Annotated in this window: 37 protein-coding genes; 20 read left to right on the top strand and 17 right to left on the bottom strand. The window is 71.8% G+C overall.

Annotated elements, in window-relative coordinates; genetic code table 11:
- Nucleotides 1-80: 80 nt before the first annotated feature.
- Both ACFWU3_RS30965 and ACFWU3_RS30970 read right to left on the bottom strand, forming a co-directional pair.
- Nucleotides 81-596: an ATP-binding protein gene (locus tag ACFWU3_RS30965; protein WP_384444333.1), complete on the bottom strand. Its 516-nt coding sequence runs from the start codon at nucleotides 594-596 to the stop codon at nucleotides 81-83.
- 182 nt (nucleotides 597-778) lie between these two features.
- On the bottom strand, nucleotides 779-1102 hold the full coding sequence (locus ACFWU3_RS30970; protein ID WP_384444335.1) for a hypothetical protein: 324 nt from the start codon (nucleotides 1100-1102) through the stop codon (nucleotides 779-781).
- 199 nt (nucleotides 1103-1301) lie between these two features.
- Between ACFWU3_RS30970 and ACFWU3_RS30975 the strand changes: the two genes are divergently transcribed.
- Complete coding sequence (locus ACFWU3_RS30975; RefSeq protein WP_384444337.1) at nucleotides 1302-2435, top strand: PLP-dependent cysteine synthase family protein; 1134 nt, start codon at nucleotides 1302-1304, stop codon at nucleotides 2433-2435.
- An 18-nt stretch (nucleotides 2436-2453) separates the two neighbouring features.
- On the opposite strand, the gene ACFWU3_RS30980 is transcribed toward ACFWU3_RS30975, so the two are convergent.
- The 4 genes from ACFWU3_RS30980 to ACFWU3_RS30995 all read right to left on the bottom strand — a co-directional run bounded on the left by ACFWU3_RS30980 (nucleotide 2454) and on the right by ACFWU3_RS30995 (nucleotide 6750).
- Nucleotides 2454-2936 carry an SRPBCC family protein gene (locus ACFWU3_RS30980; protein WP_384444339.1) on the bottom strand — a complete coding sequence of 161 codons (483 nt, stop codon included), beginning with the start codon at nucleotides 2934-2936 and terminating at the stop codon, nucleotides 2454-2456.
- A gap of 83 nt (nucleotides 2937-3019) precedes the next feature.
- Complete coding sequence (locus ACFWU3_RS30985) at nucleotides 3020-4999, bottom strand: hypothetical protein (protein ID WP_384444341.1); 1980 nt, start codon at nucleotides 4997-4999, stop codon at nucleotides 3020-3022.
- 441 nt (nucleotides 5000-5440) lie between these two features.
- Nucleotides 5441-5884, bottom strand: coding sequence for an SRPBCC family protein (locus tag ACFWU3_RS30990; RefSeq protein ID WP_384444343.1), 444 nt, complete (start codon nucleotides 5882-5884; stop codon nucleotides 5441-5443).
- Nucleotides 5885-5889: 5 nt separating this feature from the next.
- A complete protein-coding gene (locus tag ACFWU3_RS30995) occupies nucleotides 5890-6750 on the bottom strand; it encodes a DeoR/GlpR family DNA-binding transcription regulator (RefSeq protein ID WP_384444401.1) in 861 nt (286 codons plus the stop codon).
- 197 nt (nucleotides 6751-6947) lie between these two features.
- Between ACFWU3_RS30995 and ACFWU3_RS31000 the strand changes: the two genes are divergently transcribed.
- Nucleotides 6948-9311 (top strand): hypothetical protein, encoded by a 2364-nt coding sequence (locus tag ACFWU3_RS31000; RefSeq protein ID WP_384444345.1) that lies wholly within the window; start codon nucleotides 6948-6950, stop codon nucleotides 9309-9311.
- Here the strand turns inward: ACFWU3_RS31000 and ACFWU3_RS31005 are convergent.
- The 3 genes from ACFWU3_RS31005 to ACFWU3_RS31015 form a co-directional block, all read right to left on the bottom strand.
- The gene (locus ACFWU3_RS31005; RefSeq protein WP_384444347.1) at nucleotides 9281-11683 is read right to left on the bottom strand and encodes a right-handed parallel beta-helix repeat-containing protein; all 2403 of its coding nucleotides are present in this window, start codon (nucleotides 11681-11683) and stop codon (nucleotides 9281-9283) included. The two genes, ACFWU3_RS31000 and ACFWU3_RS31005, sit on opposite strands and share 31 nt — an antisense overlap.
- Nucleotides 11684-11812: 129 nt before the next feature.
- Nucleotides 11813-12418 carry a hypothetical protein gene (locus ACFWU3_RS31010; protein WP_384444349.1) on the bottom strand — a complete coding sequence of 202 codons (606 nt, stop codon included), beginning with the start codon at nucleotides 12416-12418 and terminating at the stop codon, nucleotides 11813-11815.
- A gap of 295 nt (nucleotides 12419-12713) precedes the next feature.
- Nucleotides 12714-13157 carry a DUF6643 family protein gene (locus ACFWU3_RS31015; RefSeq protein ID WP_313947786.1) on the bottom strand — a complete coding sequence of 148 codons (444 nt, stop codon included), beginning with the start codon at nucleotides 13155-13157 and terminating at the stop codon, nucleotides 12714-12716.
- A gap of 253 nt (nucleotides 13158-13410) precedes the next feature.
- Here ACFWU3_RS31015 and ACFWU3_RS31020 point away from each other — a divergent pair, with 253 nt between their 5' ends.
- The gene (locus tag ACFWU3_RS31020) at nucleotides 13411-14700 is read left to right on the top strand and encodes a TerD family protein (RefSeq protein WP_384444351.1); all 1290 of its coding nucleotides are present in this window, start codon (nucleotides 13411-13413) and stop codon (nucleotides 14698-14700) included.
- 22 nt (nucleotides 14701-14722) lie between these two features.
- Here ACFWU3_RS31020 and ACFWU3_RS31025 read toward each other — a convergent pair whose 3' ends face one another.
- Nucleotides 14723-15895, bottom strand: coding sequence for a glycosyltransferase (locus ACFWU3_RS31025; protein ID WP_384444353.1), 1173 nt, complete (start codon nucleotides 15893-15895; stop codon nucleotides 14723-14725).
- Here ACFWU3_RS31025 and ACFWU3_RS31030 point away from each other — a divergent pair.
- Nucleotides 15894-16727, top strand: a complete 834-nt coding sequence (locus ACFWU3_RS31030; RefSeq protein WP_384444355.1) for a glutamate racemase — start codon at nucleotides 15894-15896, stop codon at nucleotides 16725-16727. The two genes, ACFWU3_RS31025 and ACFWU3_RS31030, sit on opposite strands and share 2 nt — an antisense overlap.
- A 110-nt stretch (nucleotides 16728-16837) precedes the next feature.
- Entirely contained in the window at nucleotides 16838-17395 is a 558-nt protein-coding gene (locus tag ACFWU3_RS31035; RefSeq protein ID WP_384444357.1) for a hypothetical protein, read from the top strand.
- 78 nt (nucleotides 17396-17473) lie between these two features.
- On the opposite strand, the gene ACFWU3_RS31040 is transcribed toward ACFWU3_RS31035, so the two are convergent.
- On the bottom strand, nucleotides 17474-18544 hold the full coding sequence (locus ACFWU3_RS31040; protein ID WP_384444359.1) for an O-antigen ligase family protein: 1071 nt from the start codon (nucleotides 18542-18544) through the stop codon (nucleotides 17474-17476).
- A 194-nt stretch (nucleotides 18545-18738) separates the two neighbouring features.
- On the opposite strand from ACFWU3_RS31040, the gene lnt reads away from it, so the two are divergent.
- From lnt to ACFWU3_RS31060, 4 genes are all read left to right on the top strand, one after another.
- Nucleotides 18739-20337 carry an apolipoprotein N-acyltransferase gene (gene lnt, locus ACFWU3_RS31045; protein ID WP_384444361.1) on the top strand — a complete coding sequence of 533 codons (1599 nt, stop codon included), beginning with the start codon at nucleotides 18739-18741 and terminating at the stop codon, nucleotides 20335-20337.
- Between the two features lie 62 nt (nucleotides 20338-20399).
- Entirely contained in the window at nucleotides 20400-20882 is a 483-nt protein-coding gene (locus ACFWU3_RS31050) for an NUDIX domain-containing protein (protein WP_384444363.1), read from the top strand.
- Between the two features lie 55 nt (nucleotides 20883-20937).
- On the top strand, nucleotides 20938-21741 hold the full coding sequence (locus ACFWU3_RS31055; protein ID WP_384444365.1) for a 3-hydroxybutyrate dehydrogenase: 804 nt from the start codon (nucleotides 20938-20940) through the stop codon (nucleotides 21739-21741).
- 80 nt (nucleotides 21742-21821) lie between these two features.
- Nucleotides 21822-23762, top strand: a complete 1941-nt coding sequence (locus ACFWU3_RS31060) for a helix-turn-helix domain-containing protein (RefSeq protein ID WP_384444367.1) — start codon at nucleotides 21822-21824, stop codon at nucleotides 23760-23762.
- Nucleotides 23763-24533: 771 nt separating this feature from the next.
- Here the strand turns inward: ACFWU3_RS31060 and ACFWU3_RS31065 are convergent.
- On the bottom strand, nucleotides 24534-25958 hold the full coding sequence (locus ACFWU3_RS31065) for an MFS transporter (RefSeq protein ID WP_384444369.1): 1425 nt from the start codon (nucleotides 25956-25958) through the stop codon (nucleotides 24534-24536).
- A 247-nt stretch (nucleotides 25959-26205) separates the two neighbouring features.
- On the opposite strand from ACFWU3_RS31065, the gene ACFWU3_RS31070 reads away from it, so the two are divergent.
- Both ACFWU3_RS31070 and ACFWU3_RS31075 read left to right on the top strand, forming a co-directional pair.
- Nucleotides 26206-27291 (top strand): chemotaxis protein, encoded by a 1086-nt coding sequence (locus tag ACFWU3_RS31070; RefSeq protein WP_384444371.1) that lies wholly within the window; start codon nucleotides 26206-26208, stop codon nucleotides 27289-27291.
- 27 nt (nucleotides 27292-27318) lie between these two features.
- Entirely contained in the window at nucleotides 27319-27945 is a 627-nt protein-coding gene (locus tag ACFWU3_RS31075; protein ID WP_384444373.1) for a hypothetical protein, read from the top strand.
- A gap of 57 nt (nucleotides 27946-28002) precedes the next feature.
- On the opposite strand, the gene ACFWU3_RS31080 is transcribed toward ACFWU3_RS31075, so the two are convergent.
- Nucleotides 28003-29340 carry a S1 family peptidase gene (locus tag ACFWU3_RS31080; protein ID WP_384444375.1) on the bottom strand — a complete coding sequence of 446 codons (1338 nt, stop codon included), beginning with the start codon at nucleotides 29338-29340 and terminating at the stop codon, nucleotides 28003-28005.
- A gap of 218 nt (nucleotides 29341-29558) precedes the next feature.
- Here ACFWU3_RS31080 and ACFWU3_RS31085 point away from each other — a divergent pair, with 218 nt between their 5' ends.
- The gene (locus tag ACFWU3_RS31085) at nucleotides 29559-30296 is read left to right on the top strand and encodes a Clp protease N-terminal domain-containing protein (RefSeq protein WP_384444377.1); all 738 of its coding nucleotides are present in this window, start codon (nucleotides 29559-29561) and stop codon (nucleotides 30294-30296) included.
- Between the two features lie 45 nt (nucleotides 30297-30341).
- Here ACFWU3_RS31085 and ACFWU3_RS31090 read toward each other — a convergent pair whose 3' ends face one another.
- The 3 genes from ACFWU3_RS31090 to ACFWU3_RS31100 all read right to left on the bottom strand — a co-directional run bounded on the left by ACFWU3_RS31090 (nucleotide 30342) and on the right by ACFWU3_RS31100 (nucleotide 32801).
- Complete coding sequence (locus tag ACFWU3_RS31090; RefSeq protein WP_384444379.1) at nucleotides 30342-30734, bottom strand: hypothetical protein; 393 nt, start codon at nucleotides 30732-30734, stop codon at nucleotides 30342-30344.
- Between the two features lie 469 nt (nucleotides 30735-31203).
- Nucleotides 31204-32127, bottom strand: coding sequence for a MurR/RpiR family transcriptional regulator (locus ACFWU3_RS31095; protein ID WP_384444381.1), 924 nt, complete (start codon nucleotides 32125-32127; stop codon nucleotides 31204-31206).
- A 92-nt stretch (nucleotides 32128-32219) separates the two neighbouring features.
- Nucleotides 32220-32801: a TetR/AcrR family transcriptional regulator gene (locus tag ACFWU3_RS31100; protein WP_384444383.1), complete on the bottom strand. Its 582-nt coding sequence runs from the start codon at nucleotides 32799-32801 to the stop codon at nucleotides 32220-32222.
- Nucleotides 32802-32922: 121 nt separating this feature from the next.
- Between ACFWU3_RS31100 and ACFWU3_RS31105 the strand changes: the two genes are divergently transcribed.
- Nucleotides 32923-33390, top strand: coding sequence for a DUF1348 family protein (locus ACFWU3_RS31105; RefSeq protein WP_384444385.1), 468 nt, complete (start codon nucleotides 32923-32925; stop codon nucleotides 33388-33390).
- Nucleotides 33391-33445: 55 nt separating this feature from the next.
- Nucleotides 33446-35983: a SpoIIE family protein phosphatase gene (locus tag ACFWU3_RS31110; protein ID WP_384444387.1), complete on the top strand. Its 2538-nt coding sequence runs from the start codon at nucleotides 33446-33448 to the stop codon at nucleotides 35981-35983.
- 36 nt (nucleotides 35984-36019) lie between these two features.
- Here the strand turns inward: ACFWU3_RS31110 and ACFWU3_RS31115 are convergent, their stop codons facing one another.
- Nucleotides 36020-37030 carry a LacI family DNA-binding transcriptional regulator gene (locus tag ACFWU3_RS31115; RefSeq protein ID WP_384444403.1) on the bottom strand — a complete coding sequence of 337 codons (1011 nt, stop codon included), beginning with the start codon at nucleotides 37028-37030 and terminating at the stop codon, nucleotides 36020-36022.
- Between the two features lie 314 nt (nucleotides 37031-37344).
- Between ACFWU3_RS31115 and ACFWU3_RS31120 the strand changes: the two genes are divergently transcribed.
- From ACFWU3_RS31120 to ACFWU3_RS31145, 6 genes are read left to right on the top strand one after another with little or no spacing between them, the layout of a single operon-like run.
- Nucleotides 37345-38631: an ABC transporter substrate-binding protein gene (locus tag ACFWU3_RS31120; RefSeq protein WP_384444389.1), complete on the top strand. Its 1287-nt coding sequence runs from the start codon at nucleotides 37345-37347 to the stop codon at nucleotides 38629-38631.
- 12 nt (nucleotides 38632-38643) lie between these two features.
- Nucleotides 38644-39612 (top strand): carbohydrate ABC transporter permease, encoded by a 969-nt coding sequence (locus ACFWU3_RS31125; RefSeq protein WP_384444391.1) that lies wholly within the window; start codon nucleotides 38644-38646, stop codon nucleotides 39610-39612.
- Nucleotides 39609-40469 (top strand): carbohydrate ABC transporter permease, encoded by an 861-nt coding sequence (locus tag ACFWU3_RS31130; protein ID WP_384444393.1) that lies wholly within the window; start codon nucleotides 39609-39611, stop codon nucleotides 40467-40469. The genes ACFWU3_RS31125 and ACFWU3_RS31130 overlap by 4 nt, the downstream gene beginning before the upstream one ends.
- A 52-nt stretch (nucleotides 40470-40521) precedes the next feature.
- Entirely contained in the window at nucleotides 40522-41778 is a 1257-nt protein-coding gene (locus ACFWU3_RS31135) for a glycosyl hydrolase (RefSeq protein WP_384444395.1), read from the top strand.
- A gap of 57 nt (nucleotides 41779-41835) precedes the next feature.
- Nucleotides 41836-43851 carry an endo-beta-N-acetylglucosaminidase gene (locus tag ACFWU3_RS31140; protein WP_384444397.1) on the top strand — a complete coding sequence of 672 codons (2016 nt, stop codon included), beginning with the start codon at nucleotides 41836-41838 and terminating at the stop codon, nucleotides 43849-43851.
- Nucleotides 43852-43881: 30 nt separating this feature from the next.
- Nucleotides 43882-46917, top strand: coding sequence for an alpha-mannosidase (locus ACFWU3_RS31145; protein WP_384444399.1), 3036 nt, complete (start codon nucleotides 43882-43884; stop codon nucleotides 46915-46917).
- Nucleotides 46918-46950 lie beyond the last annotated feature (33 nt).

Genomic DNA, 46950 nt, shown 5'->3' on the forward strand with positions numbered 1-46950 from the left:
CCGGTGCCGCGGCCGCCGGTCCCCGGCGGGCTCACAGGCCCGCCGGGGACCGGGGCTGCCGCGACACCGGCAGGGGCCGGTCAGCTGGACACCGTCGACGGCACCGCGGTGTGCTCGGACACGGCCGGCGGAGCCGCGGCGAACGGCCCCTCCGTGGTGGCCCCGTGCACGATCGGGTGCACGGGCAGCGCAACGGCCGCCGACGGCGCCGAGAGCGTGAACCAGACGGCCTTGCCCAGGTCGCCCCGGGGATGCACACCCCAGCAGTCGCTCACGGCGGCTATCAGTCCGAGACCGCGCCCCGACGTGTCGAGCGCATCGCTGTCCCGCACGGTCGGCAGTCGCGGGTCGTTGTCCTGTACGGACACCGTGAGGCGGTCGAGCAGCAGCTCGATGTCCACGGTGCACATCTTGTCCGGCTCGGCATGCCGGTGGACGTTGGTCAGCAGTTCAGTGACGCCGAGCGCTGCCTGGTCGATCAGAGGATCGAGATGCCAGTAGCGCAGTTGCGCCGAAATGATTCTGCGGACCTGTCCGATCCGCGACGGCAGGGCTTGGAGCTCCACCGTGCAGTGCCTGCTTGGCTGGCTGATCACGGCTGCGACTCCCCGAATGAGGTCCGGAAGAGAACGGAGGATCGGATCCAGCAGTTGGCTGGCTGCTGATTTGTCCGGCGGGCTGGATCACAGCGTTACCGCCGGTGCACCCTGAGTGATGTGAGACCAGCGTGAACCAATGACGACGGTCCCGCAACCTGGCAGCACCCGGGTGGGGAATCTCAGTCCCTGCGGCCGCCCGCGCCGCGCACCGCGTCCAGGAAACGCCCGGCCAGTGCCCGGGCTTCGGGCCGGTGATTGCGCTGACCCATGGTCAGCCGGTACCGCTTGCCGTTCACCGTGACCGCCGTGCTCGCCTCGTCGGCGAACCAGGGCCGCCCCGCGCTGACCGCGCGGACGGGAGCGCTGTCGATCACTCGGCCGTAACTCGTCAGCAAGGCCACCTTGCCGTCCTTGATCAATACCTGTCCGGCCCTGGTGAGTGAGCGCGGCCATCGTTCGATCCGTACGCCCGTGGCCCGGAACTCGGGCTCCGCCATCGCCATCGGCCCACCGCCCCCTTCGTCAGGTCATCTCCTGGCAGTCTGCACAACTCCGGCCGCGTGCACCAGTACGTGTCCGCAGGTAGCGCACGTCCCGGCCCACAAGCGACTCCTATGGATGCCCAAAGTCAACGTTTGTGCAGGTGAGGGGCTTACTGTGGCAGGAGGGATGCAGTACTGGCCAAGGCGAGGGGCGACGCTCATGAGCACGGACGAGAAGCGTGTGACGGACGGGGCGACGGCGACCGCCGACGTCGACCGAAGCGACCCGCAGTACCGGGCCTGGCTGAAGGAGGCGGTCCGCAAGGTCCAGGCGGACGCCAACCGTTCGGCGGACACGCACCTGCTCAGATTCCCGTTGCCCGAGGAGTGGGGCATCGACCTCTACCTCAAGGACGAGTCCACCCACCCCACCGGCAGCCTCAAGCACCGGCTGGCCCGTTCCCTCTTCCTCTACGGCCTCTGCAATGGCTGGATCCGGCCTGGCAAGCCCGTCATCGAGGCGTCCAGCGGCTCCACGGCCGTCTCCGAGGCGTACTTCGCCAAGCTGATCGGCGTTCCCTTCGTCGCGGTGATGCCGCGCACCACCAGCACCGAGAAGATCCGGCTGATCGAGTTCCACGGCGGCCGATGCCACTTCGTGGACGACTCCCGCAGGATGTACGAGGAGTCGGCGGCACTCGCCGAGCGGACCGGCGGCCACTACATGGACCAGTTCACCTACGCCGAGCGGGCCACCGACTGGCGCGGCAACAACAACATCGCCGAGTCGATCTACCAGCAACTGCGGCTGGAGCGGTACCCCTGCCCCACGTGGATCGTCGCCACGGCCGGCACGGGCGGCACCTCCGCGACCGTGGCCCGCTATGTGCACTACATGCAGTACGACACCCGCATCTGTGTGCCCGACCCGGAGAACTCCTGCTTCTTCGAGGGGTGGACCAACAGCGACCCGCAGGCCAGCACCGACTGCGGCTCCCGTATCGAAGGCATCGGCCGGCCGCGCATGGAGCCGAGCTTCGTCCCCGGAGCCATCGACCGGATGATGAAGGTGCCCGACGCCGCCAGCGTCGCGGCCGTACGGGCACTGGACGCGGCCATCGGGCGCAAGGCGGGCGGCTCCACCGGCACCGGTCTGTGGAGCGCGCTGAGGATCATCGCGGAGATGGTGGCGGACGGACGGCGGGGGAGTGTCGTCACCCTGCTCTGCGACCCGGGCGACCGTTATCTGGACAAGTACTACTCCGACGCGTGGCTGGCCGGACAGGGTCTGGACATCGCTCCCTACACCGCGACCCTGGAGCGCTTCCTGTCGACGGGCGTCTGGCCCGACTGACGCGGCCCGGGCGGCCGGTCAGGGCGTGGCGGACCGGGCGAGCCTGCGGTCCAGCCGGCGTATCGCACGCCGGAAGGACGTGTCGAGGCCCGCTCGGCTCAGCCGCAGCAGGGCGCGCACCGGAGCCGGGCCGTCCACGGCGAAGGTCCACCGCACGCGGCTGCCCTGTGCCGTCGGAGTGATCACCCATTCCTCCAACAGGGCGCGCAGGCCGGGTGCGTTGGTCGTGTCCACCCGGTACGCGTAGCGCTCATGGGGATCGGTCGCCATGACCGTCTCACCGAAGAAGACGCCGCCCTTGAGCCGGACGTCCCGGCCCGCGCCGTCGCGGGTGGGGACCGCCGAGGACACCGCGTCGAACCAGGCCGGCCAGCCCGTCACGTCCTCGGCGAGCGCCCGGTAGACCGCCTCCGGGGAAGCGGAGACGTCACCGGTGAAGACCAGGCGTACGGGGGCGGAATCGGCGAAGTCGAGTTCCACGGGGTGGAGTCGGCGGGGCATGGACCGTACCTCCGGTGCAGGGAGCGGGGCCCACACCGTAACTGACATCCTGTCAATTGTCCGCCCCCGCCGAGCGGTCGGCGTCAGCCTCCGAGCGCGGGGAGACCCTCCCCGCTCCGCGTCCGGCCCGACAGCGTCACCTGGGCGCCCCGGGGCGCGGGCACGGCCATCGTCGGACCCGCGGCTCCGGCCGTCACTGCTCCGGACGCGGAGATCCGCGTGACCGCCCGGCTGCCGGCCGCCAGCAGGAACCATCTGCCCGACGGCGACCGCCAGTGCGTGCCGGCCAGCACATGCTGCCCGAACCTGCTGCAGGCTGCCGAGTCCTTCGCCTCGGCCACCACGGTCCCCGGCGCGGTCACCGACCCGGCCGGCGGCTGGAACTGCACCAGCACCCGGCCGCGTCCGCGCCAGGTGTCGGCGCGGGTGCACACCCAGGCTGCCCGTCCGCCCTTGTCGGGCAACTCCTGCTCGGCGTACGTCCAGTTGTTGACGGCCCGTACGCCGGACCCGCGCAGCGTGGCGAGCAGACAGGCGCCACGCGCCCAGCCGGCCAGCGCGGGACCACCGGTCGCCTCGCGCGGCTGCCGCGCCGGAGCGCCGGACGACGGCGGCGGGGTGTAGGTGAGATGGACCGGAGCGAGATCCCCGAGGTCGGTCACCAGGAACGCGTGTTTCTCCACGATCCGCTCCGACGACCGCAGTTGCAGTGCGGGCCATGAGGAACACGAGCCGCCGGGCGCCGGGCTCGGCACCACCGCGGTGACTCCGTCGGCGGAGACGCCGAGATCCCGGGCCGGGCTGTCGGGCGCCAGCAGATCGCGCGTGGTGCTCTCCGCGATCCACGGTGCCAGCAGATACCGGGCACCGGACGCGGTACGGCTGACGACCAGGGCCGCGGCGGTCGTCACGTCGGCGTTGTCGGTACGGGCGAAGTCGAGGGCCGCGGGGCCGTCGCCGGACACCGGCTCGGCATAGCGCACGACCCGCTCGCCCTCGTGGAGCAGCACCACGGCCGCTCCGTCCCACTCGCCCGCGAACAGCAGCCGGGGTGGTTTCGCCGGAGGGACCTTGGCCGTATCCGCGGTGGCCGAGACCTTCAGCTCCGCGTGCGGCCGGGCCCACGCGCGCAACGCCCGTTCCAGTAGCGCCGTGTCGTTCACCCGGTCCCCGCGGGCCGGCCAGACCGAGAAGTCGATCCGAGAGGTGTCCGCCCACTCGTCGCGCGGGGCGAGTTCGAGCAACTCCGGGTCCAGCGCCCGGGCCAGGGCCACCTCCCCGGCGTCCATGGCCGTCACCGGGCCGGTGTCGCGGTTCGCCTCGTCGGACACCGCCACCACCGCGGCGGCGATCACGACGAACGCCGCGCCGGCGGCGATCGAACGGGCACGCTGCCTGCGGCGGAGCAGATCCGTGGGGCGCGTCTGGACGGCGCAGGGATCGAACTCCGCGCTGCGCAGGAGCGATTCGGTACGGCCGTTGCCGGCACGCCGCAGCCGTGCGGCGGACCACAGCGCCTCCTCCGGATCGGCCGCCCCCGCCTCCTTCAGCAGTGCCAGGACCTCCTGCTCGGACAGGCCCTCCAGCACGGTCAGCGCGAACGCCGCACGCGCGGGTGCGGCCAGCGCGGACAGCGCCTGGTCCAGGGCGAGTTCCTCGGCCCCGCCGGCGCTCGGGAACAGCCGCAGACCCACCACGAGGGGCAGTCCGGGCCACCGCACCGTGGAAGCCGCGGCGCGGGCGGGCCACCAGCGCGGCCGCCGCTCGTGGCGCAGGGCGGCCCGCAGCACCCGGGTACGCACCCAGAGATAGGTGGACGCCTCCGTGCCGCGCTGAGCGGGGAGCCGCGGCGTACGCTGCGAGCGGTGGGCGCGGGGCAGTGCCCGCTGGACCGTCGAGTGCGCGGCGAGAACCCGCCGGTGGCGGCCCAGCGACGCGGGCAGTGTCAGATAGGCGAGACGGACGAGCCGGGAATAGTGCTCGACGAGGGTTGCTTCCACCTCGTCGATCCCGGGAAGCCCGGCAGCTACGGCGCCTGCGGGCGGCTGTTGGCGTGTCGGCATCGGTGCTGGGCCTTCCGGATGTGCGGTGCGCTCTCACTCGCCACGTCAAACGACAAAATCGTGCGACGGTCACACACCGGCGGCGTGTCGCGAGGGCCCGCACGGGCCCGTTCGGGACTCCCGGAGTGGGTGTGTTCGGGATGCCCGGGCCGGGTGGCGAGGCGCCTGGGCTCGGTGTGTCGGAGATGCCGGCCCGGTGCCGGCCGGCAGTCGCTCGGCGCGGCGACCCACAACTGCCCGCCACGCCGCGCGTTCCCGGGTACGGCAGTGGCTCGGCGCGGCGACCCACAACTGCCCGCCACGCCGCGCGTTCCCGGGTACGGCAGTGGCTCGGCGACCACGCAATCGCCCGCCCGGCGCACGCAATCGCTCAGCGGCCGTTCCTCGGCACGCCAGTGGCTCGGTGACCTCGCAACCGCCCGCCCGGAGCAGACCAGTTGCTCAGCGCCCGCGTCCCCGCAACAGCCCGTCCAGCGCCCGGCCGAAAACCACCCGCCCCACGCGGACGACCAGCGGATCCAGGACCCGCGGCAGCAGCCGGATCCGCAGCTCCTCGGTCCACACCACCAGCGCCCCCGCGCCCTGCGGCTCCACCTCGATCTCCGCCCAACCGGTGATCACCCGGCCCCGCTTCTCCAGCCGGCAGCGGCCCGTACCACCCGCACCCGGCGGGACCCAGCGCACGACCTCCATCGGGTCGTCGAAGCCGGCCCGGCCCACCCCTGAGCGCACGACGAACAGCGTGCCCTCCCCGGTCGGCACCCCGGAGACCGAGGACAGCCGGGTGAGCGGCACCTGCGCCGCATGGGAGCGCCAGTCCGTGACCCGGTTCCACGCCTCGTCCGCGGTCAGCATCACCGCCCGCGTCAGCCGGAACGCCGTCATCGGGGTCAGCCGTCCTGTCCGTCCTGTCCGTCCTGCCCGGAACTCTCCGGACCGCCCGCCACGACCAGACCCGGCAGATGCTCCGCGATCTCCTCGCGCGCCTCCGCGGACAGCCCGGCGTCCGTGACCAGCGTGTCGATCTCCGCCAGCGCGGCGAACGAACTCAGGCCCACCGTCCCCCACTTGGTGTGGTCGGCGACCACCACCACCCGCCGCGCCGCCTGGACGAAGCGGCGGTTCGTCTCCGCCTCCGCCAGGTTCGGCGTGGACAGACCCGCCTCCACCGAGATCCCGTGCACCCCGAGGAACAGCACATCGAAATGGAGCGAGCGGATCGCCTGATCGGCGACGGGACCCACCAGCGAGTCCGACGGCGTACGCACACCACCGGTCAGGACCACCGTCGCGCCGCCCGGCCGCGGACCGGCGGTCGCCCCCGCGCGCTGCGCGGCGTGGAACACGTCCGCCACCCGCACCGAGTTGGTGACCACCGTCAGATCCGGCACGTCCAGCAGATGATGCGCGAGCGCGTACGTGGTGGTCCCTCCGGACAGGGCGATCGCGCTGCCGGGCACCGCCATCCGCGCCGCCGCCCGCGCGATGTCCTCCTTGGCGCTCAGCTCCAGCGCGGACTTGGCCTCGAACCCCGGCTCGTGGGTGCTCGCCTCGACCACCGGCACCGCACCGCCGTGGACCTTCTCCACGACGCCCTGGCGGGCCAGCGCGTCCAGGTCCCGGCGCACGGTCATGTCGGAGACGTTGAGCTTGCGGGTGAGTTCGTTGACCCGTACCCCGCCGCGCCTGCGTACCTCGTCGAGGATCAGAGCACGCCGCTGCTCCGCGAGCAGGTTCTGGTTGTCCGTCACTGCCGGGGCCGGTCCTTCCACGTCGTCGTGAGCGTCCGAGGTCAAGGTTTCTCATCCTCGCACGGCCCGCACTCCCCGGGCTCGCGGAGATTCGGTGAGAGCGGTGCGGTGAACTGCTGAGATCCGGGATTCTGGGGCATGAACACTGCGCGGTCGCGCACGGATCGATCCTCCCACCGAGAGAGCGAGTCACAGAAGTGTCCCCTGCCACTCCGGTACCGCAGCACGGAGGGCCCGCGCTCGAACTGCTGGTCCACGGCGTCGGCGGTGCGACCCCGCAGGACATGCTCGGCGACCCCCGCACGGTCAGGGTCTCCGGTGACGAGAAGGCCGCCGTCTTCCGCCGCACCGAGGACGAGGAGGCGGAACACCGGCCCGAGCTGTACGTCGACCGGCCCATCCCCGAGGCGTACTGCTGGTCCAACCTCACCTCGGGCAACAGCGCCCGGGCCCTGTGGCTCCTTCTGCTGCCGTTCATGGTCGTCAACCTCGCGCACTGGATGCGGCCGCGCGCCAGGGGCCGCAGGCGGACGACCCGGACCTACGGCGTCCTGGTGCGCCTCCTCGCCCTCAGCCTCACGGTGCTGCTCACCGCCGCCGCCTGCGAGGTGGCGCTCGACCTCGTGGCCTGGCAGTGCGCGGGCTCGGCCGCATGCGCATCCGACCGGTCGTGGCTCGGATTCATCTCGAGCGCCCAGGGCGGCTGGTGGTCGCAGCCCGGTCGCCGGCTCGCGCTCGCGTCCCTGCTCCCGGCCGCGCTGGTGGGCCTGCTCTGGTATCTGTCCAACCGCACCTGGAGCGCGTACGAGTCGCAGCGGCCGCCGAGCGGCCAGGACGTGGCGGAGGGCGAGGCGGGGCCGAAGGACGACGAGGGACACACAAGAGGCCCGGCCCTGCGTCCCGCGCTCGGCCGGCCCGGCTTCTGGTACGGCCGACGGCTCGTCGCCCGGCTGCGTGCCGCGCACACCGCGGCCGGTTTCCTCACCGTCTCCGCCGCCGTCGCCGGAGCCGCCGCCCGGCACGACCGGGGAGCCGGCAGCACCCCGCTCGCGGTCTGCGGATGGCTGATCGAGGCCGCGCTCGCCGTCGGGCTCCTGGCCGTGCTGCGGGTCGTGTTCCGCCGGGGCCGCAGCGAGCGCCGGATGGACGCCCGGCTGGACCGCGTCACCGTCAGCGTGCTCCCCGGTGCGGCACTCGCCCTGTTCGCCCTCTCCCTGCTGTACGCCTGCTGGTCCCGGCCCGGGTGGACGTCGAGCGGCACCCTCCCCGGTGATGTCACCTTCGGGGTCATCACCGTCGCCCAGGGCGCACTTGTCGTCGCCCTCGCCGTCGCGGCCCGGGCGCTCCACCGGCACGCGCGCGACGCCCGTACCGTCCTGCACGGTCTCGGCGGCCCCGCCGTCGCGATGCTCGCCTGCGCACTCGGCGGGGTGATGACCGGAGGCGTCGCCCAGCGGGTCGCCGACTGGCTGGACGGCCCGGGCACCCCCGGCATGGACGGCGAGGGCAGCATCCCCGGACCGCCCGTCCTGCTCAGCTGGCAGGCGTCCGTCATCCCGGTGCTGCTGGTGCTCCTGCTCGTCCCGGCGGCCGTCCTCGGCGTCCGTACCTGGCTGAGGGGCCGCCGTCTCGCCGAGGGCGTCGAGGAGGAGTACGACGCGGACCGCCCCGACGCCGTACGGACGCGGCGGATCGCCGGCACCCGGGCCCGGGCGGGCCTGACCGACGACGCCCCCTGGCTCGTCGGCATCGTCTCCGGCGCCACACTGCTGCTCGGCGCCGGCGCGGTCGCCGGGGCCTGGGCCGGGGGAGCCGTGCCGGGCGAGGCGTTCGCCGGCAGCGGCGGGTTCGTCGAATCCGTCGCGGACACCGCGCAGTCCCTGGGCTCCTGGCTGATCGGCTTCGGTTTCATACTGTTCGTGACCTGGGGGCGCCGGGCCTATCGCGACGCCTCCGCCCGGCGCACCATCGGCATCCTGTGGGACGTCGGCACCTTCTGGCCGCGCGCCGCACACCCCTTCGCGCCACCGTGCTACGCGGAGCGCGCCGTGCCCGACCTCACCTGGCGCATGTGCACCTGGACCGAACGGACCGGCGGCCGGCTCGTCATCTCCGGCCACTCCCAGGGCAGCGTGCTGGCGGCCTCGGCCGTCTGGCAGCTGCCGCCGGAGACCCGCCGCCGGGTCGCCCTGCTGACGTACGGATCCCCGCTGGAGCGGCTCTACGGCCGCTGGTTCCCCGCCTACTTCGGACCCGCGGCGCTGCGCGAGCTGCGCGGCGAACTGGACTGCTGGCGCAATCTCTGGCGGGTCACCGACCCGATCGGCGGCCCCGTCCGCGTGCCGGCCGAGGGCGACCACCCCGATGTCGACCGGGCGGCCCTCAGGGACCCGCTGATATACGGCCGTTCACGCCAACACCCGTTGCCCGAACCGATTCTGGGCCACTCCGACTACCAGGCGGACCCGGCCTTCCGCATCGAGCGGCAGGAACTGCTCGACAGGATCGCGGCGGCCGTCCCCCGCCAGGCTCAGGGCAGTTCGGGCAGGTCGTCCGGGTAGAGCAGGGTCAGGTCGTCGGTGTTCATCTCGGTGAGCTCGGCGACCCGGCCCGCGTGCCGCTCCACCATCGACTCGAACGTCTGCCGCGCGGTGCGGCCGTTGCCGAACGCGGGCCCCTTGGGCAGCGCCGTGAAGTACTTCAGCAGCGCGTCGTCCGTGCCCTCCGCGAGCCGGTACTCGTGGTCCTCGGCCTGCTGCTCCACGATCCGCAGCAGCTCGTCGGCCTCGTAGTCCTGGAAGGTGATGGTCCGTGAGAAACGGGACGCCACACCGGGGTTGACCGACAGGAAGCGTTCCATCTCCGCGGTGTATCCGGCGACGATGACCACGACCGCCTCCCGGTGGTCCTCCATCAGCTTCACCAGGGTGTCGATGGCCTCCTTGCCGAAGTCGCGACCCGAGTCCTCGGGGGACAGGGCGTACGCCTCGTCGATGAACAGCACCCCGCCGCGCGCCCGGTCGAACGCCTCCTGCGTACGGATCGCCGTGGAGCCGATGTGCTCACCCACCAGGTCCACCCGGGACACCTCGACGAGATGACCGCGCTCCAGCACACCCAGCGAGGCCAGGATCTCGCCGTACAGCCGCGCCACCGTCGTCTTGCCGGTGCCGGGGGAGCCGGTGAACACCAGATGCCGGCGCACCGAGGCGGCCTTCAGCCCCGCCTCCTGGCGGCGCCTGCCCACCTCGATCATGTTCGTGAGCGTGCGGACCTCGCGCTTGACGCTGTCCAGGCCGACCAGCCCGTCCAGTTCCCCGAGCACGGCCCCCGAGGTGCGCACCGGCTCGGCCGGCGGCGCGGACTCCGTCGGCTGGGCGGGCTGCGCGGGGACCGCCCCGAGCAGACCGGCCGTCTGGGTCGCCGTCACCACGGCCGGAGTCTGCTCCGTCTGCGGCCGAACCGCGCTCTCGTCGCTCGTGCAGTCCTCGACCACCGGGCCGTCCGGCTCCGCGAACTCGTAGCCTCCGCGCGCACACCGCTCGGTGCGGCAGCGGTTCAGTGTCGTGCGGCAGCCGTCCATCACATGGAAGCCGTACCCTCCGCTGCCCGTCACCCGGCAGCCGCGGAAGGTGCCCCGGCCCTCCGCCGAGACATAGAACCCGGCCTCGGCGGGCGAGGTGACCGTGCACCGCTCGATCAGCGGGTCGGCGCCCTTGGTGACGATCACCCCGGTCTGCGCGGCGTCGATGGTGCAGCCGCTGAGCGTGCCCCCGCTGCCGTGGTCGCGGAACCACGCCCCGGTCGACACCTCGCGGATCCGGCAGTCGTCGAGCTGCGCGCTCGCCCCGTCGCTCACCGACACCGCGGTGTTCCGCACCTGTGTGAGATCGCTGTCGACGACGTCCACCCGCGAACCGCGGTCCAGGACGAACAGAGCGTCCGGCACGTCGTGGACACGGCACGATTCGAGGACGGCCGTGGCCCCGTCGCTGACCCACACGGCCGGATAGTCGCCCGTACTGTCGTGTATCTCGCACTGGTTGGCGTCCACCCGGGTGCCCGGGTCCCAGACCGACAGTCCGTTGCGCCCGAAGCGGCGCACGGTGGAACGGGTCAGGGTCAGCACCGAACGGGACCGCAGATCGACCGCGTTCTCCGGGATGTCGTGGATGTCGCAGTCGGAGAGCGTGAGCACGGCGTCGGTGTCGAGCGTGATGCCGTCGGCCGAGGTGCGGTGCACGCTGGAGTCCGTGAGATGGGCCGTGGCACGCGAAGCGACCTGCACACCGCTGCCCTTGATCTCGTAGATCTCGCAGCCGATGGCCTCCAGGCCGGTGCCCTCGCCGGTGACGCTCAGCCCCGCGCCCGACGCGTGATGGATGCGGCAGCGCTCCAGTCGCGGATGCGCGCCGCCACGGACGGAGACGCCCGACTGTCCGGCCGCCACCACCTCGCACTCCTCGAACACCCCGCCCGCGCCCTCCAGTACGGCGATGCCGATACCGGCGGGATTGTCCACCGTGCACCGGCGGACCGTCGGACGGGCCGCGCCGCGCACCTCCAGGCCCACGGCCGAGCGTGTGACGATCCGCAGATCGATCAGCTCGGGTGTGCCGTCCTCCACCAGCAGCGCGGGCGCCGCCGAGTCCTGCCCCTCGACATGAAGATCCTGGACCGTGGCCGAGGCGCGCACGGTCAGTGGCACTCCGTCGGCGGGCGCGATGCGCACCGAGCCGACCGCGCCCTCGGCACCGCGCAGGGTGACCGCCCGCTGGAGCACGAGATTCTCGCGGTACGTCCCCGGGGCCACGGTGAGGATGTCGCCGTCCGCCGCGGCCTCCAGGGCCGCGGCGAGAGAGGCGTACTCACCCGTGCGGCGCCGCCACCGTGATGTGCCGGTGTGCGTCACCTGGACCGTGCCCTGTGCCATGGTGCTGCTCTGCCCCCACCTCGTGACATTGCTCCGCCGCGCCCTGATAAGGGGGGCGCCCCCCGGACCCCGCGAGGGGGTCGCACCACCGTAGCGCGCGGGACGGGCCGGAGTTGACGAGTCGGGAGGTCAGCTGCCCGCTCCCGCGCGGCCCCAGTCGGGACCGACGACGGCCCAGGCCCGGTCGAGCCGGGCGTATCGGCGTCGCAGGAGCCGCCAGGTGATCAGTCGTCTGGCGGATTCGATCACTCCCGCGCAGGCGAACGCTCCGACGACGCCCGCCAGTACGGCGTGCACCTGGGCCGTCTCCGCGTCCAGGGGCCGGCCGGCCGGCTGACCCCGGTCGTCGGTCCAGATGGTGAGCGCGTCGCCCGGCCTCGGGTCGGGGAGCACCGTGGATATCCGGCCGGTGTGCTTGCTTCCGTCCGCCGCGGTCCAGCGGGCGACGACCGACCGGCCCTTGTCGCGGGCGGCGGACTCGGGATCGTAGGCCGAGGCCCTGGCCGGCGGGGCGTCACGGAGCACCGTCGCGATGACCTGGTGGCGGTTCTGGAGCTGCGTACGCGCCGACTGTCTCAACGACTCGTCGGCGAGGGACCCGGCGATCCAGCCGACCACCGGAGCCGCGGTGACGAGCAGCAGTGTGGCGATCAACGCCACCCATGCCTCGGCGAGGTCGGTCGCCCGGCGCAGGGGATTGCGCCGCCAACGCCAGACTCCCGTGGCTGATCGCATGACCCGCACCCCCTTCCGCGTCCGTGATAGCCGTCAACGGCACGGCATACGCACGGGATACGTGAAGAGAGAGGAACATCACCCTTCGCCGCGGCGCTCCCGTCGAGTGCTCAACGCGCGTGCCACGGCACAGGGTTCCCGCAGAACGGCTCTTCAGTACAGAAGAGCCGAGGACCGGACAGGGTGGTGCGTCCACCGACGGTCCCCGGCGAGCCCCTGCGGCACGATGGCCGCCTCGCCGGGTGTGGACCCCGCCACCGATGTGACCGGGGTGGACGTGAGGACTACGGCGCGATCAGTACCCGCCGCCCTGGTACGGACGGTTGTACGGGTCGTTGTAGACCGGCTGGGCCTGCACGGGCCTGGCCGCGGCCGGCCGCATCGCCTCGTACCCGCTCGGCACCGGACGCTGCTGCTGGGGCTGCTGCGGTCCCGGGTAGCCGCGCGGCACGGACGGCTGCTGGGGGATGTACGCGGTCGCCTGCTGCAGAGGCATCGGCTGCTGCATCTGCTGCGGATAACCGTAGGACGGAGAGGGGGACGGAGCCGCCGGGAGGGCGGGCAGCGCCGAGGGGAGGGCCGGCAAGTAGCTGCTCGGACCGTCGTACGCGGAGGGCACTCGGATCGGGGCGATCTGAGGCGTGCCCCGCTCTGCGACGAGGGAGTCGTAGATGGGGGTGTCGGGGAACGACGGAGCGGAGTAGTAACCGCCGCCGTAGGTGGAGCGGGGGGAGGTCATGGCCATAAGTTAAGCCCACGATGTGCTGGTTGGGGAGTCCGATAAGAGGGTTGTTTCGGGAGATGCGAGTGGCCACGGATCCCCAATGCGAGCGAACCCGGGAAAATCGGTCGCGCGGCAGAGCATCGGCCTTGTAAAGGGCAAGCTGAGAGCGGGTTACCCACGGGTCGGCACGGGCGCTGGAGGCCCTGTGAGGATTAGGTTGGCGCCCAGTGAACTTTTCCGGACACTCCGACTCGCGATGGGGGCGAGCATGTCCATGCTTAAAGGAGCCAATACTCCGGTGGCGGCGCAGCAGGTGCGCGTCGAATTGGGTTGGCGTTCAAGTCCTGGCGTACCGGATGTCGACGCCTCGGCGCTGCTTCTTGCCACCGGCTCGGGCAAGGTCCGTTCCGACGCGGACTTCGTCTTCTACAACCAGGCCTCGCACGCCTCGGGGGCGGTACGCCACGAAGGGAAGCAGAACGGGTCCGGCGGTGTGACGGACCTGATGTGGGTGGACCTGGGGCAGGTGGAGGGGGCGATCGAGAAGATCGTGCTGGCGGCCTCCGCGGACGGCGGCAGCTTCGGCCAGGTCCCCGGGCTCTACATCCGGGTGGTGGACGCGTCCAGCGGCGCGGAGATCGCGCGCTACGACAGCCAGGACGCGTCCGTCGAGACGGCCTTCGTGCTCGGTGAGTTCTACCGGCGTCAAGGGGCGTGGAAGTTCCGCGCGGTCGGTCAGGGCTACAGCACCGGACTCGCGGGTCTGGCCACGGACTTCGGCATCTCGGTCGACGAGCCGCAGGCGGCGCCGGTCCCGCCGGCCCCCGCCCCCGTCACGCCTCCTCCCGCTCCCGTCGCGCCGGCGCCCGTCGCACCTCCGGCGCCGCCCACGCCGCCGGCCGCCCCGCAGCCCTCGGCTCCCGTACGGCTGACCAAGGTCACGCTGACGAAGGAGACCCCGTCCGTCTCGCTCACCAAGCAGGGCGGCACATCGGGTGCCATGCGCGTCAACCTCAGCTGGCAGGTGCGCAAGCAGTTCAAGGGATGGGGAGCCAAGCTCGGCCGTGCCGTCGCCATGCACGGGGACCTCGACCTCGACCTCTGCGCGCTCTACGAACTCACCGACGGGCGCAAGGGAGTCGTACAGGCTCTCGGCAACGCCTTCGGCGCGCTGCACCAGCCTCCGTTCATCCACCTCGACGGCGACGACCGCACCGGCGGCACGTCCGGCGAGAACCTCACCATCAACCTGGACCACAAGGACCAGCTGCGCCGCGTCGTCATCTTCGTGACCATCTACGAAGGCGCCCGCAGCTTCGCCGACCTCGACGCGACGGTCACGCTCCAGCCGCAGCACGGAGCGCCCATCGACTTCTCCCTCGGCGAGTGCACCGTTCCCTCCACCGTCTGCTCCCTCGCGCTGATCACCAACACCGGCTCGGACCTCGTCGTCCAGCGCGAGGCCCGCTTCCTGGTCCCGGAGCGCGGCGTCAGCCCGCAGCGCACCGTCGACTACACCTACGGGTGGGGCATGAACTGGACGCCCGGCCGGAAGTGACGGGCGACGGCCGGTTCGGCGGTCAGGACTCCGGTGTGGCACGGGGGCGCGCGTAGGTGCGCCCCTTCCACGCCGCACCCCGGCCACGGTAGTGCTGCACCGCCGAATCGACCGTCATCAGCAGATAGAGCAGCGCGGTGAAGGGCAGCACCGCGGCGAGCAGCGGTGTCTGCCGGTAGTAGCGCAGCATCGGCAGATACGTCGCCGCCATCACCGCCCAGGCCAGACCCCCGGCCCAGCCGGCCGCGGGGTCGTGCCCGAGGATCCCGGCGCACAGCGCGACGGGCGGCACGAGGTAGATGAGCGTGAGCCCGACGACCGTGCCGGCCAGCAGCAGGGGACTGTGCAGGAGTTGGGCGTACGCGCTGCGCGACACCATGCGCCACAGATCCGCCAGCCGCGGATAGGGCCGCACACTCTCCACCTTCTCGGCCAGCCCCAGCCAGATGCGCCCGCCGGACCGCTGCACCGCCCGTGCCAGGGACACGTCGTCGATCACCGCATGCCGGATCGTGCCCGGTACCCCCGCGCGTTCGGCGGCCTCGGTGCGCAGGAGCACACAGCCGCCCGCCGCCGCCGCGGTGCGCGCACCGGGCCGGTTGACCCACCGGAAGGGATAGAGCTGGGAGAAGAAGTAGACGAAGGCGGGGACCACGAGGCGTTCCCAGCCGGTCGCGATCCGCAGACGTGCCATCTGGGAGACGAGATCGAGTCCGCCCGTGCGGGCCGCGGCCACCAACTCCCGCAGACTGTCCGGCGCGTGGGCGATGTCGGCGTCGGTGAGCAGCAGAAACTCCGGCTCGCGCTCCTTCGCCAGGGCGATGCCGTGCCGCAGGGCCCACAGCTTCCCCGTCCAGCCGGGCTCCGGTTCGCCGGGGGTCACGACGCGCAGCGGCAGCCCGCCGTGACGCTCGGCCAGCGCGAGCGCCACCTCTCCGGTGCCGTCCGCGCTTCCGTCGTCGATCAGAACGATCTCCGCCCGTCCCGGGTAGTCCTGGGCCAGCAGGGAGGGCAGGCTCGCCGGAAGGGACCCCGCCTCGTCGCGCGCGGGTACGACGACGGCGACATCCGGCCACACGACGAGGGCCTCACGGCGGGGCAACCGCTGGTCCGTACGCCAGAAGAAGCCCTGGCCCAGCAGGAGCCATCCCCAGGCGGCCAGCGATCCGAGGGCGATCCAGGCAACGGCGCTCATGCGCCGCAGTCTGCCCCACCGGACCGGCCCCGCAAGGGCGGTCGACTATGGTGACCGGGTGAAGATCGCGCTCATGGACTCCGGAATCGGCCTCCTCCCGGCGGCCGCCGCGGTGCGCCGGCTGAGGCCGGACGCGGATCTCGTCCTCTCCTCGGACCCCGACGGCATGCCATGGGGGCCGCGCACACCGGACGATGTGACCCAACGGGCGCTCGCGGTCGCCCGTGCGGCCGTCGCCCATGCCCCGGACGCCCTGATCATCGCCTGCAACACCGCATCCGTGCACGCGCTGCCCGCCCTGCGCGCCGAGCTGGAGCCGGCGATCCCCGTCATCGGCACCGTCCCGGCGATCAAGCCCGCGTCCGCGGGCGGGGGACCGGTCGCGATCTGGGCCACGCCGGCCACCACCGGCAGCCCTTACCAGCGCGCGCTCATCCGTGACTTCGCCGACTCCGTCGCGGTCACGGAGGTCCCGTGCCCCGGGCTCGCCGACGCGGTGCAGCACGCCGACGAGGAGGCCATCGACCGGGCCGTGGCAGCGGCAGCCGCTCTCACCCCGCGCGATGTCCGGGCCGTCGTGCTCGGCTGCACGCACTACGAGCTGGTCGCCACGCGCATCCGCGCCGCCGTGGGACAGTCCGTGACCCTGCACGGCTCGGCCGACGCGGTCGCCGCGCAGGCGCTCCGGCGTCTCGGCGAGCTCCCGGCCCCCGACGCCACCCCGAGCAGCGCGCTGACGGTGCTGCTCAGCGGTCGCGACGAGGTCCTGCCGGCCCAGGCGGCGAACTATGCGGAGGGCCGGATGCTGCGGACAGTGAGCTCCGCGCACTGAACGTGAGATCCGTGCGCCGAAGGTGAGCCCCGTCCGCCGGCGCAGCATGTCGACGTGATCCTCATGACGGACCCCATGCTGCGGCGGCAGTTGCTGGGTACCCTCCTTCCATGAAGGACCTCGCCCGAGATTCTTGTGCGTCCGAGGAGCCCGTCCCCTCCGTGTGGACCGGCCGAGCGACGAACCGTATGCAGTGGCTGCTCGCCGCGGCGGGTGCAGCCTTTGTCGCGCTGGGTGTGGAGCTGGCGGTTGCCTCCCAGTGGACCTCCGGCATCGCCCCTCTGCTGATGTCGGTGATCGGCTGCGTCGCCGCCGGTCTGCTGATCCTGTACGGCACCCTCGCCTTCGTCCATGTGGCGGTGAAGGTGGACAGCGACGCCGTCGAGGTGCGCTGCGGGCACATGGGCCTGCCGCGTCGGCGGATTCCGCTGTCGCATGTCGTGGGCGCGGAAGTCGCCGCCAAGGTCACCCCGCGGCAGTGGGGCGGCTGGGGCTACCGCTGGCGCCCGGAGAAAGGCACCGCGGTCGTCGTGCGGCGCGGTGAGGGCATCGTCGTCACTCTGGGCGACGGCAGAGTGTTCACGGTGACGGTCGACGACGCGGAGGCCGCCGTCCTGGCCATCCGCGACGGGCTGCGCCGGGGGACGGGCACGGCGGCCAAGGCCTGACGCGCGGCCTGTCACTCGGCCGAGGTACGGGTCTCGCCCACGAGTTCCCGACGTGTCCCCGACTTCCGTGCGTGTCCGTCAGCGTGCGCGCACAGCCGCCGGGGCCGCGTCGTCGTCCGTCTCCGCCGCATCACCCCCGGCCACCCGCGCGGTCGCCAGCCCCGCCAGCAGCCCCGCACCGACGGTCACCGGCGCGAAACTCAGTGCGTTGCCCAGGCTCGCCAGCGCCGCGAGGGCCGTGAGCGCCGCACCCGCGCTCAGGACCACCGGCGTGGAACGCGGTGAACGCCACAGCCCGTACAGCATCCAGCCGAAGGCGGCGCCCAGCAGCACGACGCCCACCACACCCTGCTCGGCGGCCTGTTGCAGCGAGGCCGAGTGCGGTTTGCCGTCCGAGCCCGCCACCTGCTGTGCCGTGGGACTGAGCAGGCCGAAGCGGTCCGGTCCGACGCCGCGCAGGGGCTCGTCCTCGGCGAGTTCGACCGCGTCGTGCCAGAGCGCGACCCGGTTCTGCGTCAGCTGCCCCTCCAGGGAGACCGTGAGCCCGTCCGGCAGGGCGTCCTCGGCGACGCCCCAGGAGGTGGCGACCAGCAGACCCGTCACCAGGGCAAGCGCGCCGAGAGGTGCTGTCCGGCGGTGCATGCGCGCGGCAGCGAGCGAGCAGAGCAGCACACCGGTCGCGGCAGCGAATCCGGCCACCGATCCGAGCCACAGCGCGGTGCACGCGACCGCCAGCGCCAGTCCCCGGAGAGCCAGCCGCAGTACCGGGGGCCGGGCGGCGCAGGCCCCGCAGGAGGCGGCGCCCGCGGCAAGGACCAGCAGGGCGGCGGCCGCTCCGGTGTGCCCGGGCTGAAGGGGATCGCCCGCGCCGGCGCCGGGTACGCCCTCCGGTGAGGCCATCGCCAGACCGAGGGCCGCCAGGGAGACGGCCGAAGCGGCGGCGACCGGCAGCAGCGTGCCGCAGATCCGGCCGAAGGCGTATCCGGCGGCGACCGCGAACACCGCCAGCAGCACACCCTCCGGTCTGGCCTCGCGACCGGTCGCGCTGATCAGTGACCACGCCGCGCATCCGCCGAGGACGACGACACCGGCGACATCGGTCGCACCGCCGCGTTCCCGCGCCGTCGACCGGTCGTACGGTGCATGCATTCCGCCGACCCCCCGGACCCGTGGCAGCCCCTGCCGCAGCGGCCGAACCGCGTCCGGCGGCAAGGCTGGCGCACACGGTAACGGCAGAGACACGGTTTTGTGGATGCCTTGCGCAGGAACGTTGCTTCCGGTGGGGCGGGCGGGGGCCGGACCGGACTGCCGCCCGCGCGGCCCGCCGCCGTAGACTCCGCCAGGTGAGCGCCACCGTCACCGCCCTCGACACTCCACCGTCCGCCCCCTCCGGGCTCCGGCCGCTGCTGCGCCGGTTCGTCCGGCCCGGGGCCGCGGCTCTGGCCGGAGTGCTGCTCTTCCTGAGCTTCCCGCCCAGGCCGCTGTGGTGGCTGGTGCTTCCCGCCTTCGCCCTGCTCGGCTGGACCCTGCGCGGGCGCCGGCTGCGGCCCGCGTTCGGTCTCGGCTACCTGACCGGTCTCGGCTTCCTGCTGCCGCTGCTCAGCTGGACCGGCGAGGAGGTGGGCCCCCTGCCGTGGATCGCGCTGGCGGCGATCGAGGCGGTCTTCGTCGCGGTCGCCTGTATGGGCATGGCCGCGGTCAGCCGGCTTCCGGCCTGGCCCGTGTGGGGCGCGGCGGTGTGGATCGCCGGTGAGGCGGCTCGCGCCAGAGTTCCGTTCGGGGGCTTCCCCTGGGGCAAGATCGCGTTCGGCCAGGCGGACAGCGTCTTCCTGCCGCTCGCCGCGGTGGGCGGTACACCGCTGCTCGGCTTCGCGGTGGCGCTGTGCGGCCTCGGGCTGTACGAGACGGTCAGGCGGGTGATCGACTTCCGGCGTACCGGAGCGCTGCCGCGCGGTCCCCTGGCCGCCGCACTGCTCACCGTCCTCGTCCCGGTGACGGCGGCGCTCGCGGCGCTGCCGCTCGTCGACGACACGGCCGAGGACGGCACCGCCACCGTGGCCGCGATCCAGGGCAACGTGCCCCGCCTCGGACTCGACTTCAACTCCCAGCGGCGCGCGGTGCTCGACAACCACGTGCGCCGTACCGAGGAGCTCGCCGCGGAGGTCGAGGCGGGGAAGGTGGCCAAGCCGGACTTCGTGCTGTGGCCCGAGAACTCCTCGGACCTCGACCCGTACCGCAACGCCGACGCCCGTCTCGTCATCGACGAGGCCGTGAAGGCCATCGGAGTGCCGACGGTCGTCGGCGCGGTCGTCACCCCGGACACCGGAAAGCTCCGCAACACCCTCATCGAGTGGGATCCCGTCCGCGGCCCGGTGAACACCTACGACAAGCGCCATGTGCAGCCCTTCGGCGAGTACATCCCGATGCGCTCCGTCGTGCGGCTGTTCAGCTCGGACGTCGACCGGGTCCGCCGTGACTTCGGCCCCGGTGACAAGGTCGGTGTCTTCGATCTGGCGGGCACGAAGGTCGGTCTCGTCACCTGCTTCGAGGCCGCGTTCGACGACGCGGCACGGGACACCGTCACACACGGCGCCCAGCTCATCTCCGTGCCGAGCAACAACGCGACCTTCGGCCGCAGCGAGATGACCTATCAGCAGCTGGCCATGTCCCGGGTGCGGGCCGTCGAGCACGGCCGCTCCGTCGTCGTCCCCGTGACCAGCGGCGTCAGCGCGGTCATCATGCCGGACGGAAAGATCGTGCAGCGGACGGAGATGTTCACACCGGACGCGCTGGTCGCCGAGGTGCCGCTGCGGTCCTCGCTCACGCCGGCCACACGCCTCGGGACCTGGCCCGAGATCGTCCTGCTGCTGATCGCGGCAGGCGGCGTCGGCCTGGTGACCGTGCAGGGCGTACGGGGGCGGCGTGAGCGGGCGACCCGGTAGCGCCGGGCACGGGCGACGCACGATAGACCGGCCGGGCCCGGCGGGCCGTTAGGGTCGAAGCCATGGCTACCCCCGACTTCATCCGCGACATCCGGGCCACCGCCGGGAACCAGCTGCTCCTTCTGCCCGGCGTCAGCGCGATCGTCTTCGACGACGCGGGGCGGGTCCTGCTGGGACGGCGTGCGGACAACGGCAGGTGGTCCGTCATCGGCGGGATCCCCGAGCCCGGCGAGGAGCCGGCCGCGACCGCCGTGCGCGAGGTGTACGAGGAGACCGCGGTGCGCTGTGTCGCCGAACGGGTCGTGCTCGTCCAGGCACTGCCGGAGCCGGTCACCTATCCCAACGGGGACCGCTGCCAGTTCATGGACATCACCTTCCGCTGCCGCGCGGTGGGCGGCGTGGCGTGTGTCAACGACGACGAGTCGCTGGAGGTCGGCTGGTTCACCGTGGACGCGCTGCCGGAGCTCAAGGAATTCGCGCACTTCCGGATCAAGCAGGCCCTGGCCGAGGGACCGGCATGGTTCCAACCTATGCATGAGCAGTGAAGTATGGGTGGTGACCACATCGGTCCGGGAATGATCGCTGCCTAGGGTTCGCAGCATGACGTCCCCCACCACACCTGGCGTTCCTCCTACCGTGGTCGACCTCGATCTCGGCGGCCGCACCGCTCTCGTCACCGGGGCAGCGAGCGGCATCGGCCGCGCCTGCGCGCTGCGGCTGGCGGCCGCGGGGGCGAAGGTGAGGGCCGTCGACCGCGACGCCGAGGGGCTGGACACGCTCGCCGCCCTCGGTACGGGCGCGGGCGGATCCGTGGAGCCCCAGGTTCTGGATCTCACCGACCTCGACGCGGCGGAGGCGGCGGCCGCCGGCGCCGACATCCTGGTCAACAACGCCGGTCTCCAGCTGGTCCGGCCCATCGAGGCCTTTCCGCCGGACGTCTTCCACACGGTGCTCACCGTCATGCTGGAAGCGCCGTTCCGGCTGATCCGGGGCGCACTGCCGCACATGTACGCACAGGGCTGGGGGCGCATCGTCAACATCTCCTCCGTGCACGGGCTGCGGGCCTCGGCCTTCAAGTCCGCGTATGTGGCCGCGAAACACGGCCTCGAAGGGCTCTCCAAAACAGCGGCCCTGGAAGGCGCGCCCCACGGTGTGACATCGGTCTGTGTGAACCCCGGCTATGTGCGCACCCCGCTCGTCGAGCGGCAGATCGCCGATCAGGCGGCGGCCCACTCCCTGCCCGAGGACCAGGTGCTCGCCGACGTCCTGCTCAAGGACTCCGCCGTCAAGCGCCTCGTGGAGCCCGAGGAAGTGGCCGAGGCGGTGGTGTATCTCTGCACCCCGCAGGCCGCGTTCATCACCGGCACCTCGATCGCCCTCGACGGCGGCTGGACCGCGCACTGACGGGTGACCCGGTTGTCCCCAACGGCCCGCTCGTCCACAGGGCTGGTGCCACCTCCCGTACGGCAGGTAATCCTGTGTCCATGTCCCACGATCAAGCCGACTACCTGGAGCTCCTCGCACGCGGCGCCGCCGCGGAGGCGTACGAGCGGCCGGCGCTGCTCGCCCGTGCGAGCGGCGCCGGACCGGAGACGCTCGCCGCCCTCGAACACGCCAAGCAGCTCGCGCTGCGGGTGCGCGCCGAGCTGGAGGGCCGGCGCCGACGCGAGGCCGAGCTCTCGGCGCTGTTCGAAACCGCGCACGACCTCGCCGGACTGCGCGACCTCGACGCCGTGCTCCGCGCGATCGTGCAGCGGGCACGCTCGCTGCTCGGCACGGAAGTGGCCTATCTCAGTCTCAACGACCCGTCGGCCGGAGACACCTATATGCGGGTCACCGAGGGGTCGGTCTCGGCCCGCTTCCAGCAGGTGCGGCTCGGTATGGGAGAGGGCCTCGGCGGTCTCGTCGCCCAGACCGCCCGCCCCTACGTCACCGACAGCTACTTCGACGACGCCCGCTTCGAGCACACGCCCTCCATCGACACGGCCGTACGGGACGAGGGCCTCGTCGCGATCCTCGGTGTGCCGCTGATGCTCGGCAGCCAGGTGATCGGCGTGCTGTTCGCCGCCGACCGCCGGGCGAGAGTCTTCGAGCGGGAGCAGGTCGCGCTGCTGGCCTCCTTCGCCGCCCACGCGGCCGTCGCCATCGACACGGCGAACCTGCTCGCCGAGACGCGCTCGGCTCTCGCCGAACTGGAGAAGGCCACCGAGATCATCCGGGACCACAGCGGCGTCATCGAGCGCGCGTCCGAGGTGCATGACCGGCTGACCGAGGTGGTGCTGCGCGGCGGCGGCGTCGACGATGTGGCCGCCGCCCTCTCCGAAGTCCTCGACGGCACGGTCCGGTTCACCGACAGCCACCCCGACGCACCCGGCGACGGGCGCGCGATACGACGGGACCAGGAGTGGGTGGCTGCCGTCTCGGCCGGCGGTGAGGACCTCGGCGCCCTGGTGCTGCGCGGTCATGCCGACCTCGATCCCGTCGACCGGCGCACCCTGGAGCGCGGTGCGATGGTGACCTCCCTCCTGCTGCTCGCCCGCCGCTCGGCCCACGAGGCCGAACAGCGTGTACGGGGCGAACTGCTCGACGACCTCCTCGACGCCCCGGACCGCGACCCCCGACTGCTGCGGGAGCGTGCGGACCGGCTCGGGGCGGATCTCGACGTTCCCCATGTGGTGCTGGCCGCGCGGATGGAAGGACCGGACTCCGGCGTGCCCGAGCACGAGAGCGCGGGCCGCGGCGCCAGTGGCCGGAGCGCTGAGGGCCGCGGTGCGGGCACCTCGGTGGAGCGCGAGAGCGCCGACCGCCAGCGGCTGTGGGCAGCCGCCTCGCATCTGGCGGCGACCCGCTCGGGCCTGGCCGCGGCGCGTGACGGGGGAGCGGTCCTGTTGCTGCCGCTCGGCCTCGATGACGACGCCTCCGAGCTGGCCCGCCGTGCCGCCCGGCAACTGGGCGGCGCACTGCGGGAGCCGGTCACCGTCGGGGCGTCCGCTTCGGTCGCCGTGCCGGCGGACGACCCGAGCCCGATCGCCGGTGCGTACGACCAGGCGCGGCGCTGCCTCGACGCGCTGCGGCTGCTCGGCCGGGCCGGCCAGGGTGCCGCGGCGCAGGATCTCGGCTTCCTCGGACTGCTCCTCGCCGATCCCGGTGACATCGACGGCTTCGTCGGTCGCACGATGGGCGAGGTCGTCGCCTACGACCGCCGACGCGGTACCGATCTGGTGCGGACCATGGACGCGTACTTCGCGAGCGGGATGAGCCCGGCCCGTACGAAGGACGAGCTGCATGTCCATGTGAACACGGTGGCCCAGCGCCTGGAGCGCATCGGCAGGCTCCTCGGTCCCGACTGGCAGTCGCCCGGCAGAGCGCTGGAGATCCAACTGGCGCTGCGGCTGCACGCGATGTCGGAGGCAGTGGCCCGCTGAGAGCTGCCGCGCGGATGCCGTGATCCCGGTCATCCGGTCATCCCGGGACCGGGGCCTGGGGGATGGCTGAAGGGGCCGCCCGTCCGCGGGTCGGACTCGGCGCGCCGCTGTCCGCCGGCGGCGTCCCCCCGGTCCGGGCCCGAGGCCGCTGCCCGCTGAGTGTGCGCCTACCTCGTGGGCCCCAGGCCGCTGCCTGCCGGAGGCGCCGGACGGGCGGGAGCCGGCGCCGTTGCCTGCCCGCGTGTCCCCGCCGGAGGGCCGAGGCTGCTGCCGCTCCCCGTCAGGCATGGTCACCCTCGGGCCCGAGGCCGCTGCCTGCCCGGTGGCTCCCTGCGAGCCGTCGCCTGGTGCCCGCTTGCCCGTGCCCTGCTGGACGCTTCCTCTGGCTGGGCTCGAAGCGGCTGACTGTTGGGTGCGCCTACCGTCTGGACTCCGAGGCCGCTGCCTGCCGGTGGCGCCGGCCGGGCGGGAGCCGGCGCCGTTGCCTGCGCCCCGCTGGACGCTTCCCCGCCGGGGTGCCGAGGCTTGCTGCCTGCTCCCCGTCAGGCATGTTCACCCTCGGGCCCGAGGCCGCTGCCTGCCCGGTGGCGCCCTGCGAGTCGTCGCCTGGTGCCCGCTTGCCTGCGCCCCGCTGACTCCGTGACCGGCGCCCTGCGCACACGCACCACCCCGACGTCATTGCCGTCGTCCGCCGCACACGCCACCGCGCGGGCTCCGGGGAGGGAGCCCGCGCGGTGCGCAGGGCCGGACGTGCCGGCCTGCGGATGCGTGTCAGGCAGTCGTCCGCGCGTCAGCCGGGGTGCCGTCAGCGGGTGCCGCGGCCGGCTCGGACGACTCCGTGATGTGGGCGCCGCTGCCCTCGGCCGGCGCGTCGACGTCCGCGAGGTCCCGATGTCGGGTCTCCTGGGCGCAGGCGATGGCCACGACAGTGATCAGCGCGGCGGCGATCACATACAGGGCGATCGGTGTCGACGAGTCGAAGTCGGCGAGCAGCGCCGTCGCGATGAGCGGGGCGGGTGCCCCCGCGGCGACCGAGGAGAACTGCGCGCCTATCGAGGCCCCGGAGTAGCGCATGCGTGTCGCGAACATCTCGGAGAAGAAGGCCGCCTGGGGTGCGTACATCGCGCCGTGGAACACCAGCCCCACGGTGACGGCGAGCAGCAGGGCCCCGAAGCTCGCCGTGTCGATGAGCGCGAAGAACGGGAACATCCACGCCCCGACCCCGATCGCGCCGATCAGATAGACGGGCCTGCGTCCGATGCGGTCCGACAGCGCACCCCACAGCGGGATCACCGCGAAGTGCACGGCGGAGGCGATGAGTACGGCGTTGAGCGCGGTCTGCTTGCTCAGGTCCACCGCTGTCGTGGCGTACACCAGGATGAACGCGGTGATCACGTAGTAGCTGATGTTCTCCGCCATGCGCGCGCCCATCGCCACCAGCACATCGCGCCAGTGGTGCCGCAGCACGGCGACGAGCGGCATCTTCTCGGCGCCCGCGGCACTCGCCTTGCGCTGTTCGGCGTGGGCCAACGCGGCCTTGAACACCGGGGATTCATCGACAGAGAGACGAATCCACAAGCCGACGATCACCAGGACCCCGGAGAGCAGGAAGGGAATGCGCCAACCCCACGACGTGAACGCCGCGTCCGACAGCAGCGCCGTGAGCGCGGACAGCACACCGGTGGCCAGCAACTGCCCTGCGGGCGCGCCCGTCTGCGGCCAGGACGCCCAGAAACCGCGGCGCTCGGCGTCGCCGTGTTCGGAGACGAGCAGTACGGCCCCGCCCCACTCACCGCCGAGCGCGAAGCCCTGCACCAGCCTCAGCACGGTGAGCAGTACGGGCGCTGCCGTACCGATGGTGGCGTGTGTCGGCAGCAGCCCGATCGTGAAGGTCGCCCCGCCCATCAGCAGCAGGCTCAGCACCAGCAGCTTCTTGCGGCCGAGCCGGTCGCCGTAGTGGCCGAAGACCAGCGCCCCGAGAGGACGGGCCGCGAAGCCGACGGCGTAGGTGAGGAAGGAGAGCAGGGTGCCGACGAGCGGGTCGGAGCCCGGGAAGAACAGCTTGTTGAAGACGAGTGCCGCGGCGGATCCGTAGAGGAAGAAGTCGTACCACTCGATGGTGGTGCCGATGAGGCTCGCGGCGACGATGCGGCGCAGACGGGCTGGAGCTGGGGGAGCGGTTGCCGAGGCAGCCATGGTCACCACTTCCGGGCGGGGACGGGGACGTTGCGATGTCGCCACACCGTAGAAACATGCAGGTCACCGGCACATGTGGTGGGACACCATACTTCAGCCGCCGGTGGTGAGTGGACCCCCCATGCGCACGTGCCGGAACGTCGCCGATCCCGGCCTCCGCACGGCCGGAGCTCCATCTTCTGCCGGTCGCCACAAACGGACATATGGTTCATCTGTTGATGTGGCGACAAGCCTGGAAAGGGTTCACATGCGCCCCGCACTCAGCTCTGCTGCCCTTGCCCAGCTGCGTCGGCAGCGTCCCTATCCGGCAGTGACGGTCCTGATGCCCACGCACCGTCGCGAACCGGACAACGCACAGGATCCCGTCCGGCTGCGCAATCTGATGGCCGCCGCCAAGGAGCAGCTTCAGGCCGATCCCGCCGTCACCCGGGAGACCCGCAGCGAGGTCACCGAACAGCTCGACCGGGCCTTGACCGAAGTCGACCTGGCACATGCCGAGGACGGGCTCGTGGTCTTCGCGGCGCCGGGGGAGCACCAGGTCTGGTCGCTCGGCCGGACCGTTCCCGAGCGAGTGGTGCTCTCGGACACCTTCCTGACCCGCAATCTCGTCTCGGCGCATGCCGCCGAGCGGCCGTTCTGGGTGCTTGCCGTCTCGGCCGACCGCGCCAGTCTGTGGAGCGGCACGGCGGAGCGCGTCACCGAGGAGGAGGTCGCGCCGTTCCCGCTGACCCGCAGCCTCGAAGACCCGGACGCCGAGCGCAAGGAGCGGATCGGCGATCTGCCCAGCACCTTCAGCGACGAACTCACCCGTCAGTTCCTGCGCGACGCGGACTCCGCGATGAGCGCCGTCCTGGCGTCCCACCCCCGGCCGCTGTATGTGGCGGGTGAGGCGGCGGCGCTCGCCCTTCTCGGCGACGTCGGCGGCGTGGCCGCCAAAGCCGCGGCCCGCATCCCGCACGGAGGTCTCGCGAGGGGACCTGCCGAAGCGGTGTCGCAGGCCGTGCGGCCGTTCGCCGAGGCCCATGCCGAGCAGGACGTCGCCGATGTGCTCGCGGAGCTGGACCGGGCCCGCGGGCGCCGGGCGTTCGCCGCCGGGGTGGACGAGATCCGGCAGAACGTCGCCACGGGCCGCGTGGCACTCCTCGCGGTCGAGGAGAACTACCGGGAGACCGTGCGGGACACGGGCGAGCACCTCAATCCCGCGGAACCGGGCGATCTGGACGCCCTCGACGACATCGTGGAACGGTCGCTGGACACCGGCGCCGAGGTGCGGTTCGTCCCCGACGGCACGCTGGCCGACGTCGGCGGAATCGCGAGCGCCCTGCGCTACTGAGCGCGGACGAGCCGGAAAGGAACTCCGATGAGTGCAGCATCTCCGCGCCGGTCGAGCGTGCGGCGGCCCGTCGCCGCGGCGGCGACCGTGGTCATGGTGGCCGGTGGCGTCACGGGGCTCGTCGCGTGCGGCGGCGACTACAACGGCTCCACGAGCAGTTCGTATCCCAGTCCCCGCCCGACACCCCCGGAGACCGCCTCGTTCTCCGGGGACGTGCCGTCCGCCCTGGCCTCCGACGCGGCCTCGGCCCGTGCGGCCGCCTCGGCCGCCGCGTCGTCGGCGTCCGCCGCGGCCTCCGCCCTCGAGTCGTCCATCTCGGCCGAGGTGGGGCGGGCGAATCAGGAAGCCGCCGAGGAGCTGAAGGACGTGAAGGGCGGCGGCAACGCCCAGGCCGACGTCACGCTCCGGGGCAAGCCCGTGGCCGAGACCGGTGGTCTGCGGGCGGTCGTCGTGAACATCACCAACCGCACGGACGAAGAGGCTTCGTACGCCGTGCAGGTCGACTTCAGGGACTCCTCCGGCAAAGTCGTCGAGAGCCGCGTGGTCGGCGCCCAGGACCTCGCGCCGGGCAAGAGCGCCCAGCCGCTGGCCATCAGTAGAAAGCCCGCCGATCTGAACCTCACGCCCACGGTCGCCAAGGCCCAGCGGTACTGAACGCCCTTGCCGGCCGGCGCCGACAACCCCGACAGCCCGTAGCCGCCGGGCGCCCCGTCAGCCCCAGCTCTGCGTGTAGTGGCTGCGGAAGTCCCGGCGGTCCTGCGCCGACCAGATCGACCGGGTGGCGATCAGCCCCAGCAGACTCACCGTGATGACGATCAGTCCCGGAGCGACGGCCTCGGGTCCGAGGATGCTGCTGACCGTCTGCCCCTCGCCACCGCCGGGGTTGAGGGGGGCGTTGCCGCCCGCGGTGTTCGGCGGCGGGAGGTCGGGGTTGAGCGGTGCCTGCGCCGCGCCGTCGGCGGCGGCTCCACCACCGGTGAGCTGTACGCCGAGGGCCGCCATCGCCTTGGTGACCGGCTGGAAGTAGGTGACACCGCCCCTGGTGCAGTCGCCGTTGCCGCCCGACGTCACGCCGAGCGCCAGACCCTCCGCGAACAACGGGCCCCCGCTGTCCCCGGGTTCGGCGCACACCGTCGTCTTGACGAGGCCGGCGACCGTGCCCTCCGGGTAGTTCACGGTCGCGTTCAGTCCGGTGACCTGTCCGGTGCGCAGCCCGGTCGTACTGCCGCTGCGGAACACCTGCTGGCCGACGAAGGGTTCGGCGGCCCCGTTGATCCGGACGGCCTGGCCGCCACCGATGTTCACCACGTTGGGCCCACCGGGGATCTCGCCGTTCTGGTACTGCACGAGCGCGAAGTCGTTGCCGGGGAACCTGCTCACGGTCATGTTGCCCACCGGCTCGCTGCCGCTGTTGTCCTGGAACCAGGTGGTGCCGGCGGGACCGCAATGGCCCGCCGTGAGAACGAAGTTGGCCCGTCCGTCGGTGACATTGAAGCCGGCGGAACAGCGGCCCTCGCCGGCGAGGATCGGCTCGGCGCCGTTGATCCTGGTGGTGAACGAGCCGGCGGTGCGCTCCATCCGTACGGACGCGCCGATCTTCTCGGCGACGGCGGACAGCCGGTCCCAGTCGGCCGCCGACACCGTGCTGTCGGCCTGCACCGACACCGTGTTGGTCGCGTAGTCCAGTGACCACGCGGTGCCGGGCACCCGCGGAGCCCGGCCCAACGCATCGGTGGCCGACCGCAGTTGGCTCATGTTGTACCGGACGACCTTGGCGCGCGCGCCCGCGCGCTCGACCTCCTCGGCCGCCTCCTCGTCGGTCACCGCCACGACCTCGCGACCGTCGTCGCCCATCCAGGTGCCTGCCGTGCGTGCGGTGCCGAGCTCCGACACGAGACGGGTGCCCACGTCATTGGCCGGAGTCCCGCCCGCTCCCGGTCCGGGCGCCTCACCTGCCACGGCGTCCGTGACCATCAGCCCTCCGCAGAGCAGTCCTCCCACGGCGGCCAGCCGTGCGATCCGCTGCAGTCTGCGTCGTGCGTGCGTCATCCCTGGCCCCTTGGTCGTTGCGCGACGCCGCTCCGAACGCCGAGGGCCCCCGGACATCAGGAGCCCTCCTTCCATACGTGGGAAGGCGGCCGACGGTTCACCGGGCCGCCGTGCGACATGGAGTCCGTGCCGCCGACGTACCACCGACACCGGAGCCCGGGTACCGCAGTGACAACCCAGGGTTGACACCTACAGAGGTGTCAACCTACGGTTGACGCATGGAGAATTCCGGTCGCATGACCCACCCCGTACGGCTCGACGACCTCATCGAGGCCATCAAGAAGGTCCATTCGAACGAACTCGACCAGCTGTCGGACGCGGTCATCGCCGCCGATCACCTCGGCGACGTGGCCGACCACCTCATCGGTCACTTCGTGGACCAGGCCCGGCGTTCCGGCGCCTCGTGGACGGAGATCGGCAAGAGCATGGGCGTCACCCGCCAGGCGGCCCAGAAGCGATTCGTCCCCAAGGGCAGCGCCGAGTCGGACCTCGACCCGAGCCAGGGCTTCAGCAGGTTCACCGAGCGCGCGAGGAACTGCCTGGCGGCGGCGCACCACGCGGCCCACGCCGCACGGAACGACACGATCGTCCCCGCTCACCTCGTCCTCGGGCTGCTCGCCGAGCCGGAGGCGCTCGCCGCCCGTGCGATCGTCGCGCAGGGCGTGGCACTGGACGCCGTCCGCCGGGCGGCGACCGATGCGCTGCCGCCCGCGGCCGACGAGGTGCCCGACCTCGTGCCGTACGACGCGTCGTCGCGCAAGGTCCTGGAGCTGACCTTCCGTGAGGCGCTGCGGCTGGGCCACAACTACATCGGCACCGAGCACATGGTGCTGGCCCTGCTGGAGTTCGAGGACGGCGCGGGCGTGCTCACCGCGGCAGGCGTCGCCAAGCCCGCCGCGGAGGCACACATCGCCGACGCCGTGGCGGCGATCATCGCAGCCCATCAGCGGGATTGAGACTCTCTTGCCGGACGGGCGGCGCGAGTTGCCCACCGCGAGGTCCTACACGGCGGAGCGCCTGCGCTGGGTGTGACTGCCCGCGAGAAGGGCTTCCGTGATGAGCCGCACGCCCCGCGCCAGCCGGTTCAGCTGCTCCAACTCGACGGCGTAGAGCCGGATCGTGCTCTCGATGATCTGGTCCGAGACGCCCAGCGTGGGCAGTTCGGCACGGCAGGTCTGCAGAGCGACGCGCACGGTCCGCATCTCGTGCTGGAGCTGCAACTGCGCATGGCGGGCCAGCAGGATGTGATGACGGGTCAGCGTCGAGTATCCGGCGTAGCGGGCCGGCAGCAGATCGCGCAACCAGCGCGCCGCCGTGCGTTCCCAGTCGTGGCTGCCGGGGGTCTTGACCTGAACCGGCCAGTCCGAGTCGAGCGGGGTGAAGGTCTGGGACATCGTCGTCGCTTCCGGATGGGGCGGATCGGCGCAGGGTCGCTGGCCTGGGGAGTCTCTGGCGGCCCCGGCCCAGGGGTTGACCGGGGCCGCCGGGTGGGCACATCCCGCAGGGGGCGGAAGGTGCCCGGACGGAACACCGAGGGGCGGGACGCGAGGAGGAGAGCGTCATACCCCGGTGTCCGTGCTAGGGGGCTCGCACCGGATCGCCGTGGGCGCCCGCTCCGATGACACCCGTGAGCCGTTCCGGACCCGGCAGATTTCTGCGGAGCGCGGCGGGGCGTTGCGAGGTGTGCATGGGGCGGTGCCGACTTTCCTGGGCGATGGTGCGGGCCGGCCTGGGATCCGGAGGAACCCGGGGCCACCAGGGCAGTAAATATATATACCGTTGAGTAAGCAAGGGTATGAAAAATTTCATGCACGATGAGGCATGAAAAGTCCCGATCGATTCCACCGGTGATGCGCCGGGGGGTCAGTCCTCGATGAAGAAATCGTGCTGTTCGGCGGCCTGCTCGTAGCTTTCGAGCCGGCTCTGGGTGCGCTGGGGATCGGCGTCGGCCATCGCCTGGAGCAGAGCGGCGGACAGGACGCCCGGCGCCGCGTAGGAGTCGAAGACGAGCCGTGACCCGGTGGCGGCGGTCAGGGCCACATCGGCCTCGTCCACGATCGGGCCGAGTGACAGGTCGGTGATCAGCGCGACGCGCAGCCCCGTGCTGCGGGCCGCGCGCATCGCCGCGAGGGTCTCGTTGGCATGCCGCGGCATCGCGAACGCCAGCACCCAGGTGCCGCCCGCGGCCCGCGACTGAAGGAGCGCGTCGTACGCGACGCTGCCCCCGCGGGTCACCGTGCGCACATCGGGATGGATGCGGCGCGCGGCGTAGGCGAAGTACTCGGCGAGCGAGACGGAGATGCGCAGTCCGAGAACGGTGAGCGGGACCGACCGGGCGAGTTCACGGCCGACGTCCAGCACCTGGTCGGTGTCGGCCAGCACCCGGCGCAGATTCTCGAGATTCTCGATCTCCGCGTCCACGGCGGCCTGCAGTTCGTTGCGGCGGATCTGCTCACGAGAGTCCGGCGAGCCCGCGACCGCACTGAGGGCGATGGGCTGAAGCGCCTCGCGGAGCGCGGGGTAGCCGCTGAAGCCGACCGAGGAGGCGAACCGGGTCACCGAGGGCTGGCTGACCCCCACCCGCTCGGCGAGATCCGTGATCGACAGGAACGCGGCCTCGGTGAGGTGGTCGGTGATGTACTGCGCGATACGCCGCTGTCCCGGCGAGAGCCGGTGGCCGCCGAAAAGGGCGAGAACCCTGTCGGTGGGGGCCGGCTCCGCGTCGGGAGAAAGTCTCCCCGGCGTGATCGCAGACGCCTGTGCGCGTGCCTGCTGCCCTGATGGCACCGGTGTCACTCCTTCTCGTCCCACTTTCGCTCAAGATAGCTCAGTCGTCCGGCTCGGCAGGGAGACTTCCGGCAGCTGTGGGACCCGTCGTCTCACATTCCGGATGCTCGCATGGACGCGGGCTCCGTCGCCCGCAGCAGCATCGAGGCACCCTGCCGTGCCTGTCCGGCCGCGTCCGGAGAGCGGGTGATGGCCGCCGTGGCCATCGCGCCCTCGGCGAGCAGGACGAGCGGGCCGGCGAGCTCCGCGGGCCGCCCGGCGTCCTTCACCAGACTCGCCACATAGGCCCCGAAGGCGCTCTTGTGGTGGCGGGCCGCCTCGGCGACGGCCGGATCGACGGCGCCGAGTTCGCCGTAGGAGTTGATGAAGGCGCAGCCCCGGAAGTCCGGCTCCGCGAACCAGTCCCGCAGCCAGTCGTAGACGGCGAGGATGCGTTCCTCCCTGTCCGTCCGGCTGTCCGCGTACTCCATGACCTGCGTGCGCCAGCGGATGTCACGTCGTTCCAGGTAGGCCCGCAGCAGCTCCGCCTTGGAGGGAAAGACCTGGTAGAGACGCTTGAGGGAGACGCCGGACGCGGAACGGATCTCGTCCATGCCGACGGCCTGGACGCCGCGTTCGTAGAACAGCTCCTCGGCCGCGTCGAGCAGTCTCAGGCGCGCTTCCGTCGGGTCCATCGGTGCTCCAGTTGCGCGAGAATCATCGTTCTCCTAACCTACATCGCCGTGGGGAGAACGCACGTTCTCTCTCTCTGTGGAGCCCGCTCCGGGATTCACGTCCGGCACCGAAGGAGACGTCATGTCGGTCCGCCCTCCCGTCCCGCCCTTCTCCCACGAGAGCGCCGTCGAAAAGGTCCGCCTCGCCGAGGACGGCTGGAACAGCCGCACCCCCGAAAAGGTCGCCCTCGCCTACACGGAGGACTCCCGCTGGCGCAACCGCGCCGAGCGGTTCGCCGGACGCGATCAGATCGTCGCCTTCCTGACCCGCAAGTGGGCCAGGGAGCTGGACTACCGCCTGATCAAGGAGTTGTGGGCGTACGGCGACGACCGGATCGCCGTGCGCTTCGCCTACGAATGGCACGACGACTCCGGACAGTGGTACCGCTCGTACGGCAACGAGAACTGGGAGTTCGACGACAGCGGCCTGATGCGGGTGCGGCACGCGAGCATCAACGACACGCCGATCCATCCGTCCGACCGCGCCTACCACTGGCCGCTCGGCCGCCGCCCCGACGGCCATCCCGGACTCGGGGAGCTCGGATTCTGAGACGCGGGCCGGGAGCCCCGGCCGCGAACCGGGCACACGATCTCTGTCGACAGAGATGCGCGATACGCCTGGGGGAGGGCATTCTTACTGTGTGACCTGGTACGCCGCGGCCGGGCAAACTCCGCAGGAACGGCGCGGGGTCACGGCCGGGACAGGGAAGAGTGACGGCCGAGTTCCCGATGAACTGGAGCTGGTACTCGCTCAAGCCTCCGTGAGCGCCATCGAAGCGGTCGGGGGGTTCGCCGGTGGCGTCTATCTGCGGTCCGAATCCGAAGGACTTCTGAGGCTGGCCGTGCTCGCCGGGCTGCCGCAGCGCCTGTTCCGGCCCTGGTGGCGCATGCATGTGAACAGGCCGTTCCCCGTCGCCGAGGCCTACAGGTCGGGACGCGCCATCCATCTGGCGGACGCCGAGGAGGCGATGCGCCGCTTCCCGCAGCTCATGGCGGGCCTGCCCTTCCCCTTCGGGTCGCTCTACGTTCCCGTCGTCGCCGACAGCGAGAGGTTCGGCGTCCTGGTGGTACTGCGCCGGGCCACCGCCGGGCAACCGGTCGACAACAGCGACCGCCACCGGATCCACAACGCGGCCCGGCGGCTCGGCGCCGCGCTCGCCACCCTGAAAGCCCGGGGTTCGCCCGTCGCCTGGGAGGGCGAGCCGGTCCCCGTCCAGCTGCCCGCCCTCACCACACCCCCCGTCCGGATCGGCCACTTCGAGTGGGAGCTGAGCAGCGGCGCCGTCACGGCGGACGACGACATGTGCACGATCCTCGGCGCCGATCCGAAGGGTTTCCCGGGCACGATCGAGGCACTGACCGAACGGCTGTCGCCGGAGGACATGTTCGGCCTGTGGGCCGTCGCGCGGCAGGCGCTCGACTCCAGCCGGCCGGTGGCCCGGAGGATGCGGCTGCGCGGCCCCGACGGCCGGCCGCATCTGCTCGAGATCACCGGGCGCCGCGCCGATCCGCCGGACGCCGGACGGGGGGACCATCTGGCCGGCTTCCTGGTGGACCTCGGCACCGGGCCGATCATCTCCGAGGCGACCGAGCGGCTGCCCCGGGGGATCTTCTCGCTCGACCGGCTCGGCCGGATCACCTACCTCAACCAGCGCGCCGAGAAGATGTTCGAGCGCGGCGCGCCCGAACTGACCGGGCGCGTCCTGTGGGACGTGGTGCCCTGGCTCGGCAACCCCGCGTACGAGGATCACTACCGGGCCGCTCTGATGTCCCACACCGCCGTGCACTTCATGGCCCGGCGGACCGAGGACGAGTGGCTGTCCGTCTCCCTCTTCCCCGGCCACGACGGTCTGACCGCCAGCCTCATGCCCGCGGACGAGCCCTCGTACGCCCCGGGTTCGGTGATCACCCCCGGCGCCGGACTCGGCTCGCCGGCCGACCGCGCCTCGGCGCTCTACCGTCCGGTCGCCCTGGCCATCGCCCTGACCGAGGCCGTGACGGCGCGTCAGGTCTCCGCCGTGGTCACCGAGGAACTGCTTCCCGCCTTCGGCGGCCGGCAGCTGGCGATCTATCTGCTCAACGAGAGGCACCTCTACCTGGCCTGGGAGACCGGCTTCCCCCAGGGGTTCCTGGACCGCTTCGACGGTGTGGCCCTCGACGCGCGGCTGCCCGGAGTCGAGACCCTGACCTCGGGGCGCCCGATCTTCTTCGAGTCGATGGAGCATCTGGCCACCGCCTATCCCGGCATCCCCCTCGACGCCCATGTGGGCGCGCGGGCCTTTCTGCCGCTGATCGCCTCCGGAAGGCCGGTGGGCTCCTGCATTCTCGGCTTCGACCAGCCGCGCGGATTCAGCCCCGAGGAACGGACCGTCCTGACCGCGCTCGCCGGACTCATCGCCCAGGCGCTGGAGCGCGCCCAGCGTTACGACAGTGAGTCGGCGCTCGCCCGCGGGCTGCAGGACGCCCTGCTGCCGCACCGGCTGCCCGTCCTCAACAACGCCGCGACGGTGGGCCGTTACCTCCCCGGCACCCAGGGCATGGAGGTCGGCGGCGACTGGTACGACGTCGTCGAGCAAGGTGACAAGATCGCCCTGGTGATCGGTGACGTCCAGGGGCACGGGGTGTCCGCGGCGGCCACGATGGGGCAACTGCGCACCGCGCTGAGGGCGTTCGCGCTGGCCGGCCATGATCCGCAAGCGGTGGTGACCGGTACCAACCGGCTGCTCATCGACCTCGACCCGGGCCAGTTCGCCAGCTGCTGCTACATCGTCGTCGACCCGGCGACCGGTATCACCCGGGCCGTACGGGCCGGCCACCCGCAGCCGCTGCTGCGGCACCCCGACGGCAGGACCGATGTGCTCGATCTGGCGGGCGGAGTGGTCCTCGGCGTCGACCCCGCCGCCTCCTATCCGGTCACCGAACTGCGCCTGGAACCGGGCGCGGTGCTGGCGCTGTTCACGGACGGTCTGGTCGAGGAGCCGGGGCGCGACATCGACGTCGGTATCGACCGGCTGTGCGCCACGTTCGCCGAGTGCGGCTCTCTGACCCTGGCCGAGACGGCGGACCGGCTGATCCGGGAAGCCGGACAGGCGGCGGACCGGCCCGACGACATCGCGCTGCTGCTCGCCACCCGCTGGTCGTGACGGTCCGCCGGCGATGTCACCTTCGCACGGCCGGTCTCAACCGGCGTCCGGTGCGGTCGCCGTGCTCTCCCGCTCGAGGAGCCGGGGGAGCGGCACCCGCACCGTCCGTGCCCCGCCCCCGTCCAGCAGCGCCGTCAGTTCCTCGGCGGCAAGACGTCCGAAGGCGACCGTGTCCCGGGACAGCGCGGTCAGCCAGGGATGGGCCATCCGGCACAGCACCGAGTCCTCCCACGAGACGATCGACACGTCTCCGGGGACATGGAGACCGAGACCGATCGTCACGGCGGCGCCCGCGGCGGCCATCACGTCGTTGTCGTAGACCAGGGCGGTGGGTGGCGCCTCGCCCGTCAGTACACGCCGCGTCACCGCGGCACCCTCGGTGTCCGAGTAGTCGGTGGTGACCGAACGGGCCTCGGCGAGGCCCCGCCGCCCGGCCTCAGCGCGCAGCGAGCGGATGCGCCGGTCGGTGTGGGCGAGCGAGGACAGACCGGCGATGTGCACGATCCGCCGATGGCCGAGCTCGTGCAGCCGGCCGACGATCGCGGCCATCGCGCCGGTGTCGTCGGCCCGCACCTGGGAGAGATTCGGATGGCCGTCGGGCAGCCCGCCGATGACGACCCCGGGCAGTCCCAGTTCGTCCAGCAGCGCCGGGCGCGGGTCGTCCGTCCGCGGATCCACCACCAGCACACCGTCCACGCGGTGTTCGGCCCACCAGCGGCGGTAGACGGCGCATTCGTCCGCCACGTCCTCCACCACCTGGAACAGCAGACCGAGGTGACGCTCCGCCAGCACTTCCTGGATGCCGGAGATCAGCTGGAGGAAGAACGAGTCCACGCCGAGCGTCGTCGCGGGCCGTGCCACGACGAGCCCGACCGTCGCGGCGCCTTCGCCGGACAGCGCACGGGCGGCCGTGCTCGGCCGCCAGCCCAGCTGCTCGGCGACCCGGCGGACCCGGTCGCGGGTGATCTCCGAGACCCCGGGCCGGTCGTTCAGCGCGAAGGACACGGCGCTCTCCGACACACCGGCGCGGCGGGCGATGTCCTTCATCGTGGGGCGGCGTGCCGGTGCCCGCTTCGACGGTGGACCCGCCGCTCCCGGCGGTGTTTCCGCTGCCACTGGGGCCCCTTTCACCCTGCGTACTAAAGCGCTTGAGCACGCCTAGCCTAAAGCGCTTTAGTTGATCCCCGCAAGTGCTTGCTCATACGGCTCTGACCTGGACTAATGCAGAGCGGAACGCATTAGTTGGCGCGAATGTCTTGACTTCATCAGCAGTTCACTTGCAAGGTCTGGTCGCAGTGAAACAGCCGGTGGCCGCAGCTCCGGCGTCCGCACGTCTGGTCCGAGCAAAGGAGCCGTTCACCGTGCGCATCAACCGCAGGGCATTCGCCGCTGCCGCCGTCATCGCCGTCGTCCTGCCGCTGAGTGCCTGCGGCGGCGCATCGGACACCGGTTCGTCCGACGCCTCCGGCAAGGTCGAGGGCCGGATCACCTTCCAGACCTGGAACCTCCAGGCCAACTTCAAGGACTACTTCAACGGCCTGATCGCCGACTTCGAGAAGCAGCACCCCGGCACCGACGTGAAGTGGGTCGACCGCCCGGCCGAGGGCTACGCCGACAAGATCAGCGCGGACGCCGCCGGCGGCACACTGCCCGACGTCGTCAACGTCTCGCCGGACCTGGTCGCCCCGCTCGCCAAGGCCGGGCTCGCCCTCGACCTGGACAAGGCCGCCTCGCAGTACCGCAAAGAGTATCTGGAGGGCGCCTGGCAGAGCCACCGGATACCCGGCATGGAGGGCACCTTCGCCTTCCCCTGGTACCTCAACACCGGCCCGCTCTTCTACAACAAGCGGCTGTTCACCGAGGCGGGGATCGACGCCGCGCAGCCGCCGAAGACGTACGACCAGGTGTTCGCCGCCGGGCTCCAGCTGGCGCAGAAGAGCAAGGGGAAGATCGCCACCCTGGCCAATGTGCCCACCATCGAGGACTTCGGCCGCTACGACGTCCCGCTGATGAACAAGGAGGGCACCGGCTTCGCCTTCAACGACGCGAAGGGCGTCGAACTCCTGACCAAGTACAAGGAGTTGTACGACGCCAAGGCGCTCGATCCGCAGGCGCTGACGGCCACGCCCGAGTCCGCGGGCCACAAGTTCCTGACCGAGTCGGTGGCCATGAACCCGGGCAGCGCGCTGGACCTCGGGAACTTCAAGAAGCAGGCGCCCGGCCTCTACAAGAACATCGGGATCACCGACCAGGTCAGCAGCACCGGCCACGCCAACATGTACGTCATGGGCGTGATGGTGAACTCCCGCTCGCAGCAGAAGCCCGCCGCCGTCGCCTTCGCGCACTTCGTGACCGACGCGACCCGCCAGATGGAGTTCGCCAAGAAGGTCGCCATCTTCCCGAGCACGGCGGGATCCCTGGACGATCCGTACTTCACCGAGGAGGACGGCACCGACGAGACGCGCGTCCGGGTCGCGGCCGCCAAGTCCCTGAAGACGGCGGTCAATTACACACCGGTGCTGTTCAGCGAGCAGATGAAGACCGAGCTGCGCAACGCGGTGGCGCGGGCGCTCCAGGGCAAGGAGAGTCCCGAGGAAGCGCTTGACAACGCTGTCAAGGCCTGCGACCGGCTGCTCCAGCAGAGCTGAGCCGGATCCGCGATGACCACCTCCACCGTTTCCTCCGCCGCGGCGAGCCCGCCGGAGCGCGTCGAGCCGAGAAGGGCGGCCCGCTCCGGCGGCCGCCGCCCCGGCAGCCCGATCAGGCGTCAACTGCCAACCAGCCCCTGGCTGTTCGCCGCGCCCGGTCTGCTGATCGTCGGGGCGTTCAGCCTGTATCCCTTCATCAGCACGCTGGTGAACGCCTTCACCGACCGCCGCACCCTGATCCCCGGACAGTTCGTGGGCCTCGCCAACTTCGAGGAACTCCTCCACGACGACATGTTCTGGATCGGACTGCGCAACAGCACCCTGTACGTCCTCGGCGTGGTGCCCGCGCTGGTGATCCTGCCGCTGCTGCTCGCGATGCTCGTGCAGCGCCACATCCCCGGCATCACCTTCTTCCGGTCGGCCTTCTACACCCCGGTGGTCGCCTCCATCGTGGTCGTCGGTCTGATCTGGGTGTGGATGCTGGACGACCGCGGGCTGGTCAACGCCGTCCTGGAGGCGGTGGGCGTCGGCAAGGTCGGCTTCCTCAGCGACCAGTGGCTGCTGCTCGGCAGTGCCATGGCGGTGACGGTCTGGAAGGGCCTCGGCTACTACATGATCATTTACCTCGCCGCGCTGGCGAACGTGCCCCGCGAACTGCACGAGGCGGCGGCGGTCGACGGGGCGGGCCCCGTGCGGCGCTTCGTCACCGTCACCGTCCCCGCCGTCCGCTCCACCATGGTGCTCGTCGGAGCACTCTCCTCGGTCGCCGCCTTCAAGGTCTTCTCCGAGGTCTATCTGATGGCCGGCCCCAGTGGAGGGCCCGCGGGCGAGGACACCACGCTGGTGATGCTCGTCCAGCGCGTCGGCACCGGACTGTCCGGGCGCGTCGGCTACGCCTCCGCCATCTCGGTGGTCGTGTTCGTCGTCACCGTCGCCCTGATGCTGCTCGTGCTCCGCGCCGACCGCCGGGAGGACGCGTGAACGCGATCAGGGTGACGGATGCCGAGGGCCGGCGGATCCCGGGCTGGCAGCTCGTCCTGCGCTACCTCCTGCTGCTCGGCGTACTCGCCCTGACCGTCGGGCCCTTTCTGTGGCAGCTGTCCACCTCGCTCAAGGGACCGCACGAGGACATCTTCAGTTCCCCGCCGACGTTCATCCCGAGCGAGCCGACCCTCGACAACTACACACGCGTCGCCGACACCATCCCGGTGTGGGACTACGCGCTCAACTCCCTGAAGGTCGCCGCGACCAACGTGGTCACCAACTGCGTCGGCGCGGCCCTCGCGGGCTACGCGCTCGCCCGGATGCGCTACCGCGGACGCCGGGCCGCGACACTCGCCTTCGTCCTCGCGATGCTCGTCCCCGTCGAGGGCATCATCATCGCCCAGTTCACCACCATGCGGGACCTCGGCCTGAACAACACCCTGGTCGCCGTCCTGCTGCCGGGCTGCATCGGAGCGCTGAACGTCCTGCTGATGCGCAACGCCTTCCTGGGCCTGCCGCAGGAGGTGGAGGAGGCGGCCTACGTCGACGGTGCCAACGTGTGGCAGCGATTCCTGCGCATCGCCCTGCCCTCGGTCAAGGGCACCCTCGCGGTGGTCGCGATCTTCTCGTTCATGGGCGCCTGGGACGACTTCCTGTGGCCGCTCATCGTCCTCAGCGATCCGCAGAACTTCACGCTCACCATCGGCCTGAACTACCTGCACGGCACCTTCGCCAACGACGAACGCCTCGTGGCCGCCGGAACGATCATCGCCGTGCTGCCTCTGATCATCCTCTTCGCCTGTCTGCAGCGCTTCTTCTTCCGCGGTGTCGGTGAGGGGGCCGTCAAGGGCTGACCGCCCGGCCCCCCGCCGCCGTCGCACCACAGAACGAGGACACCTCTCCCGTATGAGCTCTTCCGTGCCGCGCTTCGGCGCCAACTACACGCCCAGCCAGGGCTGGTTCCACCACTGGCTGGACTTCGACCTCGACGCCGTCCGCGCCGATCTCGACTCCATCGCCGGCCTCGGCCTGGACCACATCCGGGTCTTCCCGCTGTGGCCGCTGTTCCAGCCCAACCGCACACTGATCCGCCCGCGCGCCGTCGAGCAGCTCGTCCAGCTCGCCGACGCGGCGGCCGAGCGCGGGCTCGACGTCAACGTGGACGGACTGCAGGGCCATCTGTCGAGCTTCGACTTCCTGCCCGCCTGGACCCAGACCTGGCACCGGCGCAACATCTTCACCGACCCGGACGTCGTCTCCGGGCAGGCGGAGTACCTGCGCACCCTCGCGGCCGCGCTCGCCGACCGGCCGAACTTCATCGGCATGACCATCGGCAACGAGATCAACCAGTTCTCCGGCGGGCCGCACCCCGACCCCGACCGCATCTCACCTGCGCAGGCGGGCAGTTGGCTCACCCGGCTGCTGGAGGCCTGCGAGGAGGGCGCACCCGGCAGGCTCCATCTGCACGCCGAGTACGACGCGGCCTGGTACCGGGACGACCACCCCTTCACCCCCGCGCACGCCGCCCGCCTCGGCGCCATGACTGCCGTGCACTCCTGGGTCTTCAACGGCACGGCACAGCGCCACGGCACCACCGGCACCGCCACCGAGCACCACGCCGCCTACATGATCGAACTCTCCAAGGCCTGGGCGCCGGTCCCGGACCGCCCCGTCTGGCTCCAGGAGGTCGGCGCACCCGCCCCCCTCGTCCCCGCCGCCGACGCCGCCGCCTTCACCGAGGCCACCGTGGCGAACGCGCTGGACTGCCCGGACGTCTGGGGCGTGACCTGGTGGTGCTCCCACGACGTGTCACGTTCCCTCGCCGACTTCCCCGAACTCGAGTACAGCCTCGGCCTGTTGACCAACGACCGTCAGGTCAAGCCCGCCGGGCAGGCCATCGCGCGGATCGTCGAGGAACGGCGCGACCGGAAGAGGCCGCCGGAGCCGCGCACCCTCGCCCTCGTCGTCGACGCGGGCGACGACGAGACCGCGCCCCGGCGCTCCGTCTGCGCACCCGGCGGCGCCGTGTTCGAGGCGTTCGCCCGGCTGACCGCCCAGGGAGCGCGCCCCACCACCGTTCTCGCGAGCCGCAGCGACGACAGGGGCCATCTCGCCGCGCGCGGCATCACCGAGGTCGTCACCCCCGAGCAGGCCGGCTCATGACCCGGTCCGCCACGAGCACAGCACCGTAAGCCGTCCCCCAACGATACGGAGCACACCATGACCCCCCACCTCAGCAGACGAGCCCTCCTTCTGGCCTCCGCCGCCGCGGCCGTGGCGCCGGCCGTCCTGCCCGGCAGGGCCTCCGCCGCGACCCGGGCGGCCTCCGGCGCGCCGTACGCCGCCTACTGGTACCCGGACTCCTTTCCCGCCGGGACACCCGGCCCCGGCATCACCTGGCGCAGCCTCAAGGCCTGGCGCGCCGAGGACGACGCGGACCTGGCGTTCAACTCCGCGACCGTGCCCCTGGCGAGGCGCTTCACCCCGGTCCCGGTGAACACCACCGCCCGTGCCGGACAGGCGCGCATCCAGTCCCTGGTCTCCTTCGGCCCCACCGCCGGCAACCCCTCCCAGGGCTCCGCCACCGCTGACCACTACGCCCTGACCCACTGGTCCTACCTCGACGAACTCGTCTTCTGGGGCGGCTCGTCCGGCGAGGGTCTGATCCTCGCGCCCAACGCACCCGTCGTGGACGCCGCACACCGCCACGGTGTCCCCGTCCTCGGCAGCGTGTTCCTCCCGCCCGTCGCCTACGGCGGGGATCTGCGCTGGACCCGGGACCTGGTCCAGAAGGACTCCTTCGGCCGCTTCCCGCTCGCCGAGCGCCTCGTCGCGGTCGCGGCGGCGTACGGCTTCGACGGCTGGTTCATCAACGCCGAGACCGGTGGCGGGGACGCGGCGCTCGCCGCCGACATGACCGGCTTCCTGAAGGAACTCACCGCGCTCGGCAGGCCGAAGGGCCTGCGGGTGTGCTGGTACGACTCGATGACCGTGAGCGGATCGGTCAGCTGGCAGGGGGCGCTGAACGACCGCAACAAGCCCTTCTTCCAGGCGTCCGACTCCATGTTCCTCGACTTCCGCTGGTCGCGCTCCACGCTGGCCTCCTCCGGTCGCACCGCCGAGCAACTGGGCCGCAGCCGCTACGCGTTGTGGGCCGGCGTCGACGTCGAGGCCAACGGCTGGAACCGGTCCGTCGACTGGGACGCCATCGTCCCGGTGAACACACCGGACGTCGTCTCGCTGGGCTTCTACCGGCCGGAGTGGACCCGCAACCACCTGCCCGCGGGCCGCACCCCCGCACAGTTCCACGCCGCCGACGACCGGTTCTGGAGCGGGCAGTCCCTCGACCCGTCGCGGCCGGCACCCGGGGACCCCTGGCGTGCCCCGGCGCTCGCCGTGGCCGACCGCTCGACCGTCGACAGCCTGCCGTTCGCGACCGTCTTCAACACCGGCCACGGGCTGCGCTGGTACGAGAGCGGGAAGGTGACGTCGGACACGCCGTGGAACCACCTCGGAGTCCAGGACCGCATGCCCTCGCGCCAGTGGGTCGTGCGCACCACCGGACAACGCCCCACGGTGGCCTACGACTTCGGCGACGCCTGGCACGGCGGCAGCAGCCTCCTCGTCGGCGGCACGCTCACCGCCCCCACCACCCTCGACCTGTACGCCTGCCGGCTGCCTCTCACCGCCGACACCGTGGTCGAACTCGTCCACCGCAGCGAGAGCGCCGGGGTCACCGTCGAACTGGCTCTCGCCACCGGCGAGCCCTCCGGACCCGGACAGCCGCACCCGTACACCTATGTGCCGCTCGCCGCCCCGGGCCGCGGCTGGACCACCACCACCGTGCGGCTGACCGGTCTGTCCGGGACCGTCCGCGCGCTGGGTGTCCGGCTGACCGGCGCCGGAGGCCCGGTGACCTGGCGTCTCGGCTCCCTGGCCGTACGCGACAAGGCGGCTCAGAACCCGTCCGCCCCCACCGGTCTGCGGATCACCTCGGCCGCGGGCGGCGATCTGCGCTTCGCCTGGCAGCCCGCCCCCGGAGCCGTACGCCACCACACCCTCCACCGGGTACTGCCGGACGGGACACGGCGCTTCCTCGGCGCCACCTGTCAGCGGGCCTACTTCGTCCCGGGCCTGCGGCCCGAACAGGGCGAGAGCGCGGCGCGGTTCGAACTGCGCGCCGTGGGGGAGCTCTACACCGCGTCGACTCCCGTGACCGCCACCCACCCCTGGTAACCACCACCGCAACCCTCGGAGCCACCCCACATGCATGACGACCGCAGCCTCGTCGAATCCCGCCTCAGGAGGGTCCTCGACGAACGCATACGCCCCGCCGTCCACCCCCGGTCCGTGCCACTGGACATCGCGGTGTGGAACGCACCCGGCGAGCCCGTCCCGGTCGCCGAAGGACTCGCGGCCGAACCCGTGCCGATCAAGGCCGGCGACATGTGGGGTGCTCCCTGGGGGACCAGCTGGTTCCGGGTGACCGGCACCGTGCCCCAGGAGTGGGCCGGACGGACCGTCGAGGCGCTGCTCGACCTCGGATTCGACGAGAACATGCCCGGCTTCCAGTGCGAGGGCCTCGTCTACCGGGCCGACGGCACCCCGGTGAAGGGCCTCAACCCGCGCAACCAGTGGGTCCGCATCGGCGCTCCGGTCCGGGGCGGTGAGGAGGTGCGACTGCACATCGAGGCCGCTTCCAACCCCGTGATCCTCGACTACCACCCCTTCCTGCCGACGCAGCTCGGCGACAAGGAGACCGCGGGCAGCGAGCCGCAGTACCGGCTCGCGCGCATGGACCTCGCCGTCTTCGACGAGACCGTGTGGAACCTCGTCCTGGACCTGGAGGTCCTCGGTGAGCTGATGCAGGAACTGCCCGCCGACAGCCAGCGGCGGCACGCGATCCTGCGGGCGGTCGGCCGGGCCCTGGACGCCGTCGACCTCCAGGACGTCAACGGCACGGCGGCAGACGCACGGGTCTGCCTCGAAGAGGTCCTGTCCACGCCCGCCGAGCCGTCCGCCCACCGCATCAGCGCGGTCGGGCACGCCCACATCGACTCGGCCTGGCTGTGGCCGCTGCGCGAGACCGTGCGCAAGGTCGCCCGGACGACGTCCAACATGACGGCGCTGCTGGAGGACGAGCCCGACTTCGTCTTCGCGATGTCCCAGGCCCAGCAGTTCGCCTGGATCAAGGAACACCGACCCGAGGTCTACGCCAAGGTCAAGGCGGCCGTCGCCGACGGACGCTTCGTGCCCGCCGGCGGCATGTGGGTGGAGTCCGACACCAACATGCCCGGCTCGGAGGCGATGGCCCGGCAGTTCGTGCACGGAAAGCGCTTCTTCCTCGACGAGTTCGGCATCGAGAACGACGAGGCGTGGCTCCCCGACACGTTCGGCTTCGCCGCCGGACTGCCGCAGATCATCAAGGCCGCCGGTTCCAAGTGGCTGCTCACCCAGAAGATCTCGTGGTCGCAGACGAACAAGTTCCCCCACCACACCTTCCAGTGGGAAGGCATCGACGGCACACGGATCTTCACCCACTTCCCGCCGGTCGACACCTACAACTGCTCCATGAAGGGCAGCGAGATCGCCCACGCGGCGCGCAACTTCAAGGACAAGGGAGTCGCACGCCACTCGCTCGCCCCGACCGGCTGGGGCGACGGAGGCGGCGGCACCACCCGCGAGATGGTCGCCAAGGCCGCCCGGCTGCGCAGCCTCGAAGGGTCGGCGACGGTGAGCTGGGAAAGGCCGGCCGAGTTCTTCGCCAAGGCCGAGGCGGAGTACCCGCAGGCGCCGGTCTGGGTCGGCGAGCTCTATCTGGAGCTCCACCGGGCCACCCTGACCAGCCAGGCGAAGACCAAGCAGGGCAACCGCCGCAGTGAGCACCTGCTGCGGGAGGCCGAGCTGTGGGCCGCGACCGCCGCCGTACGGACCGGCTTCCCCTACCCCTACGAGGAGTTGGACCGTCTGTGGAAGACGGTGCTGCTGCACCAGTTCCACGACATCCTGCCCGGCTCCTCCATCGCCTGGGTGCACCGCGAGGCCGCCCGGACGTACGCCACCGTCGCGGATGAGCTGAACGGCATCATCGACGCGGCCCAGCGTGCGCTCGCCGGTGATCCCGTCGCCGGCACCCGGCTGGTCTTCAACGGCGCACCGCACGAGCGGCACGGCGTGCCCGCGGGAGGCGCGTCCGCCGCCACCGACGGCGGCGGGGCGTCGCTCACCCCGCGCGAGGGCGGCGGCTTCGTCCTCCACAACGGCCTGCTGGAGGTGGAGATCGACGGCCGCGGCCTGGTGCTCTCCGCCTACGACATCGGTGCCGAGCGCGAGACGGTCGCCCCGGGCACCGCCGCCGGCCTTCTCCAGATCCACCCCGACTTCCCGAACATGTGGGACGCCTGGGACGTCGACGAGTTCTACCGCAACACCGTCACCGATCTCACGGGCGCCGACGAGGTCACGGCCGTGACCTCCGAGAACGCGGCCGCCGTAGGCGTCGTCCGCAGCTTCGGCGACTCGAAGGTCACCCAGGTGCTCACGCTCCCCGCCGGAGCCAAGCGCCTGGACATCGAGACCGAGGTCGACTGGCACGAGACGGAGAAGTTCCTCAAGATGTCCTTCCCGCTGGACATCCACGCCGAGCGCTACGCCTCCGAGACGCAGTTCGGGCACTTCCACCGGGCCACCCACACCAACACCAGCTGGGAGGCGGCCAAGTTCGAGGCGTGCAACCACCGTTTCGTGCATCTGGAGGAGCCCGGCTGGGGTGTCGCGGTCGTCAACGACTCGACGTACGGCCATGACGTCACCCGCACCGTGCGCGACACCGACAGCGGCACGACGACCACGCTCCGGGTCTCCCTGCTCCGGGCCCCGCGCTTCCCCGACCCCGAGACCGACCAGGGCGTCCACCGGTTCCGGCACGCCCTCGTGCCCGGTGCCCAGATCGCCGACGCGGTCCGCGAAGGCTTCCGTATCAACCTCCCCGAGCGCACGGTCCCCGGTGACGGCGCGGTGGCTCCGTTGGTGACGGTCGATCAGGACGCGGTGATCGTCAGTGCGGTGAAGCTGGCGGACGACGGAAGCGGCGATGTGATCGTACGGCTCTACGAATCGCGCGGCGGTCGCGCCCGCGTACGCCTCGCGACGGATTTCGAGGCACTCGGCGCCGTCGCGACCGATCTGCTGGAGCGACCCCTGGCCGACGTTCCGCAGCCCGAACTCACCGACGGAGGAGTCCGGTTGAGTCTGCGCCCCTTCGAGCTCGTCACCCTCCGGCTGGCCCGGCCGCAGCACTGACCGCGGACGGATGCGGCAGCACGCCCCCGAGGC

Source organism: Streptomyces sp. NPDC058685 (genome assembly GCF_042714725.1).
Classification (GTDB): Bacteria; Actinomycetota; Actinomycetes; order Streptomycetales; family Streptomycetaceae; genus Streptomyces.

Bases quoted from the DNA above. Each gene is read 5' to 3' on its own strand.
- ACFWU3_RS30970 (WP_384444335.1), bottom strand. From the start codon at position 1,102: ATGGCGATGGCGGAGCCCGAGTTCCGGGCCACGGGCGTACGGATCGAA.
- ACFWU3_RS30975 (WP_384444337.1), top strand. From the start codon at position 1,302: ATGAGCACGGACGAGAAGCGTGTGACGGACGGGGCGACGGCGACCGCC.
- ACFWU3_RS30980 (WP_384444339.1), bottom strand. From the start codon at position 2,936: ATGCCCCGCCGACTCCACCCCGTGGAACTCGACTTCGCCGATTCCGCC.
- ACFWU3_RS30985 (WP_384444341.1), bottom strand. From the start codon at position 4,999: ATGCCGACACGCCAACAGCCGCCCGCAGGCGCCGTAGCTGCCGGGCTT.
- ACFWU3_RS30990 (WP_384444343.1), bottom strand. From the start codon at position 5,884: ATGACGGCGTTCCGGCTGACGCGGGCGGTGATGCTGACCGCGGACGAG.
- ACFWU3_RS31005 (WP_384444347.1), bottom strand. From the start codon at position 11,683: ATGGCACAGGGCACGGTCCAGGTGACGCACACCGGCACATCACGGTGG.
- ACFWU3_RS31010 (WP_384444349.1), bottom strand. From the start codon at position 12,418: ATGCGATCAGCCACGGGAGTCTGGCGTTGGCGGCGCAATCCCCTGCGC.
- ACFWU3_RS31015 (WP_313947786.1), bottom strand. From the start codon at position 13,157: ATGACCTCCCCCCGCTCCACCTACGGCGGCGGTTACTACTCCGCTCCG.
- ACFWU3_RS31020 (WP_384444351.1), top strand. From the start codon at position 13,411: ATGTCCATGCTTAAAGGAGCCAATACTCCGGTGGCGGCGCAGCAGGTG.
- ACFWU3_RS31030 (WP_384444355.1), top strand. From the start codon at position 15,894: ATGCGCCGCAGTCTGCCCCACCGGACCGGCCCCGCAAGGGCGGTCGAC.
- ACFWU3_RS31025 (WP_384444353.1), bottom strand. From the start codon at position 15,895: ATGAGCGCCGTTGCCTGGATCGCCCTCGGATCGCTGGCCGCCTGGGGA.
- ACFWU3_RS31035 (WP_384444357.1), top strand. From the start codon at position 16,838: ATGAAGGACCTCGCCCGAGATTCTTGTGCGTCCGAGGAGCCCGTCCCC.
- ACFWU3_RS31040 (WP_384444359.1), bottom strand. From the start codon at position 18,544: ATGCATGCACCGTACGACCGGTCGACGGCGCGGGAACGCGGCGGTGCG.
- ACFWU3_RS31050 (WP_384444363.1), top strand. From the start codon at position 20,400: ATGGCTACCCCCGACTTCATCCGCGACATCCGGGCCACCGCCGGGAAC.
- ACFWU3_RS31055 (WP_384444365.1), top strand. From the start codon at position 20,938: ATGACGTCCCCCACCACACCTGGCGTTCCTCCTACCGTGGTCGACCTC.
- ACFWU3_RS31060 (WP_384444367.1), top strand. From the start codon at position 21,822: ATGTCCCACGATCAAGCCGACTACCTGGAGCTCCTCGCACGCGGCGCC.
- ACFWU3_RS31065 (WP_384444369.1), bottom strand. From the start codon at position 25,958: ATGGCTGCCTCGGCAACCGCTCCCCCAGCTCCAGCCCGTCTGCGCCGC.
- ACFWU3_RS31070 (WP_384444371.1), top strand. From the start codon at position 26,206: ATGCGCCCCGCACTCAGCTCTGCTGCCCTTGCCCAGCTGCGTCGGCAG.
- ACFWU3_RS31075 (WP_384444373.1), top strand. From the start codon at position 27,319: ATGAGTGCAGCATCTCCGCGCCGGTCGAGCGTGCGGCGGCCCGTCGCC.
- ACFWU3_RS31080 (WP_384444375.1), bottom strand. From the start codon at position 29,340: ATGACGCACGCACGACGCAGACTGCAGCGGATCGCACGGCTGGCCGCC.
- ACFWU3_RS31085 (WP_384444377.1), top strand. From the start codon at position 29,559: ATGGAGAATTCCGGTCGCATGACCCACCCCGTACGGCTCGACGACCTC.
- ACFWU3_RS31090 (WP_384444379.1), bottom strand. From the start codon at position 30,734: ATGTCCCAGACCTTCACCCCGCTCGACTCGGACTGGCCGGTTCAGGTC.
- ACFWU3_RS31100 (WP_384444383.1), bottom strand. From the start codon at position 32,801: ATGGACCCGACGGAAGCGCGCCTGAGACTGCTCGACGCGGCCGAGGAG.
- ACFWU3_RS31105 (WP_384444385.1), top strand. From the start codon at position 32,923: ATGTCGGTCCGCCCTCCCGTCCCGCCCTTCTCCCACGAGAGCGCCGTC.
- ACFWU3_RS31110 (WP_384444387.1), top strand. From the start codon at position 33,446: ATGCGCGATACGCCTGGGGGAGGGCATTCTTACTGTGTGACCTGGTAC.
- ACFWU3_RS31115 (WP_384444403.1), bottom strand. From the start codon at position 37,030: ATGAAGGACATCGCCCGCCGCGCCGGTGTGTCGGAGAGCGCCGTGTCC.
- ACFWU3_RS31125 (WP_384444391.1), top strand. From the start codon at position 38,644: ATGACCACCTCCACCGTTTCCTCCGCCGCGGCGAGCCCGCCGGAGCGC.
- ACFWU3_RS31135 (WP_384444395.1), top strand. From the start codon at position 40,522: ATGAGCTCTTCCGTGCCGCGCTTCGGCGCCAACTACACGCCCAGCCAG.
- ACFWU3_RS31140 (WP_384444397.1), top strand. From the start codon at position 41,836: ATGACCCCCCACCTCAGCAGACGAGCCCTCCTTCTGGCCTCCGCCGCC.
- ACFWU3_RS31145 (WP_384444399.1), top strand. From the start codon at position 43,882: ATGCATGACGACCGCAGCCTCGTCGAATCCCGCCTCAGGAGGGTCCTC.